54 protein-coding genes and 3 pseudogenes (2 of these 57 only partly in view) are annotated in these 57,671 nt (G+C 44.3%); 29 read left to right on the top strand and 28 right to left on the bottom strand.

The window, feature by feature from the left end:
- The 4 genes in view from frdA to frdD are tightly spaced (at most 12 nt apart) and all read left to right on the top strand, a layout consistent with a single transcriptional unit that may run on beyond the window.
- Positions 1 to 1,235, top strand: partial view of a fumarate reductase (quinol) flavoprotein subunit gene (frdA, locus tag AB6E85_RS07275; RefSeq protein WP_372142049.1) — the 3' portion only. The gene continues 589 nt to the left of window position 1, outside the view; the window shows 1,235 of its 1,824 coding nt (coding positions 590-1,824); its start codon lies beyond the left edge, outside the window; it ends in the stop codon at positions 1,233 to 1,235.
- Positions 1,235 to 1,999 (top strand): succinate dehydrogenase/fumarate reductase iron-sulfur subunit, encoded by a 765-nt coding sequence (locus AB6E85_RS07270; protein WP_009847917.1) that lies wholly within the window; start codon positions 1,235 to 1,237, stop codon positions 1,997 to 1,999. The genes frdA and AB6E85_RS07270 overlap by 1 nt, the downstream gene beginning before the upstream one ends.
- A 1-nt stretch (position 2,000) precedes the next feature.
- Positions 2,001 to 2,384 (top strand): fumarate reductase subunit FrdC, encoded by a 384-nt coding sequence (frdC, locus tag AB6E85_RS07265; protein ID WP_017061300.1) that lies wholly within the window; start codon positions 2,001 to 2,003, stop codon positions 2,382 to 2,384.
- A gap of 12 nt (positions 2,385 to 2,396) precedes the next feature.
- Positions 2,397 to 2,783 (top strand): fumarate reductase subunit FrdD, encoded by a 387-nt coding sequence (gene frdD / locus AB6E85_RS07260; protein ID WP_017067166.1) that lies wholly within the window; start codon positions 2,397 to 2,399, stop codon positions 2,781 to 2,783.
- 309 nt (positions 2,784 to 3,092) lie between these two features.
- Here the strand turns inward: frdD and efp are convergent, their stop codons facing one another.
- On the bottom strand, positions 3,093 to 3,659 hold the full coding sequence (gene efp / locus AB6E85_RS07255; RefSeq protein ID WP_017067165.1) for an elongation factor P: 567 nt from the start codon (positions 3,657 to 3,659) through the stop codon (positions 3,093 to 3,095).
- 33 nt (positions 3,660 to 3,692) lie between these two features.
- On the opposite strand from efp, the gene epmB reads away from it, so the two are divergent.
- The 3 genes from epmB (at position 3,693) to AB6E85_RS07240 (ending at position 5,868) form a co-directional block, all read left to right on the top strand.
- Entirely contained in the window at positions 3,693 to 4,715 is a 1,023-nt protein-coding gene (gene epmB / locus AB6E85_RS07250) for an EF-P beta-lysylation protein EpmB (protein WP_136987099.1), read from the top strand.
- 13 nt (positions 4,716 to 4,728) lie between these two features.
- A complete protein-coding gene (locus AB6E85_RS07245) occupies positions 4,729 to 5,274 on the top strand; it encodes a prepilin-type N-terminal cleavage/methylation domain-containing protein (protein WP_372142047.1) in 546 nt (181 codons plus the stop codon).
- Positions 5,275 to 5,379: 105 nt separating this feature from the next.
- Positions 5,380 to 5,868, top strand: coding sequence for an MgtC/SapB family protein (locus AB6E85_RS07240; RefSeq protein WP_004733333.1), 489 nt, complete (start codon positions 5,380 to 5,382; stop codon positions 5,866 to 5,868).
- An 86-nt stretch (positions 5,869 to 5,954) separates the two neighbouring features.
- Here the strand turns inward: AB6E85_RS07240 and AB6E85_RS07235 are convergent, their stop codons facing one another.
- Both AB6E85_RS07235 and AB6E85_RS07230 read right to left on the bottom strand, forming a co-directional pair.
- Positions 5,955 to 7,433, bottom strand: coding sequence for a diguanylate cyclase (locus AB6E85_RS07235; RefSeq protein ID WP_372142045.1), 1,479 nt, complete (start codon positions 7,431 to 7,433; stop codon positions 5,955 to 5,957).
- 192 nt (positions 7,434 to 7,625) lie between these two features.
- Positions 7,626 to 8,183, bottom strand: coding sequence for a VC2662 family protein (locus tag AB6E85_RS07230; protein ID WP_017068001.1), 558 nt, complete (start codon positions 8,181 to 8,183; stop codon positions 7,626 to 7,628).
- Between the two features lie 441 nt (positions 8,184 to 8,624).
- Here AB6E85_RS07230 and AB6E85_RS07225 point away from each other — a divergent pair, with 441 nt between their 5' ends.
- Entirely contained in the window at positions 8,625 to 11,045 is a 2,421-nt protein-coding gene (locus tag AB6E85_RS07225; RefSeq protein WP_372142043.1) for an ATP-binding protein, read from the top strand.
- 267 nt (positions 11,046 to 11,312) lie between these two features.
- Here AB6E85_RS07225 and ltrA read toward each other — a convergent pair whose 3' ends face one another.
- From ltrA to AB6E85_RS07210, 3 genes are all read right to left on the bottom strand, one after another.
- Entirely contained in the window at positions 11,313 to 12,965 is a 1,653-nt protein-coding gene (gene ltrA / locus AB6E85_RS07220; protein WP_017071097.1) for a group II intron reverse transcriptase/maturase, read from the bottom strand.
- A gap of 1,132 nt (positions 12,966 to 14,097) precedes the next feature.
- Positions 14,098 to 15,744 (bottom strand): chaperonin GroEL, encoded by a 1,647-nt coding sequence (groL, locus tag AB6E85_RS07215; RefSeq protein WP_102397875.1) that lies wholly within the window; start codon positions 15,742 to 15,744, stop codon positions 14,098 to 14,100.
- A 206-nt stretch (positions 15,745 to 15,950) separates the two neighbouring features.
- The gene (locus tag AB6E85_RS07210; RefSeq protein WP_010433998.1) at positions 15,951 to 16,241 is read right to left on the bottom strand and encodes a co-chaperone GroES; all 291 of its coding nucleotides are present in this window, start codon (positions 16,239 to 16,241) and stop codon (positions 15,951 to 15,953) included.
- Positions 16,242 to 16,459: 218 nt separating this feature from the next.
- On the opposite strand from AB6E85_RS07210, the gene AB6E85_RS07205 reads away from it, so the two are divergent.
- Entirely contained in the window at positions 16,460 to 17,809 is a 1,350-nt protein-coding gene (locus AB6E85_RS07205) for an MATE family efflux transporter (protein ID WP_372142040.1), read from the top strand.
- 62 nt (positions 17,810 to 17,871) lie between these two features.
- Here the strand turns inward: AB6E85_RS07205 and AB6E85_RS07200 are convergent, their stop codons facing one another.
- Positions 17,872 to 18,168, bottom strand: coding sequence for a HigA family addiction module antitoxin (locus AB6E85_RS07200; protein ID WP_017067998.1), 297 nt, complete (start codon positions 18,166 to 18,168; stop codon positions 17,872 to 17,874).
- Positions 18,168 to 18,446 (bottom strand): type II toxin-antitoxin system RelE/ParE family toxin, encoded by a 279-nt coding sequence (locus tag AB6E85_RS07195; protein WP_017067997.1) that lies wholly within the window; start codon positions 18,444 to 18,446, stop codon positions 18,168 to 18,170. The genes AB6E85_RS07200 and AB6E85_RS07195 overlap by 1 nt, the downstream gene beginning before the upstream one ends.
- Before the next feature lie 155 nt (positions 18,447 to 18,601).
- Between AB6E85_RS07195 and AB6E85_RS07190 the strand changes: the two genes are divergently transcribed.
- Both AB6E85_RS07190 and AB6E85_RS07185 read left to right on the top strand, forming a co-directional pair.
- Complete coding sequence (locus tag AB6E85_RS07190; protein WP_372142038.1) at positions 18,602 to 19,087, top strand: methylated-DNA--[protein]-cysteine S-methyltransferase; 486 nt, start codon at positions 18,602 to 18,604, stop codon at positions 19,085 to 19,087.
- Between the two features lie 107 nt (positions 19,088 to 19,194).
- Positions 19,195 to 19,446: a type II toxin-antitoxin system Phd/YefM family antitoxin gene (locus tag AB6E85_RS07185; protein WP_372142037.1), complete on the top strand. Its 252-nt coding sequence runs from the start codon at positions 19,195 to 19,197 to the stop codon at positions 19,444 to 19,446.
- 36 nt (positions 19,447 to 19,482) lie between these two features.
- On the opposite strand, the gene AB6E85_RS07180 is transcribed toward AB6E85_RS07185, so the two are convergent.
- The 3 genes and pseudogenes from AB6E85_RS07180 to AB6E85_RS07170 all read right to left on the bottom strand — a co-directional run.
- Entirely contained in the window at positions 19,483 to 19,806 is a 324-nt protein-coding gene (locus tag AB6E85_RS07180; protein WP_372083174.1) for a nucleotidyltransferase family protein, read from the bottom strand.
- Positions 19,807 to 19,813: 7 nt separating this feature from the next.
- A complete protein-coding gene (locus AB6E85_RS07175) occupies positions 19,814 to 20,242 on the bottom strand; it encodes an HI0074 family nucleotidyltransferase substrate-binding subunit (protein ID WP_102481904.1) in 429 nt (142 codons plus the stop codon).
- Positions 20,243 to 20,541: 299 nt separating this feature from the next.
- A pseudogene (locus AB6E85_RS07170) lies at positions 20,542 to 20,817 on the bottom strand (2,3-bisphosphoglycerate-independent phosphoglycerate mutase); the annotation flags it as partial.
- A gap of 188 nt (positions 20,818 to 21,005) precedes the next feature.
- Here AB6E85_RS07170 and AB6E85_RS07165 point away from each other — a divergent pair.
- Positions 21,006 to 21,203, top strand: coding sequence for a hypothetical protein (locus AB6E85_RS07165; RefSeq protein WP_371714710.1), 198 nt, complete (start codon positions 21,006 to 21,008; stop codon positions 21,201 to 21,203).
- A gap of 67 nt (positions 21,204 to 21,270) precedes the next feature.
- Here the strand turns inward: AB6E85_RS07165 and AB6E85_RS07160 are convergent, their stop codons facing one another.
- Positions 21,271 to 21,429, bottom strand: a complete 159-nt coding sequence (locus AB6E85_RS07160) for a hypothetical protein (protein ID WP_170962346.1) — start codon at positions 21,427 to 21,429, stop codon at positions 21,271 to 21,273.
- A 190-nt stretch (positions 21,430 to 21,619) separates the two neighbouring features.
- On the opposite strand from AB6E85_RS07160, the gene AB6E85_RS07155 reads away from it, so the two are divergent.
- From AB6E85_RS07155 to AB6E85_RS07135, 5 genes are all read left to right on the top strand, one after another.
- On the top strand, positions 21,620 to 21,859 hold the full coding sequence (locus AB6E85_RS07155; RefSeq protein WP_372083173.1) for a hypothetical protein: 240 nt from the start codon (positions 21,620 to 21,622) through the stop codon (positions 21,857 to 21,859).
- 148 nt (positions 21,860 to 22,007) lie between these two features.
- On the top strand, positions 22,008 to 22,292 hold the full coding sequence (nadS, locus tag AB6E85_RS07150; protein WP_017067989.1) for a NadS family protein: 285 nt from the start codon (positions 22,008 to 22,010) through the stop codon (positions 22,290 to 22,292).
- Positions 22,293 to 22,993: 701 nt separating this feature from the next.
- Positions 22,994 to 24,625: a site-specific integrase gene (locus tag AB6E85_RS07145; RefSeq protein ID WP_372083172.1), complete on the top strand. Its 1,632-nt coding sequence runs from the start codon at positions 22,994 to 22,996 to the stop codon at positions 24,623 to 24,625.
- On the top strand, positions 24,622 to 27,546 hold the full coding sequence (locus AB6E85_RS07140; RefSeq protein ID WP_372142034.1) for a hypothetical protein: 2,925 nt from the start codon (positions 24,622 to 24,624) through the stop codon (positions 27,544 to 27,546). The genes AB6E85_RS07145 and AB6E85_RS07140 overlap by 4 nt, the downstream gene beginning before the upstream one ends.
- On the top strand, positions 27,543 to 28,772 hold the full coding sequence (locus AB6E85_RS07135) for a hypothetical protein (protein WP_372142032.1): 1,230 nt from the start codon (positions 27,543 to 27,545) through the stop codon (positions 28,770 to 28,772). The genes AB6E85_RS07140 and AB6E85_RS07135 overlap by 4 nt, the downstream gene beginning before the upstream one ends.
- 26 nt (positions 28,773 to 28,798) lie before the next feature.
- On the opposite strand, the gene AB6E85_RS07130 is transcribed toward AB6E85_RS07135, so the two are convergent.
- Positions 28,799 to 28,930, bottom strand: a complete 132-nt coding sequence (locus AB6E85_RS07130; RefSeq protein WP_372142031.1) for a hypothetical protein — start codon at positions 28,928 to 28,930, stop codon at positions 28,799 to 28,801.
- A 28-nt stretch (positions 28,931 to 28,958) separates the two neighbouring features.
- Between AB6E85_RS07130 and AB6E85_RS07125 the strand changes: the two are divergent.
- The 8 genes and pseudogenes from AB6E85_RS07125 (at position 28,959) to AB6E85_RS07090 (ending at position 34,836) form a co-directional block, all read left to right on the top strand.
- Positions 28,959 to 29,287 (top strand): annotated as a pseudogene (locus AB6E85_RS07125) (type II toxin-antitoxin system RelE/ParE family toxin).
- The gene (locus AB6E85_RS07120) at positions 29,274 to 29,603 is read left to right on the top strand and encodes a helix-turn-helix domain-containing protein (RefSeq protein WP_372083169.1); all 330 of its coding nucleotides are present in this window, start codon (positions 29,274 to 29,276) and stop codon (positions 29,601 to 29,603) included. Before AB6E85_RS07125 ends, AB6E85_RS07120 begins: the two are co-directional and overlap by 14 nt.
- A 404-nt stretch (positions 29,604 to 30,007) precedes the next feature.
- Complete coding sequence (locus AB6E85_RS07115; RefSeq protein ID WP_167853017.1) at positions 30,008 to 31,369, top strand: type II toxin-antitoxin system HipA family toxin; 1,362 nt, start codon at positions 30,008 to 30,010, stop codon at positions 31,367 to 31,369.
- A complete protein-coding gene (locus tag AB6E85_RS07110) occupies positions 31,354 to 31,842 on the top strand; it encodes a helix-turn-helix transcriptional regulator (RefSeq protein ID WP_372142029.1) in 489 nt (162 codons plus the stop codon). The genes AB6E85_RS07115 and AB6E85_RS07110 overlap by 16 nt, the downstream gene beginning before the upstream one ends.
- Before the next feature lie 423 nt (positions 31,843 to 32,265).
- Positions 32,266 to 33,429, top strand: a complete 1,164-nt coding sequence (locus AB6E85_RS07105) for a tyrosine-type recombinase/integrase (RefSeq protein WP_372142028.1) — start codon at positions 32,266 to 32,268, stop codon at positions 33,427 to 33,429.
- Complete coding sequence (locus AB6E85_RS07100) at positions 33,426 to 34,013, top strand: hypothetical protein (RefSeq protein WP_372142026.1); 588 nt, start codon at positions 33,426 to 33,428, stop codon at positions 34,011 to 34,013. The genes AB6E85_RS07105 and AB6E85_RS07100 overlap by 4 nt, the downstream gene beginning before the upstream one ends.
- Positions 34,014 to 34,273: 260 nt before the next feature.
- Positions 34,274 to 34,519: a type II toxin-antitoxin system CcdA family antitoxin gene (locus tag AB6E85_RS07095; RefSeq protein WP_102481912.1), complete on the top strand. Its 246-nt coding sequence runs from the start codon at positions 34,274 to 34,276 to the stop codon at positions 34,517 to 34,519.
- Positions 34,519 to 34,836 (top strand): CcdB family protein, encoded by a 318-nt coding sequence (locus AB6E85_RS07090; protein WP_102481913.1) that lies wholly within the window; start codon positions 34,519 to 34,521, stop codon positions 34,834 to 34,836. The genes AB6E85_RS07095 and AB6E85_RS07090 overlap by 1 nt, the downstream gene beginning before the upstream one ends.
- 324 nt (positions 34,837 to 35,160) lie before the next feature.
- Here AB6E85_RS07090 and AB6E85_RS07085 read toward each other — a convergent pair whose 3' ends face one another.
- The 4 genes from AB6E85_RS07085 to gpmM all read right to left on the bottom strand — a co-directional run bounded on the left by AB6E85_RS07085 (position 35,161) and on the right by gpmM (position 38,923).
- Entirely contained in the window at positions 35,161 to 35,715 is a 555-nt protein-coding gene (locus tag AB6E85_RS07085; protein WP_372083164.1) for a GTP pyrophosphokinase, read from the bottom strand.
- A 286-nt stretch (positions 35,716 to 36,001) separates the two neighbouring features.
- A complete protein-coding gene (locus AB6E85_RS07080; RefSeq protein ID WP_372142023.1) occupies positions 36,002 to 36,280 on the bottom strand; it encodes a type II toxin-antitoxin system RelE/ParE family toxin in 279 nt (92 codons plus the stop codon).
- Positions 36,277 to 36,561, bottom strand: a complete 285-nt coding sequence (locus AB6E85_RS07075) for a type II toxin-antitoxin system RelB/DinJ family antitoxin (protein WP_372142021.1) — start codon at positions 36,559 to 36,561, stop codon at positions 36,277 to 36,279. The genes AB6E85_RS07080 and AB6E85_RS07075 overlap by 4 nt, the downstream gene beginning before the upstream one ends.
- Positions 36,562 to 37,390: 829 nt before the next feature.
- Positions 37,391 to 38,923: a 2,3-bisphosphoglycerate-independent phosphoglycerate mutase gene (gene gpmM, locus AB6E85_RS07070; RefSeq protein WP_061019347.1), complete on the bottom strand. Its 1,533-nt coding sequence runs from the start codon at positions 38,921 to 38,923 to the stop codon at positions 37,391 to 37,393.
- Positions 38,924 to 39,625: 702 nt separating this feature from the next.
- Here gpmM and AB6E85_RS07065 point away from each other — a divergent pair.
- The 3 genes from AB6E85_RS07065 to AB6E85_RS07055 all read left to right on the top strand — a co-directional run bounded on the left by AB6E85_RS07065 (position 39,626) and on the right by AB6E85_RS07055 (position 44,532).
- Positions 39,626 to 40,738, top strand: a complete 1,113-nt coding sequence (locus tag AB6E85_RS07065; RefSeq protein ID WP_372142019.1) for a capsule assembly Wzi family protein — start codon at positions 39,626 to 39,628, stop codon at positions 40,736 to 40,738.
- Positions 40,739 to 40,770: 32 nt separating this feature from the next.
- The gene (locus AB6E85_RS07060; protein WP_372142017.1) at positions 40,771 to 43,434 is read left to right on the top strand and encodes an SLBB domain-containing protein; all 2,664 of its coding nucleotides are present in this window, start codon (positions 40,771 to 40,773) and stop codon (positions 43,432 to 43,434) included.
- Between the two features lie 111 nt (positions 43,435 to 43,545).
- A complete protein-coding gene (locus AB6E85_RS07055; protein ID WP_372142015.1) occupies positions 43,546 to 44,532 on the top strand; it encodes a Wzz/FepE/Etk N-terminal domain-containing protein in 987 nt (328 codons plus the stop codon).
- Positions 44,533 to 44,731: 199 nt separating this feature from the next.
- Here AB6E85_RS07055 and AB6E85_RS07050 read toward each other — a convergent pair whose 3' ends face one another.
- From AB6E85_RS07050 to AB6E85_RS07040, 3 genes are all read right to left on the bottom strand, one after another.
- A complete protein-coding gene (locus AB6E85_RS07050) occupies positions 44,732 to 45,523 on the bottom strand; it encodes a hypothetical protein (RefSeq protein WP_372142014.1) in 792 nt (263 codons plus the stop codon).
- A gap of 9 nt (positions 45,524 to 45,532) precedes the next feature.
- Positions 45,533 to 46,702: a BamA/TamA family outer membrane protein gene (locus tag AB6E85_RS07045; protein WP_372142013.1), complete on the bottom strand. Its 1,170-nt coding sequence runs from the start codon at positions 46,700 to 46,702 to the stop codon at positions 45,533 to 45,535.
- 125 nt (positions 46,703 to 46,827) lie between these two features.
- Positions 46,828 to 47,172 carry a hypothetical protein gene (locus AB6E85_RS07040; protein ID WP_372142011.1) on the bottom strand — a complete coding sequence of 115 codons (345 nt, stop codon included), beginning with the start codon at positions 47,170 to 47,172 and terminating at the stop codon, positions 46,828 to 46,830.
- Between the two features lie 361 nt (positions 47,173 to 47,533).
- On the opposite strand from AB6E85_RS07040, the gene AB6E85_RS07035 reads away from it, so the two are divergent.
- On the top strand, positions 47,534 to 49,033 hold the full coding sequence (locus tag AB6E85_RS07035; protein ID WP_372142010.1) for a capsule assembly Wzi family protein: 1,500 nt from the start codon (positions 47,534 to 47,536) through the stop codon (positions 49,031 to 49,033).
- Between the two features lie 439 nt (positions 49,034 to 49,472).
- Here the strand turns inward: AB6E85_RS07035 and AB6E85_RS07030 are convergent, their stop codons facing one another.
- From AB6E85_RS07030 to AB6E85_RS06995, 8 genes and pseudogenes are all read right to left on the bottom strand, one after another.
- Entirely contained in the window at positions 49,473 to 51,413 is a 1,941-nt protein-coding gene (locus AB6E85_RS07030; RefSeq protein ID WP_372142009.1) for a polysaccharide biosynthesis protein, read from the bottom strand.
- 95 nt (positions 51,414 to 51,508) lie between these two features.
- Complete coding sequence (locus AB6E85_RS07025) at positions 51,509 to 51,757, bottom strand: hypothetical protein (RefSeq protein WP_372142008.1); 249 nt, start codon at positions 51,755 to 51,757, stop codon at positions 51,509 to 51,511.
- Between the two features lie 80 nt (positions 51,758 to 51,837).
- Positions 51,838 to 53,061 (bottom strand): annotated as a pseudogene (locus AB6E85_RS07020) (IS4 family transposase).
- A 643-nt stretch (positions 53,062 to 53,704) separates the two neighbouring features.
- Entirely contained in the window at positions 53,705 to 54,871 is a 1,167-nt protein-coding gene (locus tag AB6E85_RS07015) for a nucleotide sugar dehydrogenase (protein WP_372142007.1), read from the bottom strand.
- A 59-nt stretch (positions 54,872 to 54,930) separates the two neighbouring features.
- Complete coding sequence (locus AB6E85_RS07010; RefSeq protein WP_372142005.1) at positions 54,931 to 55,479, bottom strand: sugar transferase; 549 nt, start codon at positions 55,477 to 55,479, stop codon at positions 54,931 to 54,933.
- A gap of 3 nt (positions 55,480 to 55,482) precedes the next feature.
- A complete protein-coding gene (locus AB6E85_RS07005; protein ID WP_372142003.1) occupies positions 55,483 to 56,394 on the bottom strand; it encodes an NAD-dependent epimerase/dehydratase family protein in 912 nt (303 codons plus the stop codon).
- Positions 56,395 to 57,150 carry a glycosyltransferase family 2 protein gene (locus AB6E85_RS07000; RefSeq protein WP_372142001.1) on the bottom strand — a complete coding sequence of 252 codons (756 nt, stop codon included), beginning with the start codon at positions 57,148 to 57,150 and terminating at the stop codon, positions 56,395 to 56,397.
- Positions 57,140 to 57,671 carry the 3' portion of a glycosyltransferase gene (locus AB6E85_RS06995; protein ID WP_372141999.1) on the bottom strand. 467 nt of this gene lie beyond the right edge of the window, so the window shows 532 of its 999 coding nt (coding positions 468-999); its start codon lies beyond the right edge, outside the window; its stop codon occupies positions 57,140 to 57,142. The genes AB6E85_RS07000 and AB6E85_RS06995 overlap by 11 nt, the downstream gene beginning before the upstream one ends.

Genomic DNA, 57,671 nt, shown 5'->3' with positions numbered 1-57,671 from the left:
GTCGTGTTTACCACTGTAATACCAACGGCGGCATCGTAACTGGCGACGGTATGGCAATGGCTTATCGCCACGGTGTACCACTGCGTGATATGGAGTTCGTTCAATACCACCCAACAGGCCTACCGGGCACTGGCATCTTGATGACCGAAGGTTGTCGTGGTGAAGGCGGTATCATCGTCAACAAGAACGGCTACCGTTACCTGCAAGATTACGGCATGGGCCCTGAAACTCCAGTGGGCGAGCCGAAAAACAAATACATGGAACTGGGTCCACGTGACAAAGTTTCTCAAGCATTCTGGCACGAGCAGCAGAAAGGCAACACCATCAAGCACCCACTTGGTGATGTCGTGCACCTTGACCTTCGCCACCTTGGTGAAGAGTACCTGCAAGAGCGTCTACCGTTCATCTGTGAGCTTGCAAAAGCGTACGTAAACGTAGACCCAGCAAAAGAGCCAATCCCAATTCGTCCAACCGTTCACTACACCATGGGTGGTATTGAAACTAACGGCACGTGTGAGACTCGCATTAAAGGCCTATTCGCCGTTGGTGAATGTGCTTCAGTTGGCCTACACGGTGCAAACCGCCTAGGTTCTAACTCTCTGGCTGAGTTCGTGGTATTTGGCCGCGTTGCTGGTGAAGAAGCAGTGAAACGCGCTGCTGAATTCAAAGGCTGGAACGAAGAGTCTATCGCTAAGCAAGTGAAAGCGGTTGAAGATCGCATCGCAGGCATCTTGGCTCAAGAAGGCGACGAGAACTGGGCTGACATCCGTACTGAAATGGGTCACACCATGGAAGCGGGTTGTGGTATCTACCGTCAAGAAGACTTGATGCAAAAGACCATCGACAAACTCACTGAACTGAAAGCTCGCTACAAGAAGATCAGCATTAAAGACAAAGGCAAAGTGTTCAACACTGACCTACTTTACGCTATCGAAGTGGGTTACGGCCTTGAAGTTGCAGAAGCGATGGTTCACTCAGCGATTCTTCGTAAAGAGTCTCGCGGTGCACACCAACGTCTAGACGACAACTGCACAGAACGTGATGACGTGAACTTCCTGAAACACTCTCTATCTTTCTACAACGAAGATGCAGCACCAACCATCGACTACAGCGGCGTTAAGATCACCAAATCTCAACCTAAAGCTCGTCTGTACGGTGAAGCTGCAGAGAAAGCCGCTGCCGCTGAAAAAGCAGCAGAAGAGAATGCTAAGAAGAGCGAAGAGGAGCAAGCATAATGTCAGCGAATCGAATCCAAAAAATTGAAATCCTGCGTTATGACCCTGAGCACGATGCAGAACCTCACTTTCAAACCTTTGAAGTACCATTTGATGAAACCATGTCGGTACTTGATGCGATTGGTTACATCAAAGATAACCTAGATAAAGACCTGTCTTACCGTTGGTCTTGTCGTATGGCGATTTGTGGTTCTTGCGGCATCATGGTTGATGGCGTGCCAAAACTGGCATGTAAGAGCTTCTTACGTGATTACCCGAATGGCTTCAAGATTGAGCCTTTAGCTAACTTCCCAATCGAAAAAGATTTGATTGTCGACATGACGCCGTTCATCGAGCGCCTTGAAGCGATCAAGCCTTACATCATTGGTAACGACCGTAAGCCAGAAGACGGCACGAACATCCAAACTCCAGAGCAAATGGCGAAATACAAGCAGTTCGCTGGCTGCATCAACTGTGGTTTGTGTTACGCAGCATGTCCTCAGTTTGGTCTAAACCCTGAGTTCATCGGCCCTGCGGCACTTGCTCTTGCTCACCGCTACAACCTAGATAGCCGTGACAATGGTAAAGCTGAACGTATGAAGCTTATCAATGGCGACAATGGCGCTTGGGGCTGTACGTTTGTAGGTTACTGTTCTGACGTATGTCCGAAGAAAGTAGACCCAGCGGCTGCAGTAAACCAAGGTAAAGTTGAGTCTTCAATGGACTTCGTTATCTCGATGTTCAAGCCAGACGGATCGCAAGTAAAAACAGCAGAGGAGGCATAATATGAGCAATCGTAAGCCTTATGTTCGTGAGATGAAGAGAACGTGGTGGAGCAACCATCCGTTCTACCGCTTCTACATGCTACGTGAAGCGACTGTACTGCCTTTGATTCTATTCACTCTGTTCCTAACCTTCGGTTTGGGTGCACTAGTGAAAGGGCCTGAAGCTTGGGCTGGTTGGTTGAGCTTTATGGCTAACCCTATCGTCGTTGGTATCAACATCGTGGCACTGCTAGGCAGCTTGCTGCACGCTCAAACCTTCTTCAGCATGATGCCTCAAGTGATGCCAATCCGTCTTAAAGGCAAATTGGTTGATAAAAAAATCATCGTACTGACCCAGTGGGCAGCGGTGGCTTTTATTTCTTTAATCGTTCTTGTTGTGGTGTAAGGAGCTTTCGTTATGAACACAAATTACAAAGTAAAACCTGTTAACCACAACCCACAACGCTCTGATGAGCCAATCTGGTGGGGCCTATTTGGCGCTGGCGGTACTTGGTTCGCGATGATCACACCAATCACAATCTTAGTGCTGGGTATCTTAGTGCCAATGGGCATTATCGATGCGGACGCAATGAGCTACGAGCGTGTGTCTGAATTTGCCACCAGCATTATCGGTGCGCTATTCATCATCGGTACGCTAGCACTGCCAATGTGGCACGCAATGCACCGTCTTCACCACGGCATGCACGACCTTAAGTTCCATGTCGGTGTTGCGGGTAAAGTTGGCTGCTACTTCGTTGCAGGCCTAATCAGCGCATTGTCTGTTATTTTCATCTTTATGATTTAAGAGTTAAGGGCAGATTCGAGATTCGAGTAATCGAGTATCGAAGAGCTTAAAAGCAGAAAAGCGAAAGCAGAGCTAGGTTATCCAGCTCTGCTTTTTTGTTATTTGTTGAATATCTTATCTCTCTGACTCGGCTCTGATCTTCCTGCTTTTCGTATCTCGCATCTCGTTCACACATATCTGCTCTTCCAGCTCTTCGTATCTCGTATCTCGCATCCCGCATCCCGCATCCCGCATCTCGTTTACGCGAATCTGATCTTGGGATACAAAAAAAGGCCGCCTAAGCGACCTTTTTCAGATACTTGAAGTCAATTACTTCACACGACCAACGTATTCGCCAGTACGAGTATCAACTTTAACAACTTCACCGATAGCGATGAATAGAGGTACGCGAACTACCGCGCCTGTTGCTAGAGTTGCAGGCTTACCGCCAGTACCTTGTGTGTCGCCTTTAAGGCCAGGATCGGTTTCTGTTACTGCGATCTCAACAAAGTTTGGTGGAGTTACTGTGATAGGGTTATCATTCCACAACGTTAGAGTACATACGTCGTTTTCAACTAACCATTTAGAAGTCTCGCCTACTGCTTTTGCATCAGCAGCGATTTGCTCGAATGTTTCGTTGTTCATGAAGTGGTAGAATTCGCCATCGCTGTATAGGTAGCCTAGTTCAACGTCTACAACGTCCGCTAGTTCTACTGTATCGCCTGACTTAAATGTTTTCTCTAACACTTTGCCTGACAGCAGTTTACGAAGTTTAACACGGTTAAACGCTTGGCCTTTACCTGGCTTAACGTATTCATTTTCGATAATTGAGCAAGGCTCGTTATCCATCATGAATTTTAAACCGCCTTTGAATTCATTGGTGCTTACTGACGCCATGATTTTCTCTTCCACATCTTTGAGTTAATTTCAATGCCGCATATCATAACCCGAAAAGTCGAATCTGTTGAGCAAAACTGGCTCAAACAACTATCGAATGCGATCTCTGACCCGACAAAACTGCTTGAGGCATTGGAAATAGACCCAACACCATGGCAAGCCGGCTTCGCTGCTCGTGAGTTATTTGCACTTCGGGTACCTCTTAGCTTTGTCGAACGAATGGAAAAAGGCAACCCACACGATCCATTGCTACGACAAATTTTACCGCTAAGCGAAGAGTTTGAGGTACACCAAGGCTATTCCGCTGATCCACTGGAAGAGCAAGACAACGCCATTCCTGGGCTACTGCACAAATACAAGAACCGTGCATTGATGATTGTAAAAGGCGGTTGTGCGATTAACTGCCGCTACTGCTTTCGTCGTCACTTCCCTTACCAAGATAACAAGGGCTCGAAGTCGGTTTGGCAAACCAGTCTCGACTATGTGGCGGCTCACCCAGAGATCAACGAAGTTATCTTGTCAGGTGGTGATCCACTGATGGCAAAAGACAGCGAACTAGAGTGGCTAATTCATGCTATCGCACAAATTCCACATGTGAAAACAGTTCGAATTCATAGCCGATTACCGGTTGTGATTCCCGCTCGAGTAACGGATGAACTATGCCAATTGTTAGCTCAAACTCGCCTTAATGTGGTGATGGTGAGCCACATTAACCATGCTAACGAAATCAACTTAGAGCTCAAACAAGCCTTCCACAAGCTTAAGTTAAGTGGTGCGACTCTGCTCAACCAAGGCGTGATGCTTAAAGGCGTAAACAACAGCGCTAACTCATTGAAAGAATTAAGCGAAAAGCTATTCGACGCCGGTATTTTACCTTACTATATGCATGTACTTGATAAGGTTCAGGGCGCAGCGCACTTCTATATTTCAGATGAAGAAGCGAAACATCACTTTAAAGGATTAATCTCTGAGGTTTCAGGCTACCTAGTACCGAAGTTAACCCGTGAGATTGGCGGGCGCAGCAGCAAGACACCACTCGACCTACACATTGAATAGAGAAGTTGTATCAATGAAACACAATACCTCAGTTGCTCCACCAGCAACCACATCTCAACCAGCGCTTAGGTTCAGCTCAAGAGGTTTCACCATCATCGAGCTGGTCGTGGTGATCGTGATTCTAGGTATTGTGTCGGTCACTGCAGCTTCTAAGTTCCTCAACCTTCAAACCGATGCTCGTATCTCGACATTAAACGGCCTTAAAGGCGGAATGGAGGGCGCAAGTGCTATGCTTTATGGTAAGACATCAGCATTGGGCTTAGATAAAGCAGCTAGCGCATCGATTAATGTTGAGGGTGACGATATATTGGTCGCTTACGGTTACCCTGCAGCGATGAACGATCAAACTTGGTCAATGCTTATCGAATCCACGTTCTTGGATGCGGTTTGGGATACGGGCAGAGCTGACTGGTTCTTTACCAACACTGACGCGAACGATGGCATTATTCTTTATGCGCCTTCGAGCCGAAAAAATCAGGCAGATAACTGTTATCTTGAGTACCAAGAAGCGACGGAGACCACGACACCAGCCTTCACCTTAACAACAAGCGGCTGCTAGGTTTTAAGTAATCTTTATCAATCGTTAAGACAAAAAGTTTTTGTTCGATCGTCCGGTCTATTATTAGCATACTCGGCTCTATTCTAAATTTTTAGGAGGGGTGATATGTCACAATTTATAGAACAAACTCTCAACCTTGCCCCCTTTAGCTGGGCAGGCCTCGCTGCATGCATGCTGTGTGGTTCTTTAATCGGAATCGAAAGGCAAACACGCGGTAAACCCGTCGGAATCCGAACGTCGATTCTGATCATCAGTGGTACCTATTTCTTCCTCACCATGGCGATCAGCCTATCCCCCAACACACTCGATCAAGCTCGTGTGCTTGGTCAGATAATTACGGGTGTTGGATTTCTTGGGGCTGGTGTAATGATGACACTGGATGGCAAGATTCATGGCGTGACTTCAGCCGCAATTATCTGGGTACTCGCAGCATTAGGTATGATGATCGCACTAGGGCATCTTTCCCAATCGGTCATTATCACGCTAATGGCGCTAGTGATTCTGCTTGGTGTCGATAAAGTGGAAAACAGCTTCCAAAGCTTACGTCGTGGCGTTCACCAAAAGTGGATGCGAAAAGGTCGCGTGAAGAAATAGCGCAGCACTTGATAGCCTTAGTGGTAATGCCAATGATACAAAGAAGCCTAGTCAAACGACTAGGCTTCGCATTATTTTGGGAGAACTTAATACACCTGAATGCACACCTGATTCTTACCCGCAGCCTTTGCCTTATAGAGCTGCTCATCAGACGAACGAATACTCTGGTTTTCCCACAAGTGCCCTACGCTGTCGAACTTATACAAAGAGTAAAGCGTTGCGCCACCAGACACTGAGATACTAATCTTGTCACCCGTAGGGCATCGATAACTCTGTAGGCTAATGTCGTTTTGAATTCGCTCAAAGATCGATGAAAGCAACTCAGACGATTCACCCGTAATCGCGACTACAAACTCTTCGCCACCAAATCGAGCCACGATATCTTGCTGTCTAACGCTGTTCAGCATCAACCGAGCAACATGGCAAATCACCTCGTCCCCCACTTTATGGCCATGCTGATCATTAACGACTTTGAAATCATCGATATCAAACACGCCAACACCAATAATCGGCTCCTCATCTTGCGCCAGTAATCGAGCCTCAAAACCACGTCGATTCAGCAAGCCCGTTAATGGGTCGCGCATTGCTAGCTCATTTAAACGCTGGTGCTCTTGTCTTGTATAGAAGCGCCATAGCCATAAAACCGAGAGCAGATACAAAACCAACAGTATCGAAAGCTGAATCTTCTCCATCTCCAATACATGCAGAAAGCGCTCGCTCTTATCTTCTTCAATACTCAGATATAACTGGGTGTCAATGTCATTGACATACAGAGGCTTGGAATACGTAAAATCCATAAACCCGTATTTGTTTGCGCCTCGAGTACTGGTGACTTTATAGCCATGGGTAGGGTTCGATACTAGGTTCGAGACATAGCAATCGACACCCAACACCCCTTTAAACTCACCATTAACGTAGATTCCTTTGGTTAAGGTCACCACTTTCTGACCTGTCAGGTAGTCATCATATTGGCCGGTATACACCACTTGGTCTTGCCCTTGAGCTAAGCCAAAGCGAATCGTGTTCACCCAATAAGGCCTGCTATTCACAACCGAATCAAAGGTGTCGCCCTTAATGTAACTGGCAAAATCAGAAGGCGAAGAGATAATGAATTTCTCTTTTGAAATGAAATAAATCGCAGAGATGGTATCAATGGTATTGGCAAAATAAGCCATGGTCGGCGCGATGAACAGGCGCTTACCCGCTTCGGTATAAAGGTCCGATTCCGGGTTGCACATCTCGCGAGGGCCAGAGAACATAAAATCAAAACGAGGGGCATGTTGCTCCTCACTGGTGAAGTAACACGTCTCACCCTCGATCTTTTTGTCATGCGAGAATACGTAGGTATCCCCATGCAGTGGATAAAGCGCAGTGATGTTGTACTCAAGCGCATTTATGATCTGTGTGAGCTCCGCTAAAGAGCGTGTTACGCCTTGGTTTTCCATTCCATACTGTTTATCTGATTCTTCCGCTGAATCAACGAGCAACAAGCTCAAAACTACTAAAAAACTGGCGGTCAGGCCTAAGAAAGCCTTTTTAAAATCGACGGTATGGTGGTTAATCAAAGCATATAAATCATCATTAGGGATTTATCGCACATTGTACTCATAAGTAAAAATACTGCAATAGGAAATATAAAACAATATGCTTATCTATTTTGGAGGGGCGTTTGGATATCTATAAGAAAATGTTGAGTTGCAATAACGCCTAAGTCAGATGCACTTAGGCGTTATGAATCACTATAGTAACACTAAGCCTTACTTAGCAAAGTTTACAATCGGGAAGCACGGGAAGAAACCGTTGTCAGCACAGTTGATCAGACCAACTTGTACGCCTTCGATTTTGTTGGTTTTGTTGAAGATACCAACCTGAACCGTAGACACTTCTGAAAGGTTCGCAGCGCCAACATCAACCATAGTGTTACCTTCTGAGTAGTTGACGAAACTCACGTTCGCGCCTTTCACATCATTAGTAATGTTCACAGCACCAAGGTTAACACCCGTTGTTTTACCCGTGTTCCAGTTGAAGAAACCTAGAGATGCACCGGTCATTTCTTGGTTCACTTTTGATGCACCAAAAATACCCAGGTTCACACCTGTGGTCGTTTGCGTCTCAGACATACCAACAACGGCAAGATCGACACCTTTAAGGTCGTTTACTTGTCCGTGAAGCAGAGCCAAACGCACACCGCCAACCGCATCTGAATCAGGTGCGTTGAAACCGTTAATCGTTGAAAACATAACAGGCGAAGAAGCAAATGCTGCCGGTGCCATTACTGCTGCCGACACAGCAAGTACTGAAAGTAGTTTTTTCATTGGGGAGTCTCCACTGACTTATTGTTAACTTGATTAATCCATTTTTAATCAAGCATTTATTGTCCTTTATTCAACAGCTACCCATGTTAAATCAATGTAATAACTGTACTGTTGAATATAAGCCGCTAAATCATAAAGAGCAATGGTTAAGAGCAGATGCGGGATTCGAGTGAACGAGATGCGAAAAGCAAAAAAAACAGAGACCGAAACCTCCGCTCTAACGCTTATTATTCCAAACAAAAATCTAGGCGAGAAAATCAACATGTTTCACAAGCTTATAGCCCACACACTTATTGCCGCATCTAAAGCGATGTCATCCTAAAAAATTTATTGATAAAAGCTCAACAGACCTCAGGTATTCAAAAACTAATGTTCGTAAAATTCTGAAAATAAACTAAATTCTAATATAGGAATAGAACGATATGAAACAGTGGGAATAGCATGATTAAGGAACCTACGAATAAACAGACCATTAAAGCGATTATTTCGCGTGGTTTTTTGGCTATCGTGTTATTTTTAGGCCTCTATATCTATGTTAGCCATGCTCTGAAGAACAAAGAGCAGGACATGATTAATCTCCAGCTCAGTCTTTCTGAAGCTTATAGCGTTATGCTCTCTGTCAGACGACAAGAGCAGCAGTTTGTTTCCACAAGGCAACCAGAGATTCAAGAACAACTCAATATAAAGCGAAGTCAGCTGATCGAAAAGCTGGCTGAGATCGATGGGAAAATCGTACGAAGCGACCTCAATATTTCTTTTAATTATGCCAAAGTTGTCGAGTATCTCGACGAGTACCACACCGCCTTTACATTATTAGCCCTTGAGTTAGTCAGCATACATGGCAAGAGGGACCAAATTGGGCTCATTGAGAAACTAAAAAATGCAGCGTTGACACTTGAGCGCTTCGTACATGAATCCAATAATGTGCAGCTTGAAGAATTGACTTTAGAAACACAAGATCTCATGTATCAGTTCTTTACCGATTTTGATCAGACAACATTAGATAAGATTGTCGATTCATTGTTCAAAATCCAAGATGAAATAGAACAGAATTCCCGAACGATCAGTGCATTAGCTTCGTTTAATAATTTTAAACGCCACTTTTGGCGATTGCAGCGAGGGTTAAAGAGTGTCGGGTACAGCTCTGATAGCGGCCTCAAAGGAGAACTCACCAGCAGTATTTATCATGTTGAAGATGAGCTCAACTTACTTTTCACCGAAACACCCAAGCAGATCGCAGAGAGCCTGACGCAGATAAAGTCGTACAGCTACTTATCGACAGCCGCATTAGGAGGGGTGACGTTACTGGTGCTGCTTTATGTTGTGTGGCGTGCCAGTCAACTTGAAACTCAATTGATTGTTTCACAAGAGAAAGCACGACAAGCAAACCGCGCAAAAAGTGCCTTTCTTGCCAATATGTCTCATGAGATACGGACACCGCTTAATGGCGTGATTGGTATGTCAGAAATACTGGCAGAAACCAAACTATCCGCAGAACAGAAAGACTGCCTTGGGACTATCTATACCTCTTCTCAAACCTTACTTATGTTGATCAACGATGTTCTCGATCTGTCCAAAATTGAATCGGGTAAACTGGAAATTAATCCACATACGACAGACTTAAGAGAGCTGCTGTTTGATAGCGTGACTCTGATTTCTTCTAAAGCTTATCAAAAGCAGATTAAGTTGGAAGTTGAAATTGATGGCGAGCTCCCAGAGTACATTCATGTTGATGGGAATAAAATTCGCCAAGTGTTGATGAATTTAGCCTCAAATGCGATCAAATTTACAGAACAAGGCTCTATCGTATTCACCGCTAAACGGCTTCCATCATTGGAAACAGAGTGTGTGGTCGAGTTTTCTGTTCGAGATACGGGTATTGGTATCGCAGCAGACCAACAAGAGCACATTTTCAAAGCGTTTTGCCAAGAAGATACCAACATCACCTCCAATATTGCGGGGACCGGATTAGGGCTTAGTATTTCGTCACGTATGGTGGAAATGATGGGAGGCTCGATAAACGTTGAGTCAGAGAAGGACGTGGGCAGTTGCTTTCATTTCCAATTAACCGTAGTGCCATCAGATCATTCTGAACATAAAAATCGTAAACAAACCGTTATCTATTATTCAGATGCGCCATCGAAACTTTTACTCGATGACTTGTTCCGCCTTGGTTACTCACCACAACTAAAATCAATCGAAACAAACTTGGCGGCAACTGACCTCCCAGAGATCGCTTTGATGGAAGATATTAACCAAGCCAAAACACTGCATCGCTTAGCACCAGAGGTGAAAATCATCATAGTGAAAGATAATCTTAGTGATCCTATGAGTGAGTGTCATTTTATCTCAGGCTATGTGACTCTTCCTATGCTCGGTTCCCGCTTAAGTAGCATGTTGAACTCCGTGCTTGAAAGGTCACAGCCACAACCCCCTCAACATCAACCTGAGCCGATAGAAGCGACTGTACGTCAAAAAGTCCTCATAGTTGAAGATAACCGCGTAAATCAGAAGGTGGTATGTATCAATTTAGATAAGTTAGGGATTGAATATTGGGTTGCCAATGATGGACAAGAAGCGATTGATTTATATAAAGAGCATCATCAAGACATCGGCCTTATCTTGATGGACTGCATGATGCCGAATGTAGATGGCTTTGAGGCAACAGAGCGAATCAGGCGCTATGAAGAAAACCTGCAAATTCAGGCAACACATATCCTCGCTTTAACGGCATCCGTGCTCGATGATGATATTAAACGTTGCTTCGAGTGTGGAATGAACGATTATCTTCCAAAACCATTTAAGCGTGACATGATGCTGCAAAAAATTGATGAACAACAGTTTACGCACAAGGCAGGCTGACCAAGGAGCTTTGGAAAAAAGGGTGATGGTGAAGCTGAAATACAGATACGGGATGCGAATAAATAAGGCTTAAGAGCAAAAAAACGGAGACCGAAGTCTCCGTTTTCTAAAGCTTATGTGTGACTTTCTCTGCTATAGAGAAAGGGGGATGATGTAGGGTAGCAGCGACGCATTACTGCGACACCGCCCCCTAAGAACCGTACGTGCGAGTTTCCCCGCATACGGCTCAAGCCTTTATAAGCACCTACCTAAGTAAATGCCAGCAACTCAAACATGTAATTGCCTATGACAATTAATATGCAACATCATAAGATTTTCGCTATTGTCCGAACCACCATCGACTCGTCGAATGATATGGTGAACATCCCATTCATCTTCAGAGGCAAACTGCCGGTGGCATACCGCACACTGGAAACCCTGCCTTTCGGCAATCTTCCAAAGCTTCATGTTACCTGATAAAGATTTCTTCAATCTTCTGATCGTCAAACTTTCAAAATATTGCTCATCTTCTGGTAAGTAACAATTCGTTAATGCCTTAATCTTTACATGCTTGTCGATTTTCACTCTCGATGCGTAAAGCAAACGGTAGTAGCCATCTTCCTCTTTTGGTCTTGGTGCACTGAATACCCAATTCCTATCCCCTACTGACTTAAAGTATTTATCTTTAATCCAGCGTTTTCGGCGATTAGAATGGATACGTCGACACCAACGCCAAAGCATCTTCCAGATTCGGTAATCTACATACTTGAATGTCTCACTAGCACAGATCCAACGATGGTAATTACACCACCCTCTGATCATCGGGTTCAACTTGGCAATGATTGCACTCGCTGGAGCCGTTTTGTGACTATCGAGATAATCTTTTATGTTTTTCAAAAAGACTTTCACATTCTTTTTCGCAGGCTTGATTAACATCTTGCCTTTGTATTTCCGAACGTTCTGCCCTAGGAAATCAAACCCATTCTCTATATGTGTGATTAATGTTTTTTCCTTCGACAGTTCTAACCCACGATCCGCCATAAAGGCTTCAACTATTGGCAGTACTTCTTGCTCTAACAACTCTTTCGAGATGCCAGTGATGACGAAGTCGTCAGCATATCGCACATAGTTAACCTTAGTTTTATAACTAGCTTTGGTGTTTTTCTTCCCGAAATGAGATTCCAGCACCGCATCTAGCCCGTCTAAAGCCATATTCGCAAGTACAGGAGAAATAATTCCTCCTTGCGGTGTACCTGCTTCTGTTGGATTCCAACTTCCAGATTCCATAAATCCGGATTTAAGCCACTTCTTGAGTATCACTTTATCCATAGGGATATTAGCGATTAACCAATCGTGACTAATGAAATCAAAACACCCTTTAATATCCCCCTCTAATACCCATTGGGCACTACTCTTGCGACTGAGGTTTACGAAACATTGTTCAATAGCATCAGCACAATTGCGGTGAGGACGAAATCCATAGCTATGTCTGTCCGCTTTGGTTTCCGATACAGGTTCTAGCGCTAACAGGTGCAGTGCCTGCATTGCTCTATCACGCATGGTCGGTATTCCTAGCGGACGTTCTTTACCATTAGATTTAGGAATGTAAACCCTCCTTAACGGCATTGGCTTGTAGCCTTTACTCGTTAGAGATTGAATAGCATCCCATTTCAAAGTTGGTGTATTCCAAAGTACTTTGTCGACACCTGATGTTTTCTTTCCACGGTTTTCGGTTACCCGTTTTACCGCTATCGCTTTGGCAGAAAAAGAGCGTATTAACATGCGCTGTAGCTTTTTAATTTGCCTGTTATCGCCGTGTTTAGTTGCCTTCGCAATCCGTACTTGTAGCTTCTTTACTCTTTGATGGCATAGCTTCCAATTAATGGTTTGCCAGCTATCGTTCGAGTATGAGAATGCAGGTAGACACTGTGCCTTACTCATCTTGCTTTCCTCATGGTGGATCCCCCATGTGGAGTGAAGATAGATCTCCCCTAAGGGTGAAGTATCATTCACCCTTAGGGGGACAAGTATCAACCAGCGAACGAAGTTCGCTAGTCATCCTTCGGCTTTACAAGCCTTCTTACGATTAAAGACCTAATGGAAGTCTGCACTCTTTCGAGTTGAGGCAAAGTCTGAACCTCTATCTTGGCGATTACAGCCAAGCATTCGCTTTATCCATCGCTCCCATACCCACTCATCCAACAGCTCCCCTTACGGGTTACCTGCCTCGAGGGCGAATAATTGGGCTTACCAAGTTCCTGTATTTGTACAATTAGTTACTTAGGTTCTACCTATTCAACGGTGGCACAACAGTAGCGTAATCCCAGATGTAAAAGGAATAACCTGTCCACATACCTTTTGGTCAGAGCGCCTTGCAGTAATCAACCTAGATTGATTGCTACAAACAAAGACATTTCGCTCGTCGCGGCTGACGTTGTTTATCAGTAGTTCACATACGTTAACCTTATAACCAAGCCTAGCCTCTCAATCGGTCGTCATTACCGATATCTGTATTATTTGCTCGCGCAAACGACACACCTTTTCAGGGAGTACATTGTCAGGAAGCTTCGCACCAATCCGTTACCAGATTCGCACTATCCCTAGGCTACTACTTGCTACAAAGTAGGTCTTATCACTCAAACTGTTGTTGAGAGTAAGACAATACAAACACAAGCTTCAGTCAATTGACTGTTGAAGCACCTCTTCTTGTTCTGTCAGTGAGGAGTACTCACTTTCAGCTAAGAAGCCAAGAGCTGCAGTTTATGAGGGCATGCCAAACCATTGGCATGTCGGTCCCATGTCTTTCCTTTTTAAAGGCAGTTTCCTGCGCGTTGGTGCCAAAGATTATTACTTTGAATGCACATCGGCATAGTTAACTAAGAGGCAGCACGCTGCCTCTGACATATTTCCGTTTCGAAGACCCTTTCGGGCATGGAGGTTGGGTGAGAGGAACTCTAGGCAGAGCGTTATCATTACATCCTCGGAGTTGATAACTAGGGCGGTTATATCCAACGATATTTCCGCCCACCTCAGTACATTATCCTGAGGAACAGTCAATGCGACCCTTGTCGCACTACATCATGCCGCCCATGCCACCCATACCGCCCATGCCACCCATATCAGGCATTGCAGGGCCAGAATCTTGTGGCTTATCAGTGATCATCGCTTCTGTTGTGATCATAAGACCAGCAACTGACGCTGCGAACTGAAGTGCAGAGCGAGTTACCTTAGTTGGATCTAGGATACCCATTGCAATCATGTCGCCGTATTCGCCAGTCGCCGCGTTGTAACCGTAGTTACCTTCGCCAGCACGAACGTTGTTAGCAACAACAGACTCTTCATCACCTGCGTTCTTCGTGATTTGACGGATAGGCGATTCCATTGCACGTAGTGCAACACGGATACCGACGTTTTGCTCTTCGTTGTCGCCTTCAAGGCCAGCAACTTTAGATGCAGCGCGGATAAGTGCAACACCACCACCAGCAACCACACCTTCTTCAACGGCAGCGCGAGTTGCGTGAAGTGCATCTTCAACGCGGTCTTTCTTCTCTTTCATCTCAACTTCAGTTGCAGCGCCTACTTTGATTACTGCAACACCGCCAGCTAGCTTAGCTACGCGCTCTTGAAGTTTCTCTTTGTCGTAGTCAGACGTTGCATCTTCGATTTGTTGACGGATTTGAGAAACGCGACCTTGGATCATTGTTTCTTCGCCCGCGCCATCGATGATGGTTGAGTTTTCTTTAGTGATAGTTACACGCTTAGCTTGACCTAGGTCTTCTAGCGTTACTTTCTCTAGGTCTAGGCCGATCTCTTCAGAGATAACCGTACCGCCCGTTAGGATAGCGATATCTTGTAGCATAGACTTACGACGGTCACCGAAACCAGGCGCTTTAACAGCAGCCACTTTAACGATGCCACGCATGTTGTTCACAACTAGAGTTGCAAGCGCTTCGCCTTCTACATCTTCAGCGATGATAAGAAGTGGACGAGATGCCTTAGCAACTGCTTCTAGAGTCGGAAGAAGTTCACGGATGTTCGAAACTTTCTTGTCGATAAGAAGAATGAATGGGCTTTCTAGATCAACAGAACCCGCTTCTTGGTTGTTGATGAAGTAAGGAGATAGGTAACCACGGTCGAACTGCATACCTTCAACTACGTCTAGCTCGTCTTGTAGAGCCTGACCTTCTTCAACCGTGATTACGCCATCACGACCTACTTTTTCCATCGCTTCAGCAATGATGTTACCTACTGTCGAATCAGAGTTCGCAGAGATAGTACCTACTTGCGCGATAGCTTTTGTATCTGCACATGGAACAGAAAGGCCTTTTAGCTCTTCAACTGCAGCGATAACTGCTTTGTCGATACCGCGCTTAAGATCCATTGGGTTCATGCCAGCAGCAACGGCTTTTAAGCCTTCAGTGATGATTGCTTGAGCAAGAACTGTTGCTGTAGTCGTACCGTCGCCCGCCGCGTCATTCGCTTGCGAAGCCACTTCTTTAACCATTTGCGCGCCCATGTTTTGGAACTTGTCTTCAAGTTCGATTTCACGTGCAACTGAAACACCATCTTTAGTGATAGTCGGTGCGCCAAATGATTTGTCTAAAACAACGTTACGGCCTTTAGGACCTAGTGTTACTTTTACTGCGTCAGCCAGAACGTTTACACCTTCTAGCATTTTAATACGTGCGTCATTACCAAATTTAACGTCTTTAGCAGCCATCTTAATTTCCTTTCAAATTCTTTGTTTCGGGGCGTCTCAGCGTTATCGCGTCATTCTGAACAGTGAGGGACGAACGTGATTCAGAATCTACTCAAATCGCACTCTGTTTAGATTCCAGATAATTCGTTCCTCATTTCTGGAATGACGATATGAATCATCCAATACTGGCTCTGATAACTTTTACTGAGAGTTAAATGAAAAATAGATTACTCGACGATCGCCATGATGTCGTTTTCAGACATAATCAGAACTTCTTTGCCGTCGATTTTTTCAGTTTTCGTGCCGTAACCTTCAGCAAAGATAACGGTATCGCCAACTTTTACGTCCAACGGTTGCACTGAACCGTTTTCTAGAATGCGGCCTTTGCCAACAGCTAGAATGATACCGCGAGTCGATTTTTCTGCGGCAGAACCAGTTAGAACGATGCCACCAGCAGATTTAGATTCAACTTCTTGGCGCTCAACGATAACTCGGTCATGTAGAGGACGGATATTCATCGGTCTTATCTCCTGATAATTTCCATTTAAATTTTGATAGTTGCCACGATTAGCGTGGGTCAAACAATATGTTGGGGGCGATGTGAAAGATCCCAAGGGGGGAACGAAAAAATTGTGAGCTAAAGTGCAGATTCTCACCCCTCATCTTTCCCTGCTTTTCGTTTACTCGTATCCCGCATCTGTTTATCCTACGCTTTTGGTTTCTATCGGCGTTTTGCATGCAAGATAAGCACGGGCTATTAACTGCCCCAATTGAGAGTACATTGCGTACCATGACCATACCGACCATATTCGGTATGGTGGCGATCTTGATGTTTAACTTGGTCGATACCTTCTTTATCTCACTGCTCGGCACACAAGCACTTGCAGCAGTGAGCTTTACCTTTCCAGTTACCTTTGCGATTAACTGCATCACCATGGGGATTGGCATTGGCTTATCGACATGTATCGGTCGATTGCTTGGCCAAGGCAGCGCACAAAATGCAGCACGCTTTACCTGTCATGGCTTATTGCTGGCTCTGCTTCTGGTCGGCTGCGCGTCTACATTAGGTATTATCGCCTTAGAACCACTGTTTACCCTGCTAGGAGCAAAGCAAGAGTTGTTGCCGCTGATATCGGAATACATGTCTGTGTGGTATCTCGCGATCCCATTTTTGGTCATCCCCATGGCAGGCAACAGCGCCATTCGTGCCAGCGGCGATACTAAAACACCCGCCAAGATTATGCTACTGGCTGGCCTTATCAATGGCGTTTTAGATCCGCTACTTATCTTCGGGTATGGGCCTTTTCCTGAACTGGGGATTCAAGGCGCTGCGATTGCCAGTGGTTTCAGTTGGTTTGGTGCGTTGTGTGGCTCACTCTACGTATTGATGGTGCGAGAAAAACTGCTTGCGCCGCCTAAGCTGACAAACATCGTCAGTGACTGGCGACAGATCTTAAAAATAGGCACCCCAGCGGCTTTGTCTAACGCTCTGAACCCACTTGCCGGCGCTATCATCATGATGATGCTGGCCAAACAAGGGACTGAAGCCGTGGCGGCGTATGGCGCAGCGCAACGTATCGAGTCCATTCTTATCATTGTGTTGATGTCTCTTACTTCGGCGCTTACGCCTTTCATGGCGCAGAACTTTGGCGCAAACAACCCTCAGCGCAGTTTTAAGGCACTGTTTCTGAGTATGCGTTTTGCTGTGATGTTCCAAGGTTTGATTTTCTTAATGATGGTGCCGTTGAGCATTCCTTTGGCTGCCCTGTTCTCTCAAGAAGAATCCGTCCGAGGCATATTGTGGCATTACCTGTTAGTCGTGCCCTTTAGCTATGGATTCCAAGGCATTGTGATGATGTTGATCAGTGGGATGAATGCCATGCATCAACCACTCAAAGCCTTTCAATGGAGCTTCATGCGTTTGTTTGTCTTTACCTTGCCATTCGCTTGGATAGGCAGCCAAATTGATGGTGTCGAAGGGCTGTTTATAGGCTTAGCCTTGGGGAACATTGTCGGCGGTATTTCAGGGTACTTGTTTGCGCTTCGTGTGAGGGCTAAAGCAGATGCGGGATACGAAGAGGGATAGTACAAACCAAAAACTGAAAGACAAACGCTGACTACGCAGCGCTTAGTCCATCTTCGTTATATTTATGTCGCTAGAGCAAAGTTGATCGTATTTACCTTCGCTAGATTAACGTTCTGTTTTGCTTGCCACAGATCATAGTGATCCTGCATTGTTAACCAACTCTCCGGGGTTCTACCCAGTGACTTAGAAAGACGTAAAGCCATTTCAGGAGAAACTGCACTTTGGCCTTTAAGAACACGATTCAGCGTAGAAGGGGATACATCAAGCTGCTTTGCAACAAAACGACAGCTATAACCAAACGGTTCCATATATAGGTCATAAATAAACTCACCTGGGTGAGGAGGGTTGTGCATACTCATTAGTGATAATCCTCATAATTTAAAATATAGGCATTACCATCAATAAATTCGAAAGTAATACGCCAATTACCATTTACTGTGATTGACCAAATACCATCTCTATCCCCTTTTAATGGGTGAAGCTTAAAGCCAGGTAGATCAACATCATCAATAATGGTTGCAGTATCTATAGCTGCCAACTGCATCCTAAGCTTACGCTCATGCTTAGCTTGAATACCGGCTTTACTGCCAGTCTCAAAAAACTTTTTGAGACCTTTATGCTTGAATGTTTTAATCATACAGAGAGTGTAGCGTGTTGCGCATCATGAATCAAATTTCAAGCGACTTAAGAGCAGATGCGAGATTCGGGTAAACGGGATGCGAAGAGCCTCAAAAACAGATACGAGATTCGAAGAGCTTGAGAGCAGAAGAAGACTAAAAGAAGGAAGATGACATGGAAGACACCACTTACAAAATGCTTTATGACGCACCAATTGGCAAGATGATCATTGTGAGCAATGGTGTGTCGCTTATTGAAATTGACCATGTAAATCACGAAGAGCTAATGACTAGCAATCCAGATGACCTTTGCCAACTGGCAGCGAAACAGTTAGATGAGTACTTTGCAGGTCAACGAATAGAATTCGATTTGCCATTAAGAGCGATAAAAGGCACTGACTTTCAAAAAGCAGCTTGGCAGGCTTTAACCACTATTCCTTATGGCGAAACCATCAGTTACGGTGAGCAAGCAAAGAGAATGGACAACCCAAAAGCCGTAAGAGCTGTGGGTGGTGCGAACGGCAAGAACCCATTTAGTATTGTTGTTCCCTGCCATAGAGTCATCGGCGCGAATGGGACATTAACCGGCTACACCGGCGGCATGAACCGCAAGGAATGGTTGTTGGATTTTGAACGTTCGGTTATAGATCAAACGCAATAATTTGTCTCACTAGAGCAAAAATATAAACGTTTCGCCATCAAGAAGCGCCATTATCACCAGACAACATATAGTCTATATTTAAAATTTCATATGAAGAGGTAATGATAATGTCCACTGAAACGATAGGTTACTTAAAAAAGCACGCAGCCAACCTCGATTTATCTGAACCTATGACCATTACTCAAAATGGTAAGCCCGCTTATACGATTGAATCTTATGACGATAGAAAGCATAGAGAAGAAGCTATAGCGCTAATGAAACTATTATCGTTTTCTATTGATGATGCAAAACATGGCCGAGTCAATTCAGGTACTCAGGTTCGAGATAAACTGGCAAAGCGTAAACAATCGGTTCAATAATCAACATCATCGATACGCTAATAAAAATACGCTCGATTATTTGAGTTTAATCCCATAGGTGTCAATATGGGCAAGTAGCTCATTCGATGTAATTTTATGCTTAACGAGCAAGTCAACCTTGAATGGAAGTGACGATTGTTCTAAACGATCTTGCAAGCCTGCGACAACACTTAACGAAATACCGTCCCCCTCGATAACAATATCGATGTCAGAGTTATCTTTATAAGTTCCAAGGGCTCTAGAACCAAACACCCAGGCATGAATGACTGAAGCATGGTTCAAAACAACATCCTCAATCAGCTGATATTGATGAGGCTTAAGGCCGACAGAGCCTGGGCTAACCAAATAACTATCGTTCACATTTAACCTATTGATCACATTTACTCTCTTGATCACATTTAAGCTTTAAATAGAGTGTGACTTGCCCTATCACTGGTGAAAATGACTCTAAGATCAGTGACTGAGCTTCAAGGACATTTTCCTCATCATAGGTGTGAGACAATAAATTTCGTTTTATGAGTGCTTCAAGCATGATCTCACACTGCTCCGAAGATAGGTGCTTAGCTTCTAAGGCTGTACGAAAAACGCTCCTCGGCGAAGCCACATCAAACCCTTCAAACTCAAGTAAGTCTTTAAGGGTCTTCCATGTAAGCTCAAAAGAAAATTCAAAAGTTTGTACTAACCCAGCAAGCTCTAACTCATTGTAGCTATCTTGTGAGCACGCTCTCTCAAGCCTTTGCTGCGCTTTCATTAAGTTTTGCAGTCTTTGCTTCCAACGGTCTGGGTTTGAGTTCATATAAACAGCCTAGGGATAAGGTAAAAGACAAGTATAGTATGAGCCTTAAGCTACCTAATCATTCAAGAAATGTCACTCTTTCGATATATATCAAGGCCGTTCTTTTTGTCTTTTGTTTAAGGTAGTGTCCTTCTGTTCTTCCCTACCTGTATATCCTGCATATTTTTCTCACCCAACACCTGCCCTTAAAGCTCTTCGATACTCGATTATCCGCATCCCGCATCTATAAAAAAGCCCGCACTTTGAAGTGCGGGCTTTCAAAATCGTTACAGCTCAACGTGAACCGCTGAGCCAAACCATTACTTAACGATCACGTCACCTGACATTTCAGCTGGGATATCAATACCAGACAGAAAAAGCATCGTTGGTGCTAAGTCAGACAGCTTACCGCCTTCTTTGAACTCAACGTCTTTGCTGCCCACGTAGATAAGTGGAACAGGTAGGTTAGTGTGCGCTGTGTGGATGCCGCCCGCTTCTGGGTTTACCATCATTTCCGCGTTACCGTGGCCAGCAGTGATAAGCAGTTGGCCATCGGCTTCTTTAATTGCTTCAACCACTTTGCCAAGACATTCATCTCATAGGCCCAACGTTGAATAAACTAATAGCAACAAGCAAATCAAAACTAAAGACTCGTGTGGGGTAAAACTTGCGCCGTTAAGCCGCTATGCTAATCTCATTTTGTTAGGTGGTTACTCGGCCCTCAGGTAACCTTCAGTGAAAATCGAGCGTTGGTGATAGGCGCTTACATCAAGAGGACGGCATCATGTTAGCTCCAATTCTCAGTGCGTTGTTAATGACGATTCCCTTTATCGCGGTCAGTGATAAGGTTCCTTCTTGGCTCAATGTCACCGGCTGGGCGTTGATCGTATTGATGCTGTTGCTAGGCTGGGCAACATTAAAAGCCGATAACATCATCGCTTGGTGTGAAAAGCAACGGGATAACGACCGCCCGACTCGTTAACACGAAGGCTTACCTTTTACTCACATTAACGTATCGAAAGCCGCCGCCTTAAAACGGCGCATTTTCGCTAGGGCTTGTCTTTCACGTCTTGTATTTTCTTCTCTTCAGCAGCATCGGGACGTCTTGAACACACCTCTTCAAATTGATTTAACGTCGTTTCATCGATCGCGCCTGATTGGTGTAAATCATTGACGGTCTCACTCACTGTCTTCAATACATCGCTCATCTCATCCTCACTTTGATGCTCACAACCTTTGCTTTTGTCCTCTGAGCTTAACAGAAACGATACCAAAACGAACTCATAAGATCAGTCGCAACTGGCAAAGTGAATCAGCGCTTTTCAACGTTAAGTAAACCTTAACTTAAAGACTCAAGTTTGCGACAGAACCGGGGATTCGCAAGAATACGGCGTTGATATGTGTCTTAATCAAAACTTGCAAAAAAGTAATCCATTGGCTTACACGTCATTTATGCATACAATCGTTGAATTACCCGAATACAAGAAACGAGTTGAAAAGCTCCTTTCTGAGGAAGAGAACAAGCAAATCATTAATTATCTAGCAGAGCACCCGAAAGCCGGTGTGTTAATGCAAGGGACAGGTGGAATTCGTAAGCTCAGGTGGGCAAAAGAGGGCAGTGGTAAAGTGGTGGTGTAAGAGTTATCTATTACTACCATAGTGAAGAAATACCATTATTTATGCTTTCTCTCTTTGGCAAAGACGAGAAAGCTAACTTATCTAAAGCTGAATGTAATGTTCTTAATAAACTAACCAAAATACTTGCAGACAGTTACGGGAGGCAATCATGACTAATGCATTTGAAAGTATCCAGCAAGGTCTAATGGAAGCCATTGAATTCGCAGATGGCGAAAACAAAGAGGCTACAGTTCACAAGTTTGACTCTGTTGACGTTAAAGCGGTGCGTAATAATGTAGCAATGACTCAGACTGAGTTTGCATCTACATTTGGTATCAGTCTAGGTACATTACGTCACTGGGAGCGTGGAGATAGAACACCAAGAGGTCCTGCTTTAGTGTTACTGAATGTACTTGCGAAAGATCCCCAAGCAGTAATCAGAGCTCTTGCTTGAACTACTACACCTCTAAAGGAGTGTTAATTCCTATCGCTCTACCATTAGAATAGAATCGGCTTACATTGTCTCTTATAGGCGTTTAACGTGTTGGTCGTCCCTACCACCAAAAGATTTATGCTGGTGACCTTAACCCCTCAAGTGGAAGCGGGTACACCTAAAATGCAATGAGATTAAATGCAATGCATTGCAATGCAATGTGACATCACACATAAAACACAGATAACGGCTTGACGTCACCACTGAACATTGGCTAACTTTATAAAAACAGCCGTACACGGTTGTCTTTAAACTCAATATTGCCATGTTCTGGCACTAAGCGAGATAAGTATTGCGGTCTCGCTTCAACCTCGCCATTAAGGTACTGCCTTATAAATAACGGGAAATGGCCGTCCCCTTTACACTCAACTGCACCATGATCGCACCTCTTTGTGCGTCATGCAGTGTCACTCGCGAGACCTTCATACTCTCGCTCACTAACTGGCGACACCGCTTGTATTGCTGTGTTGCAGTGCTGCTGATTGTTACTCAGCGCTGAGATGGGATTGCCCATCAAGGACCTGACAACCTCACGCGCAGACTTGATCATGCTCCACCCTGATCACACTTAACTCTCTATTTTCTCAATGAAACATACGACATTCGGATAATCGGATTGCGTACGTTCGGCTTACTTTTATCATGCCTAAAGGATTTTACTTATGGGTAGACAATCAAATGAAAAAAAACGCAACCGAGCCAACAATGCCGGCGGCGTTCCCGTCGATGCGTATAACGTCGCCCTTGCCATCGCCAATGTGTTGCATGAACTCAGACCCAAGACGTCGGGCGTGCTGACTGAACCCACGACGCCCCTCAACCTTTATCACATTTACTTCCTGTATTTATGGATCGCAGGCCATCTGTCTGGCATCGAAAGAGAACAGGATATTCCCGATCTGGTGTTGGTCTCAGGGCGAGTCGATTGTGCACTTCATCACCTTCGCCGAGTGCGTGAAGGTGGCGTTTCATGGGTCGAATATGCCATACCTTGCGCCCTAGCAAAGGAAACCGTGTATTTATGGCAACCCATGCCAGACGCGCTCAATGCCGTCTTTAGCTATTGGCTCACTCATCATGACACGGAGCTTCGCCTCACTAAAATGCAAAAGAAACAGCTCTTTTGGCGATTAAAAAAGAGAAAGCTACGCACGCCGGAGGCGCTGAGAAGCCAACTTGTGCTGCGAAAAGACCTCTTGTATTCCTACATCGAGCGAATGGCACATTGCGATCCTTATCTCTCACTTCCAGCTCAAAAACTCATCACAGCCAAGAAAGTCCACCATCACAGTGCACTGAGTTACCAAATGCTGAACTGCGATCAAATTCGCTATGAGATTTTTTGTGCGCACAACCGCTATTTGCAGAGACTCATTCCCCAAATAAACCAGCGTCATATTAAACCCTTTTGTGATGTCAGGCTTCCCACCACTGGCGCACTTATTCCCGTCTTTACAACGCTTAACGAGCGTCCCCCTTACCTGAAAAAAGCAGGCGCGATCGTGGCGTTCACTCTCGAACTGACCGAGGGCGCTCGAACCTATATTCCAATACCGCCCATTTCCATTGGCTCTACGCGCGCGATCCCGATTCCCAAGCTGAGTCTCTTCTTTGGTCACCTTCGCCAACAACTGGCAACGGTGCCAGAAAGAAACGCCTCCCAAGACGCGCTTCGTGAGTATTACAACGCGCGCACCTACGAGCTGGCGTTGTTATTTGTCCTTCTTACCGGCGCTCGTCCTACTCACCACATCTCGATAGAGCGGGAAGCCTGCTTTGATTTACAACGCGCCCTTATCAAAGACAAGGGACGCTACCGCCTTATCGATATTCCGAACTACTTACGACAAGCGATTGAGTCTTACCTTAAACTTCAAGCGCGCGTGCTCCAAACGTTAGCGCCCAATGACGCTTCTGCCATGGGGCCCCTATGGTACTTGATTGATGAGAACAACGTCGCCGTCCCCCTCACCGCAAAAACCTTGAGGTTGTTTATGCATGCACAGTGGCAGCATTGCTTTCAACAAAGGCTGGGGGCCCCCGAAGAAAAAGTCGTCCCTTACCAGCTTCGTCACAGCTTTGCCCAACACGCCTTAATGGCCACTCACCCACGCTTAACCACCCAACAAATTGATGTACTGATGGGCCACAGCGAACTGGGTGAACACCTCGGCAGCGCTTATGCTTTTCAAGCTTGCAACCAAACATTGATTGCGCATTTGAACCACTGGCCATCGCGGCTGCAGCTCTCTGCCCTTACGCCCTACCCTTCAAAAAAGGACCGTGCCTTATGAACCGTCAAAGCCACACCGCAAAACACATCCATCACTTCTATCAACAGCAGTCGATAGCGTGCGCTGAAGTTGACGCCTTCGAGGCCTTCTTAACGCTGCTTTTTCAAGAGAGGGGCCAAGAAAGTGAGCATGAACGCCAATTGACCGAGTCACAAATGGCCTCGATAAACCGAGCCATTTCAGGTATCCCAACAGGCCGGCAAAGAGCCTTAAAACGGGCGCGTGATGAGACGCTTTATTACCTAAACCAGGTGTGTGGCTGGGTCTTACCACCGGTAAAGGTGCAACAATTTAACGATCATGAACACTTGTGGTTGGTCTCGCTGTATCAACAAAGTGCAAGGGCTCATGCTATCTCTATGCACTACCAACAAGAGAGCCAGCACCGTATCAAGCAAAGAGGAACCCCAAACTTGGCGTGGACCGTGTTGACCTTGATGAGAGAAGTGGCGCCTCTGCCGCTCAACGCTTGGTGTGAAAGACTCAATGATCCCACCCCGCTGGAGCGCATTGGCGATCAACTCACCCTAACCATCACGCACCCTGTTAACCTGTCGTATTTTGATGATACCGAACCCGTCAGTTTTACGCGCTACGCCGTATCACCGCTTGCTGCCCGCGCCTTCTATGACTGGCAGTGCCGGCAAGAGCCGGGCAACCCAAGAGTGACACTTAACCGATTGCTCAACTCACTCGATGATTTTTATCCCTCTGCGCAGCGCAAAGCGCTTACCCCTCATCAATGGCAACAATCTGTCCAAACCTTATGGCTCCATCGCTTCGCCATCCCCCCTGAAATATTAAAAGATTTCTCTGATCCCATGCGCCATGTAAGTGCGTTACCACAAGAGGCGGCCTCATCGCGCGTAGCCAAAGCGCAAGATATTTATCAGCCGCCATCGTTTGCAAAGATAAAACCCAAAGATGCGAACCAAGAGACTCCGTTTCATCGCTGGCCTCACGCCATGCTCATCAAGTCGCTCAATACGCCCCAACAAGCTGCGCCCACTCAGCCCGAGTGGCAAGCCGACAACCTGTTGCCCCGCTTATTGTTTGATTATGTGCAAGAGCTGAAGCAATTTGGCGGCGTGAAAAAAAACACCCTCAGCCCCGCCACCTTGCTGCGCTACACCAGTTTTAAAAATGAACTGTCGACGACCCCACTCCCTCTCTCGATCGCCAATGACAGGGAAGCCCTGCAACAATGGGCCAAAGATCGATACCGCCTCATCCAAGACGAGACAATGGAAAAATGGACTCTGTATCAATTCTTCCGTTTTCTTACTCAGCAACCCATCACTGAGCACTTAGATCTCTCGACCTTCATCAAACCGACCCAAAGCCTAAAAATTGATGCCCTTTCTCTTAGCGCTGAAGAGGTGCACCACCTGGTCACTCAGTTATTAACGCACAGCCTGTCCCCGATGCAGGCGTTATTTGCGAGTGTCAGCGCGTTATTGAGTTATTACGGCGCCCTTCGACGCGGGGAACTCTTACGCCTGCGCCTTCAAGATATTCGATGCACCCACGAAAAAGGTCAGTTATTTGCGATCTACATTACCAATACCGAGGAAGGCAAAACAAAAAGCGGAGACGCGCGCACGGTTCAGGTTGTGATGCCCGAAATCGGCGCCAAATTAATACGGTTGTTACTGGCGTTCAAAGCCAACCGCCCTCCTAGCGAGCCATTCATTGGCTTTGAAGACGAGTCCATCCATTTACGAGCGCGCCACTACCTTTTGCCTATCACGAAAGTGCTCAAACAATTACACGGTAAAAAAGCGCGCTTTCATCACCTTCGCCACAGCGGCGCCAAGCTGCTCTATCAACAAGCACTTTGCCTTGCTAACGGTGCGGCGCCAAAGGCTTGGCATAAAACGCATCAACCCGTCACCGCGTCTCTCTTCTCAACATCCGTTGTAGAGCAACGATTTCAATACTGGTTGCAAGGGCGTTCATTTTCAGAGTTAAACAATATGCTGCTGTTTGATGAAATCGGTCGAATGCTGGGCCATCAACACTATGCGACAACCCGACTGCATTACCTGCATGGCATGGAATGGGTCGCGCCTGCCTTTCTCCCTCAACAGCGAGAATACACACATGCCGAGCTGAGATACCTCTGGGGAATGAAACCAGGTTCCAATGACATCACTCGTCTTCTGATGAGGCTTAGCCTTCAATACGCCCAGCTTTCATCCTCTGAAAAGCAGCGCCACCTGCCGAGCTTTACTCATGCACAGCTGACGGAGGCTCTGAGCCAACGTTTGGGCAGCAAGCGCAAACCAAATGGTGATAAAGAACAGCTTCAAGAGGCGGAGTCAAACGACAACGAGTGGATTGGACTTTGGACAAAAGGCGTCTCAAGTGGAACCCAAACCCGCCCTTATCGTTTTCAGTGGGAAACTCGAGAACAAATCAAACGCTTAAAAGAAACGCCTTTGGCTTTTTCCATGGTGAGTGACGCATGGCGCGCCTTTGGGCAATACCAAGGCATTGAATGGAATAAAGCCGCACGAACCGCCCTACGTCCCCTTGGCGAACTACACCTCGAAGAAAAACCGCCGCAAAGCGATGACGAGGGAATGAACAACGGCAAGCAATTGTACTTTCTTAGCCCATGCAACCAAAAGGTGGAAAAAGCGCTTCACACCCTCAAGCAATCACCGCTCAAATACCATTGTCATATCACGCTGCATCAAAACCGAAAACGTCTCGACAGTAATAAATGGGACTTTATACAGGCGGCTTTACTCACAGCCAAAGACACCGCGAATAAAATCATCATCCCCACCGGTCGCACTCAACTCAAGATAGCGTTGGGGTTAGAGGTCACCGATCCACTTCTTCTAGAGCAATTTCAAACATGGTGGAACACCATGATACTTAACGCCTCACAGCCAAAAGGACACACATTATGAACACACTGAACTTTCAACCAGAAGTACACGCACGCATTACCGAGCTAGTTAGCGGCATCAAAAAAGGCAGCGAGCACCCCTTTGTCACCTTCATTGTCACTGATAAATCGCTTCACCTCATTGGCGGCGCGACGGAGAAGCTCATCATGACCACGTTGGACAGAGCGTCGGATTGCACATTGGACAACGCCGCTTTCTCGTTTAGCGCCACCGCTTTTGCCAACCTATGGCTGTGCCAAACCAATCATATCGACCAAAAAGAAACGATTTCATTGCAGCTCCGTCATGACAACCAACAAGACGGCATCGTGCTGGAAGGGCGAACCGAACTGAACTCCTTTCGCTACGCCCTCGCTCAGCCCGCTTGTGAACATCATCTAGCCTTCTTTGATAGCGTCATGACGCACCCCAAGCAAATGATTGAGACCAAGCAAGCGCTGGCGATATGTCAACTGGCCAATACCTGCACCCCTTTCTCAGTGTTTGAGGTCAACAAAGACAGCAACCGCGTTCAAATCGAGCGAGACAACGACATCATTCCTTTCGCGCTTCCTAAGGGTATGAACATCGACATCGATATGGCCCTGACTCCAGAGGCCAAGCACTCACTGGAATCGATCGCGCAAACAACACAAAGCGAGACCTTGTCTGTCTATATCGATGATGAGCAAGCGATGTTTAGCGATGGAGAGCAGGTGTATTGCCACTCCCTGGCGCCATTGCGCGCCTACCGAGAAAGACAGCAGCAACACTTTGAGTTAGAAGCCAAAGTGGTGATTGATGTTCATGAATTTAAAGCCGAAAGGGACAATTTTCAAAAAATCGAAGAGATTAAAAAAACCAACCAAGCCTTACTTTACCTCACCCCTGAGAGTATGTATTTCGCGAGCTTAGCACCCAAAGTTGGCGCCTTAATGGCACTCACGACCAAGAGTATCATTACTTCACAAGAACAACTGTATAGCGTCAACCTCAACGCCTTATCAAATGTACGTATCAAAGACATCACATCGGCTGATCAAGTCAAGATGACGGTGCTGCGCAGCGCGCAAGGTGAACTCAAATTGGGGTTTCACAATGACGAAGATGGGAAGCACCCTTATTACAGTGTGCCTTTGGAGCGTGCTTTGCCACTCTTGCCTGAGCTAAAACGGATCATCGATATCTCACAGCTCTCAAGTGATAAGCCTGAACAAAACGATCTGTTTGGATTTGATGACGTGTAATGCCATTAATGAGAGTCAGTAAGTGCTCAGACGTCGCGTAGGGAAGGCTTGATAACAAGACCGATGCCGATAAGTAGTGATTCTACAATCAACATGTCTAAGATCAGATCCATTTCCTTAAAAGTCACAACTACGTTAATCACGTATAGCTTCGCCATCTGTACGTTACTTGCGTATATTTTGCGAATGAAAAGTATATTTTTCGAATCAACCATATTTGAAAAGTATCGTAATGAATATCTAAGTGATGATGAGTTTAGGCTTTTTCAAGCTGAGTTAATGTCTAATCCAAAACAGGGGGACGTGATTCAGGGTACAGGTGGTTTGCGAAAGATTCGAGTTGCAAGTAAGGGCAAGCGTGGCGGGTCTCGTATTATCTATTACTTCCTCGATGAAAAGCGTCGGTTCTACTTACTGACAATTTATGGCAAGAATGAAATGTCCGATTTAACCGCAGACCAAAAGAAACAACTAAAGGCTTTTTTATGGAGGCGTGGCGTAATGAGCAATCGTGATCTATTTACAGAGTTAAGTTCAGCTCTTATTGAGGCTCAAGAGTATTCCAAGGGCAAACTAACTCTTAAAACTCATCATGTTAAAGATATCCGCGAACTAGATATTTCACCTGATGAAATCGTGAGTATTCGTGAACAGTTTAATATGTCGCGTGGTGTGTTTGCGCGTTTGCTGCATACATCATCTCGTACACTAGAAAACTGGGAACAAGGGCGTAGCGCACCAAATGGACAAGCGGTAACTCTTCTAAAATTGGTTCAGCGTCATCCGGAAACTCTGTCTCACATCACGAGCTCTAAGCGCTTAAGAATTTAAAATACTTTTTGTGACTGCTCACCGCCTATCGGGCGATGCTTCTTTCGTTAGCCATTGCTCGATAGTATCGAGACTTACGCAGCTTCACTAAGTGCTTACCTTTTTCTTTGCAGCTTGTACTCCAATTTAACGACAAAGCTGTGCCACGAGGCATCCGCTATGTGTTTCGCCAGTTTGCGGTTTTTCATCATATTGGATTTCAACGTCTCAACAATCACAGCGTGGTTTTTGTCAACGAAAGTTAGACTCACGGTCAAGCCAGCAAGGCTGCTTTCTTGATTGTGCAGTCTTGTGAGACAGTTGTGCCACCTCGCCTATTCATGAGTATCTATTTACTCACAATTTGAAAAAAACAGCATTATTGCGTATTATTTTACACATAAAACACAAGTGAGGTGCAGCCAATGGAAGAATTAACAGTACAAGCTTTTATCAAAGGTGAATGGCTCGATGTTGCTCTCATCTCATTCCCTAAGAGTGCTCAGCATAACTTCCAAATTTCTGAACTCAATTATCTCAGTGATTATGCTCTCTATCATCATGATAAAGACGATTTGCATGCAGTTTCGATCAATCACCCTGTTTCTTTTTTCTTTGATGATATGGGAAAACCTGGTTGGTTAAGATTCCTAGACGACATAATGCCAAGTGGTGCTAGTAGAAGGTACTGGGTCAAGCACTTAGATATTGAGGATCTAAGCTTCGATGAACAAGACTTTGTTTTACTTAAGTTTGGGACGATGTCGCCTATCGGCAATTTACGGGTGAAAGAGTCTCTTCCTGAGCGTTACGAAATATCAGACAACCTCTATTTCTCTGTTGAGGATGTTAAGAACCGAGCGGGTGATTTCCTCGACTATGCACAGCAAAGAGGCGCAGCGGCAGGTGGAGCGACGGGCGCGGGAGGAGAGGCCCCTAAATTACTCCTACGTAGCGAGATAACCCCTCACACTGGCGACGAAAAAATATGGATAGATCCCTATCAAGATGACCCTAGCAATCACGATTTACACTACCTGGTAAAATACCCCAGAGGTTCGAGAAGCACCGTCGACTGTAATATTCTAAGAGCTGAGTTCTATTACTATCATGCACTTACTGAAATGGGTTTTGATACGATTCCAATACAAGGCATGCGCTTAGAAGAAGGTCTTAATTACCCTTCGTTATGGCTACCTAGATTTGATATTCAAATCAATAAGGAACAGGTGGAAAAATTCGGTATGGAATCCGTATACTCCATGCTAAATAAAGGTGCAGGAGTCACTCTCAACCACGAAGCCACTATCAGAAGCCTCATAGAAAAGATGACCCAAAGCCACATGGTTCAACATCAAGGGTATGCTTTCGACCCCCAGGAGTTCGTCGTTGAGTGGGTAAAGCGAGATTTACTCAATATCTTGTTTGGGAATAGTGACAACCACGGAAGAAATACTTCCTTCCTGAGAGGAGACGGTTTTATTAAGCTGGCTCCTATATACGACTTTGCACCAATGAAAGCCGATCCCGAGGGCATTCCAAGAAGCACAAAATGGCAAGCACCACTCGAAGTCGGCGGAACCTATGATTTTATAGGAATAGCTGAATCCCTGTCAGATCTAGTACCAACAGCCGTCCTTCTTGAAGAACTAAGAGATACAGCCGCTAAATGCCTTGACCTTAAAAAGAGACTGGAAGAACAAGGTGTACCAAAACAAATCTTGGAGATGCCAGCAATTGGGTTTAATCATATATCTGAAAAATTGACAAAATGGGGGCTAGCATGAGTAAGAGTAGCCGATCAAATAAAGAGACTGTATATGAGACCGTAGCTCGCCTAAGAGCAAGCCGAGAACAGCCAAAGTCAATAGCTTCCCATCAACCAACACACTCGGGAAAGAGTAAATTACAACCAAATACTCAAGTAAAACAGAAGGTATCTAAGAACTCAAAAGCGATCAGGGCATCTGATCGTAAAACGGCTATGGACGATATTATCAAACAACTCTTGCTTGGTGGGCTCACACAAGGCCAAGCCCTTAGAACACTGCGAGTGAACATACTAGGCCTAAAACAGGATGTTTTTGCAAAACTCGTCGATGTCTCAAGAAAAACACTCTCAGATATTGAGAATGATAGAGGTAGCTACAACACCGAGGTTCTAAACAAAGTATTCAAACCTTTTGGTATGAAAACGGGGGTAATTCCCTCATCGCCGAGTTTGCTCATTTCTCTATTAAACAGTAACGAGACAGAGTGATACAAACTACAGTGAACTCTGATGCAATTCCACAAAGGCGGAGAACAAGCTGACAGGTTTGGGTTTAATGACACATCAGCGGCGCACCAATGAACCGTCATCTTTGATGAAAAAACCATCAAAAGCACTGGACATCGATCCAGTAAACGACTAGAGTCAATATTGAACGTTTTATAGGCTATCGGAAGAAATGGGCGTGAAGACACGTTTTGAGATTCGGAAGGTACCGTGAAATACGTTGGCAGATGATGACCTTGCGTCACACCGCCACACACAATATGCAGTTGGGATAGGAAGGCGGCAACCTCCCTATCCCGTACCGGCTGCGACACCTTTAACGCAACCCAGCCGATGGCTCGATTCTAGCGAATTCCATTGGTGAGGGACAGATCTATTTAAGATCTGATATCCATGGAGGCCGCTATGGCTCATCTTCGCATCCGTCCTAATGGGCGTATTCAGTTCGATCTTCATTTGTACGGCCAACGCTTTCGCGAAGGCACCCAGCAAATGGCCACGCCCAAAAATATCAAGCTTGCTCAAGCCACACTCAAACAAATGAACGCCGAGATTGACCTTGGCACGTTTCAATACCGTGATTACTTTCCACACAGTAAAAAAGTGGCCTTGTTTGAACGCTTACAGCGCGAGAAGTACCCCGACCACCTGTATCCTTTTTTCAATGACTTTGCGAATCAGTGGTATGAGCGTCAAAAAGGCAATTGGAAAGCGAGTTATAAAGGCGTGGTAAAAAACACCCTTGAGCACTACCTCATTCCGCACTTTGGCAATACCTTAGTCTCTGAAGTGTCGCTCTCTCAAGTGGAATTTTTTCGTCAGACGCTGCAAGAAGCTCGTAAGGCTAATGGCGAGCGACAACTCACCAACAAGCGCATCAATAATATTTTATGGCCGCTGATTGCCATTCTGAGCCTCGCCGCCGAAGAGCATCACTTTGATTACCCATTTCGACGCTACAAATCCCTGAAAGAGGAAAAAGCAGATTCGAAACCGCTGACCATGGATGAAGTCCGTACTTTCTTAGAATGCTGTGATACGCAATGGCATGATTATTTTTTACTGCGATTTTGGACGGGCATGCGAAGTTGTGAAGTGCATGGCCTGTATTGGGAGCACATTGATTTTGACCATCGCTTGATTCGCGTGAGACAAAATTATGTGAATGGAGAGATTTGTGATGTGAAGACGCCGAAGTCACGTCGTGATTTGCAGATGTGCGACACCTTGTTCGCAGCGCTAAAACGTCAGTGGGAAATGAGAGATGAGTGCAGTCCATTTGTGTTTCCCTCTAAAACAGGACAAGGGTTAGATACGCATTACATCAGCAAGCATGTTTGGCACCCAACGTTGAAAAAAGCAGGCCTGAAACCACGTCGCGCTTACGAAACGCGCCATACGGCTGCGGTACTGCACATTGCCGCGCATGAGAATCCGCTCTATATCTCACACAAACTCGGACACAGCGACACCAAGCTACTGTTTGAGGTCTACGCCCCTTATGTCGCCAATGCTTCCAGACAAGACGGGAACGCGTTTAACGACATGATGTTAGGAGGTGCGGCATGATGATACTGACCTTTAACCGCGCTCAATACTTCCATCAAAACCTAATGGATAATGATCAACTGTACGCCTTTGCATTAGGCTCTGAACTGCCTTCGGTTTATACACTCATCGGCAACAAACAAGAAATGGCGTTAAGTTCATTGAACGAACAAGGCCGTTTAGAAGCGATAGCCAAGCAATGTTATGAGCGTTTTATGGAAGATCCAACGTTGCAATTGGTACTCAATAAGTACGCCGACAGTATGATGACCTCGGGCATGGTTATGTTTCACGATGTTCGATTACACGCTCAGTCCCCTGGGCTGACTTTAGCGAAGTACTACTGCGCACTTAAACAAACGGATGGGCATTTGGATAGATCGATGGTGTGGGAAAAACACCTTCAATGGTGCCAAGCGTTATCTTTTGCTTTGTATGAACATTGCCAAGATCCACGCAGTGATATTTGTTATGGCGAGAAGACCGTCATTATCGATAAGCCGCATAACAGGCAGTGTTACAGCTACACGACCATCAAGAAAGCGGTGTCGTTTCAGCTCAACCGATATCAGTACAGGCAAGTGCCTTGGCAGTGGCAAGACTAGCGCTCCTGATAACACGGGAATACCGATAACATGGGTGTCACGTATTTTTCATTCAAGTTTAAACTCAGAAAGTGCGTCTTTCACGCTTAGTCATAATGTCACCTGTTTTAGTCTCGAGATGATCATACATCACCTCTTAATCAGGTGGCCAAATTAACTATGCCACTACAAACAGTAGCCATGTGATTCATACCCGCTTGTTATATGCCTTTCATGTACCTATACTTAATGCGCACCTTAAATACGCATAGGTAATTATCATGAGAAACGCATATAGCACGCAAGCGCCTAAAAAAGCTGCAAACTTAAGCTTAAATAGCGAATTACTCGCTGAAGCTAAGCGCCTGAATATAAACCTCTCAGCAACAATGGAAAAAGCGCTTGAAAAAGAAGTTAGCCAACGCCGTAAAACTGAGTGGTTGGAGCAGAATGCAGATGCTATCAGTGCTTGCAACGAACTAGCCGAAAACCACAGTCTGTTTTCCGATTCTTACAGAATATTCTAATGTCACAGTTTTCACTCTACCAAAATAACGATAAAAACACTGCTACCGCTTATCCATACTTTGTTGATGTTCAAAGTGAAATGCTTGATACGCTAAATACCCGACTGGTGATCCCATTAACACCAGTTGAAATGTTGGAAAAGAAAGCCCCTACTCACCTATGCCCAGTAATCCATATTGATGAAGGTGACTTCGTGATCCTCACTCACCAAATGGCAAGTGTGCCGACTAAGATCTTGCGTGATCCAGTCAATGAATTGAGTACATTTAGAAACGAAATCATTGCTGCTATTGACTTTCTGATTACTGGCATATAACGCTCGATATACGCCAATAGCTCCGGTGAGCTCACCTTCGCTTTCACCACCAAGTCCACATGAAAGGGGCTTTGTGAAGATAGATAGCAGAGGTATCAAGGAACATTTTCATACAACAGCAAGCTCCTTCAATAGAAGACCGAACCACTGAGGAGGCACATGAAGAGAGCATGCCCAGCCATTCTTGTTGAGATCGATGCTGAGACATTTACGAGTACCTTTAACGAGCAAAGTTAAAGGTTACGACGTTTATTGAAAGGATTGAATAAGTCGATTTAAAGATGCTTACAACACATGGCTGTTGTCGTGTATCCGTGATGAACCTTAAATAAAGCTTCGCTTAAACTTCTCATGGTTTTCGATATTCGACCTCAAATCTTCTTTATCCCAAATTTGAAGTTCCCACGGAAAGTAAAAGTTACTTCTATTTTTAAAATAGATGTGAAGTCCTTTATAGCCTTCCTTATCGCGCAAATACCAGTTTTTCAAACCAAGTTCATCTTGCCAGTTATCCAGCTCTTCCATCACTTCTGCGATCTCGGACTTGGTTAATATAATCCTTGCCCCAAAAATATCATTGAGCCAATTGTTCACCGGATACTGATTGTCGCGCTCACTATAACGCGCAATTTTATCGTCGATACTTTCTCTTGTTTTTACTCGATAAAAGTATTTCAACTCAATATGGGAGGTCATGAGATAGTCATTGATACTTTCATGAAGCACTAAGCGGTATTTATAGATATGAGAGGCAGGGACGTTCGAGATTGTCCTAGATAGCTTCACTTGCTCAAACATCCCCTGCTCAAAGCAAGACTCTGAAAACTCTTTGTGAATTCTATTGATCTCTTCAATGAGTTTTTTAACTTGCTCCTTCATCCCACCTCCATGATTTTAACGGACTGATGAATAATCTGACATGATTAAATACAGATGGAAGTATAGCAAGTTTGGGAATGGAAGCTAAAGCAAAAGCCACAAAAGCGCCTCTCGGCATAAGCCAATCGCTTTCCATGATAGTACGCCGTATCTTGAAGGGAAACTTGAGTTGAACATGCTTGAGTCACCTGACCACCAGTGACCGAAATCTAAATTGATAAAGTAAGCCTAGGTACCGATTTAGAGACCGTCAAATACTTGGGTGTCCTGTATTTTTCACATCACATTAGTCTGTAGGGAATTTTTGCTTCTGATGTAGAGCGCGCATAATACGGATAATTGAACCTTCAACCCAATATAAAACAATCATCGAAACTTCAGAAATAATGAGTAGTCTGCCTCGAGCGCCTTCACGTTGCGCTCCCATTAAAGGTTGCTCAAGCAAGTTTTCGACTTTGGCTTCAATAATATTTTCGGTTCTTTCAGCTACCTTTGGATTAAAGTCGTAGAGGAATTCAAAGATCTTCACTCGATCATTAAGGGACTCTTCTTCCCATAAAATCATTGTTGACCTCGGCTACGAACCCTCGCTTTACGGGCTTCCATTCGAGATTTGGCGGAATCATTGTCAATAAACACCGCTTTACCAGAGTCATACTTTTCAAAAGCAAGTTTTACTTGTTCTGTTAACCAAGCATCATGAGATAATGCCTTTCTTTGATGCTCTGCCATTTGTTCTGTCAGTTCACGGCAAGCATCACTAAGAGTGCGACCTTGGCTCTCAGCCAATTGCTGAGCTAGGCGTTTTGTTTCGTCATCAACACGAAATTGGACTCTAGCATCCATGAGTAGTTCCTTGAAAAGCACTGCACATACAAACGTTAGCACCAGCGCGCTAGATGGGCAACTAACGAGCCTTTAAGATTTCACGATGCTTTACTGTACACGTTCAATGAGAGCCAACTACAGAATTTATCGCCTGCATCCAAGGTTTTTCCGAAACTGATTTTCCTTTAAATCACAACACCTCGAATACATTGCTCAGCTTAATTATTGGTTAATTGAACTCGAATTTAGGGGATGTTTTGAATAGGGAGCGGCTTTAGGGCAAGCAATCACAAATTGTAACGCAGTTATCGAGCGTTTTAACCAGCTAGGATGCGCAATTATTTACAACGCTTGGTATTATGTATCAATAATCAACACCATCGGCACGCTAATAAACATACGCTCGATTATTTGAGTTTAATCCCATCAGTGTCAATATGGGCTTTGCTGCGCTTTCATTGAGTTTTGCAGTCGTTGCTTCAAACGGTTTGAGTTCATATAAACGGCCTAGTGATAAGGTCAAAGACAAGTATAGTATGAACCTTAAGCTATCTAATCATTCGAGCAATGTCACTCTTTCGATATTCATCAAGGCCGTTCTTTTCGTCTTTTATTTAAGGTCGTGCCCTTCTGTTCTCCCCTGCATATTTTTCTCACCCAATTCCTGTCTTTAAAGCTCTTCGCTACTCGTTTACCCGTATCTCACATCACGCATCCGTTCTTAAGCTCTTCTCATCTCGCTTACTCGTATCTCACATCTATAAAAAAGCCCGCACTTTGAAGTGCGGGCTTTCAAAATCGTTAAAGCTCAGTGAACCGCTGAGCCAAACAACTATTTAACTACTGACTACTTAACGATCACATCACCTGACATTTCAGCCGGAATTGCAATACCAGACAGAGAAAGCATCGTTGGTGCTAGGTCAGACAGCTTACCGCCCTCTTTGAACTCAACGTCTTTGCTGCCCACGTAGATAAGTGGCACTGGTAGGTTAGTGTGCGCCGTGTGGATGCCGCCCGTTTCTGGGTTAACCATCATTTCTGCGTTACCATGGTCTGCTGTGATAAGCAGTTGGCCATCGGCTTCTTTGATTGCTTCAACCACTTTGCCAAGACATTCGTCTAGCGACTCTACCGCTTTAACCGCTGCATCGTAAACGCCAGTGTGGCCAACCATGTCACAGTTAGGGAAGTTACAAACGATAGCGTCGTATTTGCCGCCTTTGATTGCTGCAACAAGCTTTTCAGTTAGCTCTGGTGCGCTCATTTCTGGCTGTAGGTCGTAAGTCGCCACTTTTGGAGAAGCAACAAGCTGACGCTCTTCGCCTTCAAACTCGTCTTCTTTACCGCCGTTGAAGAAGAACGTCACGTGTGCGTATTTCTCTGTTTCAGAGATACGTAGTTGCGTTTTGCCTTCTTTCGATAACCATTCACCGTAGGTGTTCTCTAGAGAAGCCGGTGGAAATGCACATAGCAGTGGGATGTCTGCTGCGTATTGAGTCAGCATCACGAAATCGATCGCTGGGAATACGTTACGAGCAAAGCCGTCGAAATCAGGCACGAATGCGCGTGTAATTTCACGAGCACGGTCAGCACGGTAGTTCATGAAGATAACCGCATCACCATCAACGATAGCGGCAGACTCTTCGCCTTCCGCTTTAATTTCAGTCGCTTTAACGAACTCATCGTTTTCGTCACGAGCGTAAGCTGCTTCTAGACCAGCCACAGCAGTGTCGAATGTGAACTCAGCTTTTGCTTGAGTCAGTAGGTCGTAAGATTCTTGAACGCGATCCCAGTTGTTATCACGGTCCATTGCGTAGTAACGACCAATAAGCGAAGCCACACGGCCTTTACCTAGCTTAGCGAACAACGCTTGGAAGCGTGCCAGTGTGTTTTCTGCGCTACGTGGCGGTGTATCACGGCCGTCTAGGAAAGCGTGTAGGTAGATTTTCTCTGCGCCACGTTCTGCTGCCATTTCAACAGCTGCGTAGATGTGATCTTCATGAGAGTGAACGCCACCTGGAGACATAAGGCCCATGATGTGAACCGCTTTCTCAGCTTTCACCGCTTTATCGATAGCGTTCACTAGCGTTTCAGTTTGGCCGAACTCACCATCTGAAATTGACTTAGTAATACGAGTAAGATCTTGGTATACCACGCGACCCGCACCAATGTTGGTGTGACCCACTTCAGAGTTACCCATTTGGCCATCAGGTAGGCCTACATCTAAGCCAGAAGCCGAGATTAGCGTGTTAGGTTGGTTAGCAATAAGACCGTCTAAAACTGGAGTCTTAGCGTTCGCGATAGCGTTGTCTTGGTTGTCTTCACGGTAACCGTAACCGTCAAGGATCACTAGAGCCATTGGCTTCTTAGCTGACATAGGACTGACCTCGTTCAATTCAAAATAAATCGGTATAAAAACAAATTAGCGTAATTTTACTACAGTTTACAGTCAAAACTGTAGTGGAAGATCAAGAAAGGGCGCAGGTAGGGAGGCCGGACATGAAAAAAAGCATCACTTTAGGAGAAGCTAGTATCCAGAATACATTGAAGTTAGATCAGATTAAATGGCGGCCAAAAGAGCACTCAGTTGAGTATAGATGAACATCAATACTTAAGTAACCATACTTAGAAATGTTCACTTAACAAACGGGCTGGCAATGACAATTAGATGCATACCGATTAAAAAGGCACACATTTGTATTTAAGCGTGACACCAACGTCCCTCGTCAGTAGAATTACTAGCCAAAAAGTAATAGTATTCACATTTAGATTGCCTGTAGGAGCCAAACCTAAGGGCGGTAGCGTGTACGCTCTGAATAGCGTTTGCTGCTTTTATCGCTAATATAGTAGGCTAACTCCGGACATCGAAATGAAAGAAAAATTCTTTAAGGGACGAATACACCATCGTGCTGTATGTACCCATGTCTTAATCCCCTTTTCAGTATTAATGTCCCCTTGTGTTTTTGCTTCTCCATGGATTGAGACCCAAGACCCATTTTTAAGAGCATCACTACACAAACTCTCAGACAACTTATTGTTACAGGCGCCAATTAGCAGTTACCCACTTCGTTGGAATACTGTGGGTGATCAAATAAAACAAAAGCACACTCCAGACAATACTCGTTTTGCTGTTCAGCATTTACGACATGCTATGAGCAACGCTCAGTTTGCTCGCGGCAATGTCATGGCCAAGGCTGTGTATCAATCAAGCCCTGAAGCACACCTTGGATTTGGCTCTGTTGGAACAGATCACTGGGGTGTCTACTCGAGTTATGATCATATGGAAGATGATTTCTCCTTTCGTTTGAACATCAACTATGCCGACAGTATTGAGCCAAGTGCAGGTCAATCAGGTACAGAGTCTGATTACGACACTCAAGCGAATTTTAAAGGCTCCCATCTCACGTTAAATTCTGGGGCGGCTTTATTCACTATCGGCTATTTAGAGCGATGGTGGGGGCCAACTTGGCAACATAATTTACAACAAGGTAGCTTTGGTGAAACCTCCCCAACCCTTCAATTTTCTTGGGTTGGAGACAAAGCCCCTGTAATAGGTTTCTGGAACTTTGATTCTGCTGTCAACTACATAGACCAAGAGAGCAACTACCTTTGGTTAAATCGCTTATCAGCAAAACCACTGCGCGCTTTTGAGCTTGGGCTTAACTATCAATTATCGGATGCAGACAAGCAAGATGATGCATTGAACAGTTATGGTGTCGATGGTCGTCTTACCCTACCGAAATTACAAAATTTATCACATGCTATCTATGCTAACTGGCAAGAGATTGAGCTAGGAGAAAACACGTCCGCAATCACTTACGGTTGGGAAGGACAAGCTCATTATTGGGGTGCAGAATTAACTCTGGTCATTGAAGGTCAAACCGTCGATGAACAAGATCGAGATACTTGGACTGACGCACAACAACAACTATTGAACGATCAGACCTCAGTACTTTGGGGTGACAGCGTTTCTGTCGCTCTTTATGCTCAACTCGTGAATGACCATCGAGTAAGCGTTGTTTACAGAGACTCCCAAGCGGAGCAAACCGCAGAGACCGCGACACAAATTGATTATCAAATCCCATTCCAACAAGGCATGTTTAGCTTGGGAGTCGGGTACGTAGATTACACATCACCAAATAAAACCATTGATGAGCCTAATTTTGTCTTTGGTTATGAATATCGTTACTAACTCGTATCGTTAGCAAGGAACCTAAATATCACATGAAGCTGTTAATTAAAGCCACGTTGGCAACATCGGTTATTCTCAGTCAGTTTGCTTGGGCTAATCAACCAACGTCAGCGCAAATCGAACAATTTAAGAAACTACCAAAAGCTCAACAAGAGCAACTGGCTCGTCAATATGGTTTTGATTTAAGCGCCCTAAATTCGGGTTCATCACAATCAAATACGCAAGAACCGGTTGCAACACCAGAAAGAACAACAACTTTACCTATTGAAAATAAAGAGAATAAAGACAAGGTTGCCGATCCTTCGGGTATTCAAGCTTTCGGGTATGATGTATTTAAAGGTACTCCAGACTCGTTTAATACATTCGATAGTGTCCCGGTACCAAACGACTACGTTGTTGGTCCTGGAGATGAAATTCGTATCCAAATGTTCGGTAAAGAAGATGGTGACACCTTAGTTACAGTCGATCGTAACGGTCAAATATCCTTACCACGTATTGGTCCTGTTAGTGTGTCTGGCAAATCATTCAGTCAGGTAAATGATGAGCTTGTCGGGTTAATCAAAGAACGTATCATTGGCGGTAATGTACTAGTTTCGATGGGCAACATGCGCATGATGCAAGTGTATATTACCGGGGAAGCGACGGTTCCTGGAGCTTATAACGTTAATGGTGTTACAACACTAACCCAAGCTTTAATTGCTGCTGGTGGCGTAAAAGAAACGGGCTCACTGAGAAAAGTGCAACTTAAGCGTGAAGGCAAAGTGGTTGCTGTATTAGATATGTACAACCTGCTTCTTAACGGTGACAGTAGTCAAGATGTTCGTTTAGAAAAAGGCGATACTTTATTCATACCACCTAAGAAATCGACCATTACCGTCGATGGTGAAGTGCTTCGTCCTGCACACTTTGAACTAACGAAACCAACATCGTTATCAAAAGTTCTGAGTTATGCTGGTGGAACAAAAGCAACAGCATATCTTGGCAGTGTCACCATAAAGCGTAAGACTCAATCTGGAACTGTTATGGAGACAGTAGATCTTACAAAATCCTCTGGTCAAAATTACAAAGTAAAAGACGGCGATGAAATCCATTTAGGCCTAGTAAGCGACTACCCAATAAATGCAGTTGGCCTGCGAGGTCAAGCAGTACGTCAGGGGGGGTACGAATATCGACCAGGTATGAGAGTCTCTGATATTGTGTCTTCAATTGACAAAGATTTAAGTGCTACGGCTGACCTTGACTATGCACTTATTGTTCGCGAAGTAGAACCACGCGGCGAAGTGGAAGTTCTTCAATTCAATCTAGGGAAAGCAATTACATCCCCAGGTTCTAAAAATGACGTTGTTCTTAAGAATCGAGACCATATCTTTGTTTTGACTAATGATATTGACACTGAATATTGGTTTGGAAAGAGTTCACGAAATCAGGCTAACTTAGAGATTGAGAAACTTCAGTTAGAAAAAGAAAAAGAAAAAGCGTCGCAAGCAAATTCAAAAGTAGACAGTCGAATTGATGCTGAAACAGGGGCTGTCATTCATGGCGATGATCAAGAACATGCTGACGCTCAGACGAATATCTCAGATATTGTAAATACGAAAAGCCTATCGCATCGAGAAAGAGAACTTGAACCTATTATTGAACGACTTCGTTCACAGTCAAGAGAAGGCTCTCCCGTAAAATTAGTAGAGATCAGTGGTGACGTAAAATACCCAGGCTTGTACCCATTAGCAAAAGAGATGAGTTCTGCAGACCTTGTTACCGCTGCCGGTGGTTTATTAGAGTCAGCCTTTACAATCGAAGCCGAACTGAGTCGCTTTAATGCTGGCAATGGTATGGACCAAACCGAAATTATCAAGCATCAACGAATCGACCTAAGTGCACTGTTAGCAGGTAACCCTGCGGCTGACTCCCGCCTAGAGTCCAAAGATCGACTGATTGTATTCAAAAAGCCCTCTTGGCAATCGGAGATGGTTATAGAGTTACAAGGTGAAGTTATGTTCCCTGGCAGCTATGCAGTAAACCGAGGGGATACGATTCAGGAAGTAATACAACGAGCGGGAGGCTTGACACAATTTGCTTACCCACAAGGCTCGGTATTTTCAAGAGAAAAGCTGAAAGTCCGAGAGCAGCGTGAAATGAAATACCTGCAGCGCGAATTAGAAACGCAAATAGCGAACCTAACGTTACGTAAAAACAGTTCATCGGCAAGTTTCTCATCTAGCCCATCAGAAGCGATGCAATTGGTTCAGAGTTTAAATTCAACACCAGCCTTGGGACGTATGGTGATAGATTTACCCGCTATTATTGAAGGTGATGAAGACGCGAACCTAATGGTAGCCAACGGCGATAAGCTTTACATACCTGAATTTGAAAAGACCGTTTCTATTATTGGTGAAGTTCAGTTTACATCGACTCACACTTTCGACAATGCTAAGACGGTGGATGACTATATCAACCTAGCTGGCGGCACCAAAAAGCAAGCAGATTCGGACCGAGTTTATGTGGTTCGTGCTGATGGCTCTGTGATGATTCCAAATAACTCATATTGGTTTAGCCGTAATAGCGAGTCACTTCGTCCAGGTGATACCATCATAGTACCAATTGATGTGGACTACCTAGATGGATTGAGCACGATCACCTCGGCAACTCAAATCATGTATCAATTGGGTGTTGCTTGGAGCGCGATCAAGGACTAGTAGTAACACTTAATAGCTAGTTAGTATCACATGCATGCCTCCCCCTTTTTGAATAAGGGGGGGAGGCATAGGTTTAGACAACATTGCGTTGTCCTTAATAGAATGATGAAAATGTCGAAATCCCAAACTCTAAACAATGAAAATCAATATCCATTTCCTCCGGGCTATTTTCCGCAGCAACAAGCGGCCGATGATGAAATTGATCTAAGAGAACTATTCAAGGCGATCTGGCAGGGCAAATGGATCATTATCTTAACGACATTTGTCTTTGCTGTAGGGGGCGTATTGTTCGCGCTTTCTCAACCCAATACTTATAAGTCGAATGTCTTGCTAACCCCGACTCAATCAAGTAGCAGTGGCGGCCTTTCTGGCTCATTGGGCGGGCTAGCTGCGATTGCTGGCGTAAATATTGGGGGCGGTAATACTGCGGATCCGAAAGTCGAAGCATTGGCCGTATTACAATCCCGCAAGTTCATTGAAGCCTTCATTCAAAAGCATGAGCTTTTAGTCCCTTTAATGGCGATTGAGTCCTGGAACGAAGATTCCAATAAAGTTGCTTATGACAGTGAGCTCTATGATGTTACATCTAACGAGTGGTTATTTGATGAAGATGAGGTTGAAACCTTAGAACCGACTTTATGGGAAGCGCATAAAGCATTTAAAGATATCTTCAGCGTGTCAGAAGACAAAGAAAGTGGGATGGTGACTATCGCAATCGTCAGTAAGTCTCCTTACATTGCTCAAGAGTGGGTAACGCTCATTGTTAAAGACATCAATAAATGGATGAAAGAGAAAGCGCTCTCTGAAGCCGGTTCAAAGATTGAATACTTAGAAGGACAGATAAATCGAACTCAAGTCACTGAACTGCAAAACATGTTCTACTCTTTGATTGAAGAGCAATACAAAACACAAATGCTTGCCGAAGTTGACGATGAGTTTGTATTTAAGACCATTGACCCAGCAGTAGCACCAGAAGAGAAAGATGGACCAAAGCGTGCCCTTATCTGTGTGTTAGCAACGTTACTAGGTGGCATGCTCGGTGTAGCGATTGTTCTGGTTCGATTTGCGTTCAGGAAAGAAGAGGACGTGGAGGCTTAGGCTTAGGCTTAGGGCGATAAGTTTTTCAAGCTAGAGCGACCTAGCTGAAAAAACTCTAATTAAAAGAAATAAGATGCATATTTTTGGCAATAGAAAAAGATCTGCCATTTGTATGCATCTCGCTTAGAGTCATCGCGAACCTAGGTACTAGTACCTAGTAAACATAGAATCATAGCGAAAACTCGCAAATTTACTCTTCTTACTTCACCGTAAAATCTGCACAACTACTCTCATACTGCTGAAGCTCTGCACCTCCCCGTAACAAAAATCCGTGATAACGCGCTTTCACTAACTGGTAGCCAAGCGAAGGGGCATACCAAAACGTCACGCGCTCTGCCCCCGTCTGCTTAACCGGAATCACCGCTATCTCACCCCACTTATCGACTTTAATTGTCGTCAGTTCTTGAACCTCATAATCATAAGGCTCAGGCCCATCCGTGGCTTGACGAGTTAAGGAAAACGATCTACACCCATCCAACAAATACTGGCGTATCTGAACTGAAAGCGTGTCAACATCCCGAAGCGGCTCACCGTCGTTTTGATACTCAGTAATTTCCCCATCGAGATCGACCCGCGTTTCATTGCCATCATCTGAAAAACTCACTTTCATGTCTCGGCTCTTAAAGCCCGACACAACTTGATGAAAAGAGGTCGTCAGCCAGCTGTCACTCTCTTCCGACCAAGTAAGCGTTGCCTGTTGATCATATTGCGTACCAACACCTAAAATACTAGCCTTACTTTGTGAGGTGATAGTCGCGTTGGTTCCTTCCCACGATTCCGTTCGATGCATATAGCCCGTACGAATGCCATTTAAATAAATCTGATAGTAAGCGGTTCTCTCGCACTGCTGAGGGTGTGATAAAGCTTGTGAATGCGATGGATCTTGTGGCTGCTGTGGCTGCGCCTTTATAGCAGGACTGATTAGCAGCGTTGCAGTTGCAGTTGCAGTTGCAGTTAAAACTAAACAGCCTACCGCGCGAAGCTTCATCATATGAACACCCTAAAAGACTTCATTGACGTTAAGATAAAAGGCGGTTTCATTCTGACCAACGCCCACATCGGCTCTTAAGTTAATTTTATCTTTGATACGAAAACGAAACCCCGTACCAACCGAGGTGAGAATATCCTCATTGAGTTCAGACACTGAAGGCGCAACACTTCCGGCAGCGCCCCAAAACACCATGCCTAGGCGCTGAACAATCGGTAGCCGGTACTCTACCTGTCCCATCAACATATGCTCATCACGGTAGCGCCCTTTAATATAGCCTCGCATCGCACTCGACCCGCCAAGATCTGGCATCGCATACCATGGCACATCGCCTTCACTGAAAAGGCCTTGTACCTGCCACGCAACCAAACCCGGGATCGGGTTAAGATTAATGTAGTTCGCCACATCTAAATCATAAAGGCTATACGTTTTGTCACTTTCAAAATTCTGATACAGGCCTGCATCAAGCTGGAGCAACCAACCATCACTCGCATTCAAACGATAATCGCGCGAATCATACATACTTGACAGCACCACACCGGCGCTTGTGCCTGATGGCAATTCATAAAATGGTGTTGAGCTGCTATCGTTGACTACATTTTCAAGCTTTTCAGCCTTGGCATATGTAATATCACCACCAACCCCTAGGTAATAGTGGGGGCCTAGTGCAGTCATCCAAGTTGGCTTGAAAGAGTACAACACCTCATCAAACTCATGTTTATTATTGTCTTTATCCCCGGCAGTAATACCTTTGCCGTAATACACCGACGCTTCGTTGTGAAGATCCACATCAAGAAGCAAACTCTGTTTGCCTTGGTTAAAATAAGTCATATTCTCAATCGACACACCATAAGACTTATTCTGGGAAACAAACGAGTTTACTACCAGCGAAGAAGGCTGCGCCGATTTATCGGCACCATCGGTGTGATACAGACCCACCATCAAAAGCCCCACGCCAAACTTTTTCTCAGGTGTGTAATACGCCGTAGGTAGGTAGCTCATATCAATGGTTTTGCTCTCATCAAACTCACCATCTGCGCCAAACACATCCAAGACATCATCCACCCAGGTGTGCTTAAGATATTCTGGGGTTTCAAACAAAGGTTCAATAGGCTCAGCTAATGCACCTGCACTGAACAGTGCTACGGTTACTGAACACAATGATATAGAAGTAGAATTCATGGACGTCCTTGAAATAAATCGCAATAATATTTTTGGTAAAAATGAAAAGGCATACTAACTCTTTCGGCTTGCCGCAAATCCCTACTCTGTTCTATTTAGGCGGGAACATCGACATACGACTGCGGTTACTTCGGCTCGCCAAGAGTCGTAGCGATCACTTTTCCATCGCGCATCACGATATTCGCCTGCTTCGATTCACCAAGGCAGCCGTCAGAAGCCCACATAACACCCAGTGTTGGGATCACGGCAGGCAACGCCACACACCCCGTCAGCGCCCACCAATGCGGTGCTTCTCGTAAGGTGTAATGATACTGTTGCTGATTGGTATTTTGGCTCACTCGTTCAGGGAGGCCCAATTCTGCCGTCACTTCATCTTGTGTCATTCCTGGAGCAATGACTTCTAGTTTATCAACAGAGGCACATCCACTTAACAAAGTAATGAGCCCTAGCGTACTTAACATTGTTTTCATTGAATCGCTGTCATACTTGATTAGAAAAATAACGAACATTATAGCCACAACCCTATCAAAAAAAAGTAAAAAGCGAGGTGACTTCCCAGCGCCATTAACATCGGGGTTAAGGGGTTAAGGGGTTAAGGGGTTAAGGAATTAAAGCGTCATACGACTATCAGATGACATTCGTTTTTAATCTTTTTAAATCCAAAAATTGAAATTACCCCATCAAAGCTGAGACGCTTGTGAGGAAGAGTTTATATTAGATAATTTACCCAATAATATTCACGCCACCTTCACTATCTTAAACTGGTCGCTTGTTGCACAACACCGTCTTCCTGTATTATCCAAGGCAATTTCATTATTAATGTTAGTGACTATGGACTTACCAATTAAATATCTAGCCAGAGGACTGGCTCTTTCTACTCTAATGCTCTCACCCCTTTCTTACGCCAAACCTTGGATTGAGCCTACCGACTTACACCTTAGAGCTGACCTTCAATTGCTGGCCAATGCGGGTGTTATTACTGTGCCGATTACCACTTACCCACTGATGTGGGATGGGGTCATCAATGATGTTCGTACCAACTCCGGCAAAGCAAAGACAGCAATGGAAACCGACGCGGTGCGCCGGGTCACTCGAGCATTCAGCCATTCACAACGTAGTAATGTTAAGTTAGAAGCAGGTGCCGCCTCAGAAGCATCGCGCTTCCAGCACTTTGGCACACCAACGCGTGAAAAAGGCGAAGTGACTGCGGGCTACAATAATCAAGGGGATTGGTGGGCATTTAATGTCGAGGCGACTTACGCTTATGACGCGCAAGATGATGAAGACGTTCGTTTAGATGGCTCTTATATTGCAGCAATTTTAGGTAATTGGGTAGTCAGCGCAGGATACCAGCAGCAATGGTATGGCCCTGGTTGGGATACTGCACTTACCATGAGCACCAACGCACGTCCATTAGCGTCGATTAATGTGACTCGCCACAACCCCGAAGCGTTCGATGTGCCAGTATTAGAATGGCTAGGGCCATGGACAATGACTACAGGTGTGGGTTGGATGGATGACGAACGTCATATGGAAGATACATTACTTTGGACGTTCCGCGGTACCATTAAACCCCACCCTAATTTTGAATTTGGGGTTTCGCGTACGGCGCAACTCTGCGGGATTAATTCAGATAGTGGGGTTGAAAAGTCGTGTGACTTAGACACTTGGTGGCGAGTGCTGACCGGTGATACCAATGTACGAGGAGAGGAAAACCCAGCTAACCAACTTGCGTCTGTCGATGCAAGATGGGGAGATACATTCCGCGGCGTTCCATATAGCTTGTATTGGGAATCAATGGGAGAAGATGCTGTTAGATTAGACAGATTCCCTCCTTTCCAAGCAAAAAGCTACCTCTACGGTGCTGACATATCCTATGAAATGGCAGAGCAAAGCATTACCACGTTCTTTGAATACTCAGAAACTATGCCAACCTGCAATGGAGTCTACAACTGCGCTTATGAGCACAGTACATACAAAACAGGATATCGATATAATAATCGAGTATTAGGCTCAACTTATGACAATGACGCCAACACCTACACACTTGGTTTTATCGGATTTAGTCATAAAACAAGTCATAGATGGAAGGCGAACGTTCGTTACTTGGAGCTCAATAAAGACAATAGCAATAAGAACGAAGCGCAAGGCGGAGGCAACAAAGTATCCCCCAATGGTGAAGATACATGGAATATTGATTTTAGCTACTTGTTCCCAATCACGAAAGGTGAAATTAAACTTGGCGCAGAATATAGCTTTATTCAATACCGGGATGGCAGCAGTGATGACAACAACCTAGCAGGTTGGGCAAACTGGCGTTATCAATTCTAAATCACGTAGGAGGAGGCCTCACAGCCTCCACCCACCCGCAGAAACGTGGTCGCGTAATTCATTCTCATCTTGTATTAAATGCTACCAACTCTCCGAACAGTCAGCTCTAAAGGTTATCGAGAGCTAATAACCACTTATAATTTGGTGAAAATATGAGTCGCCAGGGAAATTTTTAGGATATTTCCCTGTATAAAGAACTTCTTCCAACCCATGAAAGTAGAAGCTAAAGAAGACGAGTCGATAATGACGAGAGGTGCGTCAACCGGCCTTTAAATACATTGGGGTTGATTTTAACAGGACGAGAAGGTTCAGTTGACTAGATCGAGAACGGTTCTAGAGGCATAGAATCAAAAAGAGCCCCGTAATCACATTACGAGGCTCTCTATTATCTATTTCCCTTCACCCTTATCATCGGCTTTCGCTAAGCATTAGCTTCACACTAAACATTAGTTGTATTTGGCTCTTCTTGTGTTTGACTAGCATTCCAAACCAAATCACCAATTCCATCGGTTGGGTTAAAACCCGTTGGTGCATCAAGTAGCAATTGTCGAATCATTTCATGCTCTAAGTTATGGCAAGCAAAGTCTAAGGATTCAAGTAGCGTGTCATACTCATCAATTGGTAAGAACACCTCTTGCGCCGTCATGATACGTTCATGGGCTGTTCGCTCAACATTGTCGCCAATCAATAGCTCTTCATAGAGCTTCTCACCGGGTCTTAGGCCCGAGAACTTAATCTCAATATCACCTTGCTGATTTTCTTCGTTTTTAACTGAAAGGCCAGAAAGCTTAATCAAGTTTTCTGCAAGGTCGGTAATTTTCACGGATTCACCCATATCAAGTACGAATACATCCCCGCCTTTACCCATAGCGCCCGCTTGAATCACCAGTTGCGCGGCTTCAGGGATCGTCATAAAGAAACGGGTGATATCAGGGTGGGTCACCGTAAGTGGCCCTCCCGCTTCAATCTGCTTTTTAAACAAAGGGATTACCGAACCTGAAGAGCCTAATACATTGCCGAAACGCACCATACAGAAACGAGTACCGTTTTGTTTTGGGTTTTCTTGCTGCGCTAAGGCTTGTAATCCTAATTCCGCCATGCGCTTGGTGGTGCCCATCACGTTCGTTGGGCGTACCGCTTTGTCTGTCGAGATAAGCACAAAAGATTCAACACCGGCTTCAATCGCCGCTTTAGCCGTATAGTAAGTGCCATATACGTTATTGCGTACGCCTTCCACTACATTGTATTCAACAAGAGGAACATGCTTATAAGCCGCCGCATGATAAACCGTTTGGACACCAAAAGACTGCATTGAGGTTAACAAGCGATGTGAACGCTGCACCGAACCTAGTAACGGAACAATCTCAACGTCATAACCGTTGGTTTCTTTCCTCAAAGATAGCTCACGATCGATTTGGTACAAACCAAACTCAGAGACTTCAAAAAGCACTAATGTTTTAGGCTGTTGTTTCAGGATTTGCCGACAAAGCTCAGAGCCAATAGAACCACCGGCACCGGTCACCATCACCACTTTGCCTTTGATGTTGGCTTCCATCAGTGCTTGCTGAGGCGCAACCGAATCTCGACCTAACAGATCTTCGATAGGCACATCGGTCAGTTCATCAATTTTGGCTTTGCCTGACACAATGTCTGCCATATCGGGAACGGTTTGAATCTCAACAGGGAACGGTGCGAGTAAATCTAAAATTTGTTTACGACGAGCACGAGAAGCACTGGGGATCGCGAGCAAGATTTTAGAAACATCATACTTTTCAATTAGCCCTTCCGCTTTGCCTAAGGCAATAACAGGCAAACCTAAAATCATCGTATTAGTTAGCGTGCTATCTTCATCAATAAACGCGCGAACTCGATAATTTTCAGAGGCTCGTAACGCAACAGCCAATTGTCGGCCGCCAGAGCCTGCACCATAAATCAACACTTCTTGACGTGAGCCTTTCGAAGGTGACATAGTAGCAACAAGGTTACGAACCACAAGACGAGAGCCGCCACACAATAGCACTAAATAGGCACCATAGATAATAGGGACAGTGCGGGGGATGGGCTCTTGCAGGTAATAAGCAAAAGCGGCCAATGCTACCGCCGACAGTATCGCACCTGCAGATACGACAAACAGAGCTTGAAAGGTAAGGTAACGAAGAACGGCGCGATAAAGCCCTATTTTTGTAAAAATGAGGACCGTTGTTATTACTGTTAAGCCAGCCAGTAATAAGCTATCGCCATCATTCAAAAACCGGAAATCACCAAGTCTTGTCCATAACGCAATATGCAGAGCAAAGAGAATAAGTAAAATATCGATCGTGACACTTATCACCCGCTTTTTCACGCGAGAGAATTGCCATATAAAGTTTAGACGTTGCATAAAATGATTCTTAATAGTTATTTATAAAGCTATTAAATAGCCTGAATTTGGGTCACAAAATAAAACCATACCACTAAGCAAAACATGGATAATAATTAACCAGAGTGATAATGATGATAAACCGCGTTCCTTTTCTTTAAGTCTGGAGGCAGTCGCTCACCACTGTACGGGCAGCATTGTATTTGGATTTGAGTTTGCCACACAATATCGCCAATATCTGCCAGTTTATGATTAGACTCAAGCTCTTCTTCATCCGCCTCATAAGTGACACAAAACAGCCATACCGCGTTTTCACGTTCAGCCAACTCATCAAAACAAAAAATATTGACACCACTTTTAGGCAAATATTCACAGTGAATTGAGCTTCATAGACTGAACCTTAAGCATTAAGCTCGGCGTAGATCCCATCTAAGATTATGTTTTCTTAAGATTTATTCTGGGCGAATTTTTGCGTATTCCTTGATATATAACAGGTAGTCCAGTCGGTCTTATAGATAAGCTCTGACCATGCGCCGTGGCTGATACACTCAAATATCGGCAACAGCCACACGTCCACATTTTTGGCCGCCTTAAACAGAGAGACCGATGGCATTATCTGAAGCGCTGTACTGCGCCTGATAATTAACGCGAGTAAACTGGCACAGATAGGACCATCAACGATGGCCTTTTGTGCGATGACAAATCGTTGCCAGTTAGTATGAGATTTTAACTCCTTGAAAAGTAACTCCACCTGCCATCGACAACGGTAGATCGCCATGATGTCATCAGCACTATAAGTGTTGGAAGGAAGGTTTGTTATCCAAATACAAAACCGCTTCTCTTCGGCAAACCAACGACGCACAACTCTAAATTCTTGCTTACCACGACGGACTTTAAGATCGAGTACTTGTGAACGATTAGTACCGCGAGTAATGTCTTTAAGCTTCTTGCCTTCGAGCTTAGGTAGAAGTCGCCCCTGACCGTTTCTCGCTCGGATAATCATAGGGTTAAGAGACTTAGCCCCCCGGACAATATAGAACCCTCCGTGCTGTTCAAGCTCGCTAAAAAAGTGAAAATCAGGATACCCTGCATCAGCCAATAGCAATTTGTTATTCATGGTTTTAGGTTCAGGTAAAAAATCTCTTTCTGATGCTGTATCAGCGCTGATGCTCATCTCAACTGGGGAAAAGCTTTTTAACGACATTGTCATGTGGCATTCAACCGCGGCTGGGCTGCGTTTAAATCGGATTGGATAAATGTCTGCAAGGTCACGATGAATACGGAAAGAGCTACCATCTTGAATTAACACATCATCAAAGGTGGCGAGTTTATCTGGTAAATTGACACTCTGCTAGCGAGTAAACTGAGCGATTGATCGCATGGTCAACTGACACATGAATATCGGAAACTCCTCATTTCTCAATTGGTTATGATAAGGCTTGTATGCCACTGCATCTTCAGGGCTTAAACACAGACCATTGAATTGCCGAAGTAGCTCCGCAATGGAAGAGCAGTTTCCTTTGCTCAATGCGGCTACTAAACTAATAACTAACTGCACGGGTAAAATCGCTCGACACCGTTTCATAAGGCCTGTACTTTTCGCCATTTTTTTAAGACTGTCAGCATTAAAGAATTGCTTAAATTGCTTTTGTAAGGAGGTAATCGTCATCGGCTTCACGATTAATATAGATGGTTTGTTTGGTGACGATTATCTGATCATAAATGAAGCCATTTTTCTATCTAAATAAATTACTTAGCTCTTAAGATCCTGTCTATGATGTGAGCTTATACGACATAAGCCCTCTTCATTAAACGATTTTCACCCTGCTGCGAGCACACTATCTGCGTTGAATAACACGACTAGGCATCTCGCTAACAAAGGTCTACTGGTTAATAAACCCACAACATCAAGCTCAAAGTCACGAGCTGAGCCTGCAACTAACATGTAGATACTCACAGGTAAATAGGTGGTTTCTGACCCACAAAGAGGAGCTCTGATTTTGAGAAGATGGATCACGATCTCTGTGTTTAAAAGTTGATTTTGAAAGATTTTATAGAAAAACCGTCTCACTAAATTTACACACTAAAATTTAAGCTTTACAAATCAACAAGGTAGAACGATAGTTATGATGCTCCCAATAGCGCCTAGAACCGGACCTATTGGGATGTTTATCGCGAAGTCTCAAAAAGAGGAGCTTGGACGATCGTCTATCTCAGGGGTGAGAAAGATAGCGCGGTAAGGTCATGATTAATTGTGAAAATTCATACTAGGAAAAGATCCTCTCCAATAAGTAGCACGGTATCGAGAGAAATTAATCAGAACCAAATAAGTCACGAGTATAAACTTTGTCCGCAACATCTTTAATTTCATCGACCATACGATTTGATACAATCACATCACAGCTTTCTTTGAATTCTTGTAGATCGCGTATGACTTTTGAATGGAAAAACTCATCGTCTTTCAAAACAGGCTCATACACCACCACTTCTACACCTTTCGCTTTGATGCGTTTCATCACACCTTGAATACTCGATGCTCGAAAGTTATCCGAGCCAGACTTCATAATAAGGCGATAAATACCGACACGTTTAGGATTTTTAATCAAAATCGACTCTGCGATAAAATCCTTTCGAGTACGGTTCGCATCCACAATTGCACCAATGATTTCATTGGGAACATCTTGATAATTCGCAAGCAGCTGCTTAGTATCTTTTGGCAGGCAATAACCACCATAACCAAATGAAGGGTTATTATAATGAGAACCAATACGTGGGTCTAAACTGACCCCTTCGATGATTTGGCGAGAATCTAATCCATGTGATTCAGCATAAGTGTCTAATTCATTAAAGTAAGATACTCGAAGCGCTAAATAAGTGTTAGAAAACAGTTTCACTGCCTCGGCTTCCGTGGAATCTGTGAACAAAACTTCGATATCTTGTTTCAACGCTCCTTCAACTAATAGATCAGCAAATATTTTAGCCCGTTCACTACGTTCACCCACTATAATACGAGAAGGATGCAAGTTATCATAAAGCGCCTTACCTTCGCGTAAGAATTCAGGAGAAAATAATAGATTTTCACACTCTAGCTCTTGTTTAATACGAGCAGTATAACCAACTGGAACTGTAGATTTTATCACCATCACCGCATTAGGGTTAATAGCCATAACCTCTTTAATTACAGCTTCGACCGAAGACGTGTTAAAGTAGTTAGTCTCAGGGTCATAGTCTGTCGGTGTTGCAATAATGACATATTCTGCATTTGAATAAGCCAACTCATTATCAAGCGTTGCTGTAAATTTTAAAGATCTATTTGCCAAAAATTCTTCAATTTCGGCATCGATGATTGGAGATGATTTTTCGTTAAGCAGCTTCACTTTATCTTCAATAATATCGACTGCGATGACCTCATGATGTTGAGCCAATAACATCGCATTTGATAAGCCTACATAGCCTGTACCGGCAATTGCAATTTTCATAAATAGCCAAATATATTCGTAAATTAAAATAGAGGAAGGTGATATTCTTGGATTACATTTTACTTAACTGCGTCACCAGAACCACTGCCCGTCGCAGTCATCAAAATATACTTAAAGTAACTTTTTAATGTCAGCGACTCGATCATTTGCTTATCGACTTTAGCCAATAATTTCGGTGTTGACATATCAATATTCTTAACCTGGGCCAGACCAGTGATGCCGGGCAAAACATCATAGACCCCTTTCGCATCACGCTCTTTAATCAACTCTTCCTGATTGAATAAGTTTGGTCGAGGACCAACTAAACTCATTTCACCTTTTAAGACATTAATCAGCTGAGGTAGCTCATCGATTTTAGTTTTACGAAGAAAATTGCCAAGCTTAGTGATTGATGCATTGCAAGCTAAGTGGCTTGCTACAGATTTGGTTTCAATTGACATAGTACGAAACTTAATCAGTTTAAACGGCTTTTTATTACGACCTACACGCTCTTGCACAAAAATTGGTGAGCCAGTATCAAACATACCGATAACGGTAACGAGCAATAAAATCGGCCAGAGAACAAGCATACCGAAAAAGGCCGCTAGGAAATCAAAAAGACGAATCATATATTATTTTGTTCCTGTATCACGCAATGTTACCATTGCTTGCTTCATTGTTAGTGGGGGTGTCCAGTCTAACACATCTTTAATACTAGAAGAGTCTACTTCTAAGTTGCCGTAAAGTTGCTCGATCATATCCGATTTACCAACCAGCTTCCCGGCTAAGCGCATTAAAGTCACCGGAATTGCTAGCTGGAAAACCCTCTTACCTAACCCTTTAGCAATTGCACCAGTAAACTCCTTAATCGAAACTGTGTTACCGTCACTAGCTAAAAAAGTATGCCCAGCCGCGGCAGGATGCTTAGCACAGGTAACCAATAAATCAGCTAAGTTTTGAACAGCAATGAAATCTCTTCGGTTATTCGCTAATCCAAAAGGCAAAAATGGGAACTTATTAATGAGCCGAGTTAACATGCCAAAATTTCCTGGAGCGCTAGGGCCATAAACTAAAGTAGGTCTCACTATTACGACTTCGAGCCCTGTTTTTTCCGCTATTTCTTTAAGCCCAAGTTCTGCATCGTATTTTGACTGTGCGTATGAATTATGGGGACAAGGTATAGAACTATCTTTAAAAGGGAGCTCCCGAGTGGATGTTCCATTGACACCGATTGAACTGACAAAGACAAAGCGTTTGACTCCTGCTTTTACGGCTTCACGTGCTAGTTGGATAGTACCTTCCGTGTTTACTTCTTTATAATAATGACTACTTGCGCTATGTATATGTGCAACACCTGCAAGGTGTACAATCACATCAATATCATGGAAAGCACCCTGCCATGAAGTATTCCCGTTAATATTTTCCACATGATAGATGTCAGAAAAACTGCACTCATTCCTATTTAGAACAACATATCTTGCAGACTTAATATTTTTTGATAAATGGTTACCAATAAAGCCGGTTACACCTGTCACCAACAACATTTATTCACCTCTTTTTTTGATGGCATTCAGCACATAACAGCAATAACAGTAAAGTCGTTTGGGTAAGGACAGTTGGTAAACAGAAACGTAAACATTAAAAGTCACATACAACATTTTAAATTTATTGCTGCTAACACTTCCTGCGCGAACTCTATATTTTACGAGTGGTTCATCTAAACCATGAGAAAGGTATCCTTTCCCTAGTAGTTCAACCCATAACTTTATATCTTGTCGTGCCCTCATTGGAGAGAATCGGAAATTTCTTCCAATAATGGAAGTATCAATAATAGCAGTAGATGTACCAATCTCCGTTCTCTTCAAATTATCAAACAAATCAACTGCTTTTGAAACCTTAACGTAGCCTTTTCGTATAACGCTGGACTCATCGACAAATGAGTAAGACGTATGGGATATGGCCGCATTATTTTTTGACATAAAACAAATTTGTTTCGAAAGCTTATCTGGCATCCAAAGATCATCTGAATCCAAAAATGCAATATATCGGCCTTTTGATACACAAATACCTTTATTTCTAGCCTCACCAGCACCAGAGTTAAATTCATTCGACAATATTATTATCCGAGAATCTGTTGCTGCTATTCTTTCCAATATATCAAAAGTATTGTCTGAAGAACAATCATCGACGACAATTAGCTCCCAGTTTGTATATGATTGTGCCTTTACACTATCTATCGTTTCTTGGATGAAAGCACTCACATTATGTGTGGGCACAATTATTGATACTTTATCTTCCACTAGACGCCTTATTTGAAGTTAAAAACACAAAATTTCGTTTAGATTTCTCATAGAAACCCGTTAATTTAATATTAAGCTCATCACTATTCTTGTTATTCATATTTTTAGACAAATAGTCAGTAACAGAAATAACATATCCTGAACTTGAAAAATTCAAACCAATCTCAAACAAATTATCTGACGCAATAACAGGAACATCACAAGATAAAGATTGAAATAACTTATTTGGCATGCAATAACGTATGTTCAACCGATTATCGCTTAAGAAAATCACACTAAAGTCATAATTTCTCAATAATTGACTCACATCTCTTGGTTTATATTTACCAAGAAATCTAAAGTTCTCATGCCCTTTGAGAGAATTAAATTCCATCAAATACTCTTCACTTTCTCCTGATAAATATCCGTATACGTCAAGCTTTGAATCTGCCAACAACCTATTAACAACCTCAATTGGCAACCTATTTTGGTTGATTTGACCAAAATATACTAATTCTTTTTTCTTACAAATTTCATTAACA

This window comes from Vibrio sp. 10N.247.311.51 (genome assembly GCF_041467855.1).
GTDB classification, from domain to species: Bacteria; Pseudomonadota; Gammaproteobacteria; order Enterobacterales; family Vibrionaceae; genus Vibrio; species Vibrio coralliirubri.
This window is presented reverse-complemented; position numbering and strand designations above follow the sequence as displayed.

Coding starts and splice junctions, on each gene's coding strand:
- AB6E85_RS07095 (WP_102481912.1), top strand. CDS start 34,274: ATGAGAAACGCATATAGCACGCAAGCGCCTAAAAAAGCTGCAAACTTA.
- AB6E85_RS07165 (WP_371714710.1), top strand. CDS start 21,006: ATGTTAGCTCCAATTCTCAGTGCGTTGTTAATGACGATTCCCTTTATC.
- AB6E85_RS07225 (WP_372142043.1), top strand. CDS start 8,625: ATGATTAAGGAACCTACGAATAAACAGACCATTAAAGCGATTATTTCG.
- AB6E85_RS07115 (WP_167853017.1), top strand. CDS start 30,008: ATGGAAGAATTAACAGTACAAGCTTTTATCAAAGGTGAATGGCTCGAT.
- gpmM (WP_061019347.1), bottom strand. CDS start 38,923: ATGTCAGCTAAGAAGCCAATGGCTCTAGTGATCCTTGACGGTTACGGT.
- groL (WP_102397875.1), bottom strand. CDS start 15,744: ATGGCTGCTAAAGACGTTAAATTTGGTAATGACGCACGTATTAAAATG.
- AB6E85_RS07060 (WP_372142017.1), top strand. CDS start 40,771: ATGAAGCTGTTAATTAAAGCCACGTTGGCAACATCGGTTATTCTCAGT.
- AB6E85_RS07185 (WP_372142037.1), top strand. CDS start 19,195: ATGTCCACTGAAACGATAGGTTACTTAAAAAAGCACGCAGCCAACCTC.
- frdD (WP_017067166.1), top strand. CDS start 2,397: ATGAACACAAATTACAAAGTAAAACCTGTTAACCACAACCCACAACGC.
- AB6E85_RS07120 (WP_372083169.1), top strand. CDS start 29,274: ATGAGCAATCGTGATCTATTTACAGAGTTAAGTTCAGCTCTTATTGAG.
- AB6E85_RS07200 (WP_017067998.1), bottom strand. CDS start 18,168: ATGAGTATGCACAACCCTCCTCACCCAGGTGAGTTTATTTATGACCTA.
- AB6E85_RS07005 (WP_372142003.1), bottom strand. CDS start 56,394: ATGTTGTTGGTGACAGGTGTAACCGGCTTTATTGGTAACCATTTATCA.
- AB6E85_RS07240 (WP_004733333.1), top strand. CDS start 5,380: ATGTCACAATTTATAGAACAAACTCTCAACCTTGCCCCCTTTAGCTGG.
- AB6E85_RS07205 (WP_372142040.1), top strand. CDS start 16,460: ATGCAAGATAAGCACGGGCTATTAACTGCCCCAATTGAGAGTACATTG.
- AB6E85_RS07075 (WP_372142021.1), bottom strand. CDS start 36,561: ATGGATGCTAGAGTCCAATTTCGTGTTGATGACGAAACAAAACGCCTA.
- frdC (WP_017061300.1), top strand. CDS start 2,001: ATGAGCAATCGTAAGCCTTATGTTCGTGAGATGAAGAGAACGTGGTGG.
- efp (WP_017067165.1), bottom strand. CDS start 3,659: ATGGCGTCAGTAAGCACCAATGAATTCAAAGGCGGTTTAAAATTCATG.
- AB6E85_RS07050 (WP_372142014.1), bottom strand. CDS start 45,523: ATGATGAAGCTTCGCGCGGTAGGCTGTTTAGTTTTAACTGCAACTGCA.
- AB6E85_RS07010 (WP_372142005.1), bottom strand. CDS start 55,479: ATGATTCGTCTTTTTGATTTCCTAGCGGCCTTTTTCGGTATGCTTGTT.
- AB6E85_RS07140 (WP_372142034.1), top strand. CDS start 24,622: ATGAACCGTCAAAGCCACACCGCAAAACACATCCATCACTTCTATCAA.
- AB6E85_RS07195 (WP_017067997.1), bottom strand. CDS start 18,446: ATGATTAAAACATTCAAGCATAAAGGTCTCAAAAAGTTTTTTGAGACT.
- AB6E85_RS07035 (WP_372142010.1), top strand. CDS start 47,534: ATGGACTTACCAATTAAATATCTAGCCAGAGGACTGGCTCTTTCTACT.
- AB6E85_RS07270 (WP_009847917.1), top strand. CDS start 1,235: ATGTCAGCGAATCGAATCCAAAAAATTGAAATCCTGCGTTATGACCCT.
- epmB (WP_136987099.1), top strand. CDS start 3,693: ATGCCGCATATCATAACCCGAAAAGTCGAATCTGTTGAGCAAAACTGG.
- nadS (WP_017067989.1), top strand. CDS start 22,008: ATGACTAATGCATTTGAAAGTATCCAGCAAGGTCTAATGGAAGCCATT.
- AB6E85_RS07110 (WP_372142029.1), top strand. CDS start 31,354: ATGGGGGCTAGCATGAGTAAGAGTAGCCGATCAAATAAAGAGACTGTA.
- AB6E85_RS07090 (WP_102481913.1), top strand. CDS start 34,519: ATGTCACAGTTTTCACTCTACCAAAATAACGATAAAAACACTGCTACC.
- AB6E85_RS07030 (WP_372142009.1), bottom strand. CDS start 51,413: ATGCAACGTCTAAACTTTATATGGCAATTCTCTCGCGTGAAAAAGCGG.
- AB6E85_RS07100 (WP_372142026.1), top strand. CDS start 33,426: ATGATGATACTGACCTTTAACCGCGCTCAATACTTCCATCAAAACCTA.
- AB6E85_RS07130 (WP_372142031.1), bottom strand. CDS start 28,930: ATGGCGAAGCTATACGTGATTAACGTAGTTGTGACTTTTAAGGAAATG.
- AB6E85_RS07055 (WP_372142015.1), top strand. CDS start 43,546: ATGTCGAAATCCCAAACTCTAAACAATGAAAATCAATATCCATTTCCT.
- AB6E85_RS07160 (WP_170962346.1), bottom strand. CDS start 21,429: ATGAGCGATGTATTGAAGACAGTGAGTGAGACCGTCAATGATTTACAC.
- ltrA (WP_017071097.1), bottom strand. CDS start 12,965: ATGAGTAAGGCACAGTGTCTACCTGCATTCTCATACTCGAACGATAGC.
- AB6E85_RS07085 (WP_372083164.1), bottom strand. CDS start 35,715: ATGAAGGAGCAAGTTAAAAAACTCATTGAAGAGATCAATAGAATTCAC.
- AB6E85_RS07105 (WP_372142028.1), top strand. CDS start 32,266: ATGGCTCATCTTCGCATCCGTCCTAATGGGCGTATTCAGTTCGATCTT.
- AB6E85_RS07230 (WP_017068001.1), bottom strand. CDS start 8,183: ATGAAAAAACTACTTTCAGTACTTGCTGTGTCGGCAGCAGTAATGGCA.
- AB6E85_RS07045 (WP_372142013.1), bottom strand. CDS start 46,702: ATGAATTCTACTTCTATATCATTGTGTTCAGTAACCGTAGCACTGTTC.
- AB6E85_RS07040 (WP_372142011.1), bottom strand. CDS start 47,172: ATGAAAACAATGTTAAGTACGCTAGGGCTCATTACTTTGTTAAGTGGA.
- AB6E85_RS07135 (WP_372142032.1), top strand. CDS start 27,543: ATGAACACACTGAACTTTCAACCAGAAGTACACGCACGCATTACCGAG.
- AB6E85_RS07190 (WP_372142038.1), top strand. CDS start 18,602: ATGGAAGACACCACTTACAAAATGCTTTATGACGCACCAATTGGCAAG.
- AB6E85_RS07015 (WP_372142007.1), bottom strand. CDS start 54,871: ATGAAAATTGCAATTGCCGGTACAGGCTATGTAGGCTTATCAAATGCG.
- AB6E85_RS07155 (WP_372083173.1), top strand. CDS start 21,620: ATGTGTCTTAATCAAAACTTGCAAAAAAGTAATCCATTGGCTTACACG.
- AB6E85_RS07210 (WP_010433998.1), bottom strand. CDS start 16,241: ATGAATATCCGTCCTCTACATGACCGAGTTATCGTTGAGCGCCAAGAA.
- AB6E85_RS07245 (WP_372142047.1), top strand. CDS start 4,729: ATGAAACACAATACCTCAGTTGCTCCACCAGCAACCACATCTCAACCA.
- AB6E85_RS07080 (WP_372142023.1), bottom strand. CDS start 36,280: ATGATTTTATGGGAAGAAGAGTCCCTTAATGATCGAGTGAAGATCTTT.
- AB6E85_RS07145 (WP_372083172.1), top strand. CDS start 22,994: ATGGGTAGACAATCAAATGAAAAAAAACGCAACCGAGCCAACAATGCC.
- AB6E85_RS07175 (WP_102481904.1), bottom strand. CDS start 20,242: ATGAACTCAAACCCAGACCGTTGGAAGCAAAGACTGCAAAACTTAATG.